Source organism: Paenibacillus sp. Y951 (genome assembly GCF_056786395.1).
Map to the genome: position 1 here is coordinate 115,343 of NZ_JBXCIY010000012.1, position 45,800 is coordinate 161,142.

Sequence of the window (45,800 nt, forward strand, 5' to 3'; positions counted from 1 at the left end):
TTTTTTAGCTTTAGCATCAATCATCATTTGCTTAAACGCTTCACGCTTTTTAACTGACTTACCACTAATACCTTCATCTGCATATCCACCTGATAAAACACTAAACGTCTTATCTCTACGGTATAAGACCCCACAGTCTACTTTTTTATATCCTTCTTCCTTAATATATTTCTCGAAAAATTCCATCTGATTAACTATTGAGTTCTTCTGATCTTCACTATCAGTTGATACCCTTGCATAGAATACGGCTCTCATCAAATACCTCCACCCTACAATTTAACGACGTATTTGTTATAAATATACCATACTCCTTGCTTACATTCAATACAATTTATACATACACAGGCTCACTAATCACAATTTGACCAATGAGCCTGTATTAATACAGAGAATCAACTAACTCTCAATGCAATAGCAACTGTTCGCCATCCTTCAGCAGTCATCTTTGGATTACTGATTGTTTTATTGATAAATTCAGCTCCAAACTCCGATACGAACCATTTAGGAGGATATATTAATTCCAAATCTTTTTCTAATGCTTCTATTCGTTTTAGTAACTCATTCATCTCTACATCATCCTTTACATCGCTACTATTTTCACTCACATAATCAACTCCAAAGTATTCACATATACCTATAGCAATCTCTAGAGCACACTCTTCACGATATGATTGTGACATAAGTAATTCAGCTTCTTTTAACTCATCCATGAATGCACATTCTACTAAACACGCTGGCATATTCGATTCCCTTGTCATGTGTAAATTTGCAGATTTAACACCACGATCTCTCAGCGGAGTTCCCTTTACTAAATGTTTATGTATAATCTTTGCAAGTTTCTCATCTGTTCGCTTAGTCCAAAGAGTTTCAATGCCATTGGCTGCACCCCATTGACCAGTAAAAGCGTTAGCATGAACACTAATTATAATGTCTGCGGAACGATTAAATGAATTCTTAAGTGTATTGTTTGCAAGTTTTGTTCTAGTTGTCAACGGTGTATCACTGTCTGTTGGGGCTGTAAGTAATGTTTCAAAACCACATCCAATTAAATGTGCATTAAGCAATCGAACAACTTCTTTATTAAAGTGATTCTCTTTCATGTGTTGTCCTGCATACTTATGTCCTGATGGAAACACTGGAGTTCTTTTTCCTGCTGTCTCCATCCCATGCCCGTCATCAAGAGCAATTAGATATTTTCGTGTCAAAGTAAAACCTTCTCCTTTCGATTGGGCGCAAAGTTGCGCTTAGTTCAATGTGGACAATTTTGTCCACATTAACTCATTTCCAAATTACAAATCGATTAGTAATTTGGAAAATTGGAAACGGACAACGCTAAAAGACCACAAATCCTAATAGGAAATGTGGTCTTTACTAAGTAGTTAATTATCAGCATAGTTTACTTAAATTTAATTTCCGTTAAACCTTCATTTACTGCTTCATCAACATATCTTGCAAACTTCTTACTATCGGAACCATTAATAAAACTAAACCCACAATTCTCGCAAGAGTAAACTGGGACATTAAAAACTGTAACTTTTTTATCTCCCACTCGACCTAGTTTAGCTTTATAGTGTAAGTTTGCTCCTGCTCCACACATACATTTTGCTTTAACTGTAGTCATTATAGTCTCCTTACGATCAATTGTTGCGCTGTAGTCCATGTTAGTCCCTCCTTATAGTATATGTAATAAACCAAAAGAATATACCTTATATAATAGTTACTGCTAAAACAAAATTATTATGATCTTCGATGAACGCTATCGAAACCTCACCTTTATTCCCATCTACTTTTAGTCCGATTACAGTAAATGTGAATTTTGGTAAAGTAGTTTCCAATCTAGGTTGAAAACTTAGTTTAGCCTTTCTTACACTCTGCGATTTTCGTATGACGCTTACGATGTCATCATATACTTCTTGAATCCGATCTCTGTACCATCCACGTTTTCTTAATACATCAGGATTTGAAGCGTGATCATCTTGTATGTGTTCAGATATTACAATCAAATTTTCTCCGAGAGGGTCATTAGACATGTTAACTCTATTCTGAATTTCCTTGAGTATCGAATTAGTTTGATCCTGTGTAAGTGAAGCTATATCAACTCCATCTTTACGAATATATTCTGCTTTTCTACGGAGTACGGTTGCTGTCAAGGTATTAAATTGCTCTTCTGTTAAATTGATTACATCCTCAGTTTGAATCGTGAATGTTATTCCATCACTGGTTGTTACAGATGAAAATGTTTCAATCTCCATTTCTGTTAACTCAAAATTATCTAATGATCTAATCTCACTCAATACTTTACCTCCGTAATAAATTATTGCTAAGAATATATTCCACGAAGACCGCCCACGAGGGGCTTCCTTATATAAATTTTACCATAAAACTCTGTTTAAAGATAGATATTTTCTACTTGAGAAGGACGATGTTCGACTTGAGACAGAAACTCCATTTTTAAAGATGAATATAAAACCGATGAGTTTGCCGACATATATCTTGATATATTCACTCTATTTTTTGGGTGCTTCAGTAATCCAGCAACGCTCGTTAGCAAACTCATAACTGTAACAAGCAATATAGCGCCTCTTACAATAACCCAATCAACTTCGTTGAATACTGCTATCACACCATTTGTTGTCTGTGCTTCTATCTTGATTGCTCAAATAGACTCTATCTTAAACCAGTGTCTATTCCTTTATTCTTCTCCATCCACTGCTTGTACAATTGATGTGATAGAACTGCTACTGCTGCTACTAATACGCCTTGAATAACACCTTCAGCTACAACAGGTAGAATAACGACTCCTGCAATAATACCTAATACAATTAAAATATACGGTACTAACCACGTAGGTACTTTTGGTGTATCCTTAAGCAAATATCCAATGAATACTAAAGCAGGTATTACGATCAACATTCCACCACTAATATATTGCACTAAATATTGATACACTTGACTATCCAATAAAAACTCCATTTTATAATCTCCTTTTCTGTGAATTATTTTTCTAATGCATCAATCCGCTTATGTGCTGATTTATTAGACTCCTCTACGATTACAATTCGTTCAGAATACTTTTCAAACTTTTCATCATATTTTTGCCCTTGTAATTTATAGTCAACACGTAAGTCATCCACTCCACGTTTGATATATTCGATACCTAGATCAAGAGATGCATCCCTCTTGCCATCGTTATGAGCTTCACTTTTAGTTTGCTTTGCTTTACCTAACCAACCCAATGCAATACCACTAATTGTTCCTAGTAGTCCTACAATAACGATTACAGTTGATAGTTCCATATTTCTATCACTCTCCCTTTCTTAAAATTTTCACGACAAAAAAGAGCACTCATAATGAATGCCCTCTGTGTCGCAGTTTGGTCCTTATTTGACGTAGCTCATTCCGCGATAAAGCCTGTGCAGTATCTTCGTAACTAGTATTCCGAATAAAACCCCCGCTGAATCAATGAGAACATCGTATATTCTTCCGTCACGTCCAAAATATAGCTGTAAGAACTCAGTGAGAACAGCAAATATAACCGAAATTAAAATACTACTGATTACGCTTTTATTATGCCAGTATAACAAGATCACTAGCATGGCAAAACCTAAAAAATGTCCAATCTTCTGAACAATAAATCGAGAAGAGTAGATTAAAGCTGCATTGGTAAGTTCGTGAAAGTTAGGATTTGATGACCAGTGAAACACTGGCATCTCACCAGCTTTCCAAAATTGAGAATTGGACGCACAAGTAAAAATGAATAATATAATTCCCCATAAAATAATCAAAACCGTCCGCATTAAACTAACCATACTTTCTAAATGAGTGTTTTCAGTATTGCAGAACATTACGAATAAATCCAACTCTAATTCACTACATCCATAAATGATTATCAGTACACATTAATACATACTATATTACACTATTACGCACTGCGGCCCCACTATGCAACTTCTCTCACAATTTCTTTTTGGGAATTTTCACCTTTCTACCCAATAGAATGCTTGGCTGTTCTACAAAGCGCCAGGAAAGATAAGCAACAAGGTAAGTAATTAATAAAGATATCAAAAAAACGATAGTCATAGAAACAATTCCGCTTAGTAAGTGGCTAATAACTATTAGTACTACGCAATGGTATAAATATAAACTGTAAGAAATTTTTCCATTGAAAATAATAAATTTACTTCTGAGAACCTTCGAAATTCTTCGAGAAGAGAGAGCCACTATTATGAAGATACAAACACCTAAAGCAACACCCCAATCCTCGACAACCATCATAAAATCTGTTGGTATGATTCGAACAGCTTTCGAGTAGGTGTAAGCTAAAATCCCTAAAATAACAAGAAACATTTTTTTCTTTACAGTCAGTTTATTAAAAACCGTAATCATTATTTCTCTGTACTTGGCAAGTAAAGCGCCGATGATAAACATTGATATGAAATTTAGAGTATCTAAAAATGAATTTTGCCAACCTAATGATTTTTCTAAATCAAAAACATAATTCAATCCTGTTATACTACTTAAAATCAAGCCAATAATTAATAGCGATATCGGTTTGAATCTAATTATTAGTAGAATAAGAAATGGAAAAATTATTGATATCCTCATTTCCTGGGTTAAAGACCAAACCACAGGATTAATACCGCTTGTGTTGAAGTTCCCAATTAATAACATATGCTGCAGGACAGTTTCTAACGTTAAAGGCTCAGTCCACTTTTCGCCTAACCAATTTGTAATTCCCTCAATTCCACCTCTAAATAAAATCAAGTAAATCGAAAAAGTGACAACCAACGATACTAGGTACGGTAAGTAAATCCTTATAATACGTTTTTTGATATATACCGGGTAGGTACTGTTTTTACCATTAAAAAAAGGCAAAGACAAGACAAATCCGCTCAAGATAAAAAAGAAAATAACCGCTTCATTACCTGCCCAAAAGAAACGAAACGGTGTGAAATTCAACATTTTTGGAAATTCATTTAACATTAAGATCATGTGAGAAAAAACAACAGTCAGAGCAGCTATGCCTCGCATTGCATCTAATTCTTCATACCTTTTCACTTTATAGACCCCTTAATTTAATAATTTATACTAATTATTAAATTATCATCTACAAAGTGAAGATTGTCTATATTTTTTTGAAGTTTTACACTATTACCCCCATAGCATCTAACCAATTTGTTCCCTCCCACCATATTATTTTCTTTAGATTTATGTCTACATATATATCCCCTGTTCTTGGATTAGTCGGTCTTCCTGTGGTAAATCCAGTTTTTATTCCTAACTGCTCCCCATCTGTAGTAGATGTTGGGGCACTATTTTTTGTTCGAATAATACCGTTACTGTCTATCCAAATTCTATTGTTTCCAATAGAAAGTACATTTTCATCCCACTCACTTTTGGAAATGTACAAGCCATTTAAAACTAAACCTCTCGAATGATAGTTCATATTTAGAGAGGGTTCTCCGGTTCCATCGCCAAAAGATATTCTACCTAAGGTATGTGAAATCCTAATTCGAGGAAAAATATCTGTATCTTTTTTCATTTCCGAATTATTTTCGGTTACTTGCCATACAAAATTAGCTGTGCCTTGGTCAAAAGCATCGTCATTTAGGCCGACTATTCTTAGTATCGCTGAGTTTGTTCCATATCGGTTTTGAAGAGTTTGCAAAGCCCTTGACTCAGAACCAACTTGAATTGTTTTATTGTTAGAAACAATTGAGTTCCATGTCGCTCCTTCTTCTTGCTCAACTTGCAAAACTCTAAGACCGTATCCGTACAAAAATGTATTTTCTCTTGATTTATGAATAGTAGAGGATCGAAATATTACCCTCCTTCGTGCGCCATCATTTGTTGTCCCTTCATATCTCCCTTGTAAAAACGTATTGTTATTGCCTAAAATGTCAGCGGTGTAGTACGGTGTTAAACCCTCCATACTTGGTTTTAAAAACAGATTATTATTTGGCATGTATCCGTTCGGGTCGAACATATCAATTTTCACATGACATGCTCCCAATACATCTTCACCAGAATCACTAAAATGGCTGAATCGGCCTCCTATGAACAGGTTTTCGTTCACCCATCCAGTTATATTACCAGGCTTAATTAATAAGTTAACTTTATTGTTTTCTAGATGTTTTATTGTTATTTCATTGTATACATTACCAGTTCCATACGCAGTCATTAACAGGCCGACTCCAAAATTAGTAATTTTCGCAATATTTACTTGTGATTCAAATAAATTTATAATTTTTATACCAACATCATCTTGCCATACACGATTTCCCTTATAAACATTTGGAAGTAGAATTGTTTTTGCTTTTAACCTATCTTCTTCTGTTCCAATCTGTATGGCTAATCTATCCCCAGTATATATAAAACTAGCTCCTGATAAATCTGCATCACATGTGATTGAGATAGTATTGGTTATTTTATATGTTCCTATTGCAAATAATTTTTTGTTATTCTGCGTGCAGTATTCATTCGCTTCCTGTATTGCAATATACGAGTCAAATATACCTCCTTCGATCGCACCAAAGTTTTTTATATCTATCGCAATATCCGCCAACTGCGACGTTGTGTCATTCTTAAAAGTATCAAATTCAGTAGTCTGTGATAGTATAGCTTCTTTATTTTCGTTCAAAGCAATATCAATTGTATCCATATTGCCATTATCATGTTGAATGTTATAATTATCAGTGCCATCTGGTTTATTTAAATTATAATTTGTCGTGTGTTTCATTTTTCCGCTCCTTTATAAACTTGATGAATATATTTGTTCATGCGTAAATTGTTTCAAGTAATCATAAGTGTAAGTTGTCAGATGTTGATATTGATTGTATCTATATGAGTACTCCACATCTAAATGCGCAGGTTTAACTTCATCTATTCTTGTTTGTATATCATCTATACTCATGGGTACACCTAATACATCGGTAAATTTAATTTCAATAATGCCGTTATTAAAAGCAACATCAACTGTACCACCTTGCCACGAGGAAACGATGTTTTTAACAAGTGTCGCATCGAAATTACCTTGACCTCTCATTTTAGCTATAATGACGCTTCTACGCTCTGGCAATGGTTTGTTTGTATTGTTAATCGGCACGTCTAGTTCAGCCTCGTATATCGCTAATCCCCATGTGGCTGTCTCTACAGATAATTGCTTAATAAAATCAATCAATTTACTATCTAAAGCATCTAGCTCTGGTTTGATAGCATTAAATAAGGTCTGATAGATTGTGCTGTTTTGCTTATATTTTTGTAACCATTTTATCAAATCATGAGACATTAATAATCACCGTCCCAACAACTGCAACTTCATCAAAAGCAATACTTATATTAGCCGTATCGCCATTTATCAACAGGTTGCTGTAGTCACTAACTCCTTCACTGTTTAGGATCGTTGAACCAACTTTAGCATAAGAAACAATATGATCATCAAAGGCGATATTTTTAAGTAAATTAGTTAAGTTATTTATAATTGTCGCTTCAACTACAACTTGATCGTATCCATTTGATATTGTGATATCTACATCAATATTAATTGGCAATCCAGTTGCAGACACTACAGTAAGAATTGAACCAGCACTTGCTTGACCTTCGCCTAATCCATCGGATGGATCAATATAAGCTTTAACATTATCGATGATTGTTTGAGAAGCTGGCTGCTTATCTGCATTGATAATGATTACTTTGACTGTATTCACACCGTTCCAAGTTGGAATAATACGAGAATCTCCTACACCGCTAACACTATTTGCCCATGAGATAAAATGAGATACATTGTTGCTTGTTGCAGGTGAGCGTACTTTGTCATAATATCGCTTTAGATAATCAGCATCTGATTCCTCTTCAAATCCGTCACTAGTAAGATTATTGTTAGTTACTGCGGTAAACCCTGAGATTGTCACAGGGAATAGATTAATAGAACCTGCTGGAACGTTACCAATATTACCGCTTGTAACTGCTTCAATGTTAACTGTGCCATTGGTTAATATTGTTTTAGTCTCAATTGACTTAAACCGAGTTCCTGATTGCGTTTCGAACGCATCACCAATATTAATTATTCCTGTTCCAGTTACTGTAACCTGACCGACAGCATATGTAGCTTGCTTGCGCTCTAGTCCTGATCGCTCATAGATTCTCTGAGTTAACTCATCACTTGACAAATTTTCTATACTAATTTTAGTTTTGCCTTCGTTTATCTCTGTTTCAACTTCTGCTAACTCATTGGCAACAGAGGCTAATACATCATTAAAAAAGCTACCTTCATGTTTAGGTAGCGTGTTGGGTATTCTATTGAGCATCCTTTCTAACATATCTTTTGCTGGCATTATATCACCACACTTTCCTTTATTGTTCCGTAATCGCTTAATACATCGAATGATACAATCAGCTTCGATTTAATACGTTCAATATTAAAATTTTCTATGTCATTGATTGTGTTATTTTGCAATAATGTCTCTCTAATCATCCGTTCTAGTTCGCTCATAAACATAGATGTTGGAAGCCTTTGTCCAATTAATTGCTGATACTCCGATCCATAATTACTTTCTTTATATAGTAGCGTTCCACGTTTAGAACGCAATATGTGTTGTATCCACGTTTTAAGATACTCAATACCTTCTATTATTACTAAGTTTCCATCCATTAGAATAAAGTCACCTCTATCAAAATCAAAGGCAAATTCTTTATGTATAATCTGTGTTTGTTCCATAATTTCTTCTAATTCAAATTCCAAATCTACTATTGAAGGGAGACTCATTTAATCACAACCTTATCGATGATATGCCAACGTTTCCAATGCTCATCAGGTGCAACAGTAACCATATCGCCTATCGCTAGATCAATTTTAAGCTTCATTTCTCTTGTTTCTTCAATGAGACTACCAACTGTATTCATGTAGCGATAACTATACGGTATGTCGTACCCATCACTGTAAATCTGTGGGATAATCAGCTTTTCATGCTCAATGATAATGCCTTCTCCCCATCTAATACGAATAGGAGAAACACCAATAACTTCAGCTAATCTAACATGCGTTGATCGTAGATTACTCTTTTTGTAAAGTTCTACTATTAAATCCGCTAATCTCTCATCACTACTCATCATTTCACTTCCTCTGGCAATACTAATTCAACGTCCATCATATGAATCTGATTAGCAATAGTATGCTTAACAGATTGGATAACATAGCGACCATTCATTCCTGTTACCTCTTCATTAATGTCAATCAAATATCCACCTCGAAATGCAGGATCACCCATTAAAGATATCGTGTTAGTCTCATGCACTTTACCTAGTCGCTGTAACAATATACGAGCTACTTCCCTTGCCTTTGCCTTATCCTCTGCATCTACTGTAAACGTTTCTTCAACTAAGCCATATTTTCTAATCAACTTTTCATCTTGTGATGATGTTACGACTTCATATGAATCGTTTTCACCTTCAATAAGAATCTTAATTCGATTTCTCATATTCTCAATTGATCGTGTTTTGTCTGCTGCAATCACAAAATCCATTACATCATGATTAGTCAAATTATCTGCTTGCTTGAATGTACCTTTAATGAGTAAGCTCTTTTGCTCATCAATGTAAATATGACCTTTACGCATCTCAACAGTGTATTTCTTTCCAGAAAATGCTTCATGCTTTTTCCAAATTTCTTGAATGATATAAGCTGGAGACTGCTTGATATATATATCATCAATAATTGTACTCATCGTTGGCACATTGCCTATTAGCATACCGAAATCGGTTAGTACTTTAGTAATCGCCTGAGACGCTGGAATACGATTAAACTGGTATACACTAGTAGACTTTCCTAAGTACCAAGCATAATCATATCCAGTATATTTGATAGTATCTCTACCTGATTGTCCTTCAGTGACTAAAATCCATCTATGTATTTCTTCATTATCTTTTGTGAGAACAATAACATCCCCCAATTCACATGGATTCTTCGGAAAGTGTTGTGGCATATCATGGTATGCGATTTCAAATTCGCATGGACAATACATACTCATATCTGAATCCCATGATATCCCTGACATTATAGGCGTAATATCATATGATTTTGTTCCATCGTTTTTAATTAGTAATATCTTATACATAAAGTCATCGCCTCAAATCTACAAATGGAAACTCAGTAAAACTCATGGAATAATTAATATTTCCATCTTGTCTAACATCCCATTCAAAGTTATCAATAGTAACCGCCATGTTAATAGTTTTCTTTTTTTTATTATCAACAATGATTAATCTAACGGGTATCCGTCTGTCTCTCCAACGCTCGATAGTATCTACATATTCCATGCCCCATATGTTGCGTTTTTGTAAAAATGGGTAGTCTCGCACAGGGAAGAAGGATGAAAAATCGATTGTTTTTAAATCTCGTAAGCCTATCATATTAAGATTTTGCTTAAGTCCATTTACTTTTTGATTAGCGAATGGTGACGAGACTGAATACTCTTCGAGTGGTACTGGAAGTTGTAATACTTCTTCGTTATTATTTATGGATATAAAAGTTTCGATCAATTTGACATCTCCTCTCTATGCGGTTCCCCAAATTCCACGCTGAATTCTAGACACTAACGAATCAGCAATACTAGTTGAAGTGTTATCTTTCAAGGCTGCTTTCGTATTGGCCTTTGTTGCTGAGGTATTACCTTTAGTAGCATCAGTTAACACAGTATTAGCCTCTGTATTGCTATTCAAAGCATCGATTAACTCATCTTGCTTGACTTCTTCGGCTGTCTTTTTCTTGTCTTTCTCGGCTTGAGCTTTGTTAGCTTGTTTCACAATTGCGTCATCGCTAAACTTAGCACCGTTCATATCTACTTTTGGAATTAAATTTAATTCACTATCCCATTTGGGCTTTTCAACATCAGCCATAGCGCCGCTAAAGTCTACTTTTCCTAAACCACTAAATGATAACTCTTTGACTGCATCGCCAAATCCTAAGGCATTGGATACTGCATTAGCACCTTTGATTAGCAGATTTATACCGCTTAGCGCATTATCGACCAAACCATTAACCAAACCAATAAATCCGTTTACCCCAGCTTCACCAGCTTTTAATATGCCATTCCATATGCTCTTTCCTGCAAACTCAATGCTATCCCATGCAAATTTGTAAACTTTTAACATAAAGTTAGCGTAAGTGATAAACATATTTACTGCCCATTGCGTAGCTCCTACAATTGCGTTCCATGTATTCATACCCATTAACTTTACTTGTTCCCAATTATTGATAACGTACATGCCAGCTGTGACTAGTAAGCTTAGCAAAGTAATAACAAAACCAATCGGGTTAGCCTTCATTGCAGCATTCAGTCCTCGTTGAGCTAGTGTTAATAAGCCAACTTTTCCTCCACTTGCTGCTGAAGCATTTCCGTAAAATGTAGTCCATGTTGCTAGTAGTTTTATACTTGCTGTCTTAGCAATGGTGATAACATTAGCGGCTGTTACTGCTACTGTGTAAGCAGTTATTCCACCAATAACACCGTAGACAATAGGAGATATCATAGACCAATTTTCTGTTACAATCGTGTATAATCCCAATGCGGCATTGGTAGCTCCAGTTACAGCATTAGCTAATTTAGGCAACACTTCATTCACAGTTGGTAATAGCTTAGCGCCTATCTCAGCGCCTGAATCAGCCAATACCCCTTTTAGATTCAATAGTTGAGATGCAAATCCACTTGATTCTCTTTCCGCTGTACCTATAGCATTTTTGGATTGATCTACTGCGATTCTGTAGCGTAACTGTACCTTTTCCAATTCAGTTAAATCTTTGAACTTTCGCTTATCACCTTCACTAGCTAGTTTTTGCGCTAATATGGTTTCGTTGATGACAATACCCATTGCTTTAAGATTTTCTGTTTCCCCGAGAAGTCCCTTCCTTACTCGATCTACACCTTCAGCAGCTCCACCTTGTAAGTTACCAAATGAAGCTAAATCTGTTCCCAATGTTTGAATCTGTTTAGATAACTCAAATCCTTGTGCTGTTGTCGCTCCAAATCCAGTAAGCATATCTTGTGAGTCAGCTAATAATGACTTGATTTCATTCCTTGATCCACCTACAACGTCACGATATGTTTTCGCCCAATCTTCGGCATCTTTACCCATCGCACCAAATACTACATTAAACTTCGCTTGCATTTCTTCAGCATCAGATGCTAGTTTCAAAACGTTTGTTCCCAGTGTTGCGAATGATAAGCCTGCCATTGCAAGCCCAACCATGCCTATTCCTGTTTTGAGAGCTGACCATGTTTTATTAGATGTTTTCTCTAAGTCTTTAAGGCTAGTTTTATACTGTAAAGTACTCTTATTGATCTTTGCTAATCCAGTTGTAAACTGATCTTTTAAACCTATTCGATGCTCTATTCCTTTGCTCATTTCATTTATTCACCTCCACACAACAAAAAAAGGGAAGCTATTTGCTCCCCCACGCCTTCGCCTCTTGTTCCATTTGCAGAATCATTGATTGTGCCATAAATCGCTTTGTATAAAAATCAACGTTAAGCAAATAGTCAAGTTTAAAGCCTTTTTGTAAAAAATAATGATAGAATAAGGCTTCTCCATCATCATTTATTAGTTTTTTATTTCGACATCCACAATTCTCACGCTATCATTAGTACCAAACATACCGCCTAGTTTCCCAGCATATTCAGCGATTGATTCAAGTTCGTTATCATCTTCAAACATTTTCTTGACCGCCTCAAGAGGCTCTGGAAAAACAGAACGATCAATCAATAATTCTTTCAAATTTGGTTGTACTACACATTCATAGACAATCTTTGCATTTGCATCATCTGCATTGTCATTTGCAACTAGCTTAGCAATCTCAAATATGAGTGCTTTATCAGGTTCTTGGATAGTGATAACACTATCAATAGATTTAATGTGAAGTTTCTGTGTTTTAAGCTTCTTCTTCGCTTTATTTCCTGCTTTTTGTAACAATAATTCTTCAATAGTTTTAGCCATTTATATGTAATCCCCTTTTTTAATCTACTAAATCAATTACGTCATAGTCACTGAATTTAAAGCTTAATTCTTCATTCGTGATTGCTTTATTTTCAAACTGGATTAGTGAAAACTTGTCAAACGTACAGTCCTTTGCTGTAACGCGTTGTGATTCTCCTAAACCGTTTTTAACCAATCCAACAACTGTTAATCTAGGTGCTATTCCTCGTTTTACGCTCTCTGCAAATAGTTTAAGTGCTCGACTGTTCATCTTTTTCATGGTTAATGAGCCTTCACCTGCCCATCCAATTTCACGCTGAAATGTACCATAATGTCCGACAAAATTTATCTCTTCAAAGTTCATTGTCACATCCATTGAAAATTGGTCAATTTCTGCCAGTTCATCTCCACCAATCCACAACTTACCCTCTGTGCCTGTGAATGTTTTATTAATATTTGGTGCTACCATTGTATATTCATCCCCTTATTTAAATTGAAATCACAAAACTAATATCTTCAAACGATTGAAGGAATTTAAGATTACCTTTAACAAACATCTGCTTCTTAAACGGCTTATCTTTAATTTGTTGGTCAGTTAGATCACTTACATCTGTACCGATATATTCCCATGCTAAACGTTGCTGCTCAATATCAATATCAAATCTATTGTCATGTTGAGCATCAAGTACGGTATTCTCAAGTGACGACAAATAAGCATTAGCCGATGTTAGCAACAACACTTGATTATCATATGAGTTCTTAAATGTTCCAATTTGCTTATTGAATGTGCTTCTTAGATCATCTTGAATCAAATCTAATCCTTCTACTACCTCGATTGATTTCCAGTCTTCTGATTTCGGAGCAGCTACAGTTGTAAAGCTATTGATACCTCTACCAACCTTAACTTGCTCATCATCTTTGATAAGGATCAGTTTACCATCATCAATATCAGCATCAGCATCAATTGACTCTGTGATATCAATCACCTCATCTAATACTAGATAAGTCGCCGAACGTGTCAATGGTAAAGCAGCTAACAACCCAGCAATACGTCCCGTATAATCTGATGCTGTATATGTCTTATCTGCTGTCACAATTCCTTCTGTGGCAAAGTTAACAATACCCTCATCATTAGCTGTGCTATTTGGCAATACAGCCTTAAATGTTTTCTTGTTGTTTCGTTGTGACTTAATCCATGTTGTAATATCTGCTGTATCGGCACTAGCAATACTAGGCACTGCAAGCCAATTGAAACGCTTAGACGCTAATACAGTTAGCTGTGCTGAGTAATCTGTATCATCAGCCTTACCTCTAACCACAATCACTTTGTATGGAGCTGATAGTATTGTTTTCTTAATCAAATCAAGGTTATCTGCTGTCCAATCTTCTGTTACAATATCTGTGATTGTTTTATACTCATATACTGTATCAGTCTTAGTATCATCTCTAATAATAAGAGCAACAATACCTCTTTGACTTCTAATAACAGCCGATACAGCCTTGCTATTAAACTCGATTTCTATTGAGGGTAACCCCATTTATATCACCTTTTCTTTCTATATTTTTTGTAATAATTTATATAACTCTTTGTCTAACATGTCATACCATTCTGCTTCTATATCTGCTCTAGTTTTAGGAAATACTCTCTTACCTTCAACAAATCCTGTTTCATTACCACTTGCATCTAGTATACGTCTTCCATTCTCAACTAAATGTGCATGAGGGGCTATCTTACTACTCGTATATACCCTTACTGACCATTGTCCAGTAACAGGATCGAGAAATAGCTTGCCTCGCTTAATAGACTTATAATAGTTACCTGTTTCTTTGCCAACTATACTTTTAGCTTTACGTGCTGTAATTTGCTTTGCTTTATTTCCCATTGTTCTCAGCAACTTCTTGGACTCATTGGGAAATGTCTTAATTAGCATTTCTATGTTGCGCTGAAACTCATCTAATCCAGTTGTTTCGATGCTAAATAATTTCGTCATCTAACACTAACTCCTCTAAGTCTTCATATACAGGTTGTTGTCTATTACTCTCATCTAGATATGTTATATCAAATTCAAACCATAATACTTTGTCCGTAACATCAGTAGTAGCTTCATGTATAAGAATTGTCGTGTCATCAATTGATAAAGTATAATTAAATAATTGTCTTAATTCATGTTGTTTTTCTAGAATCTCAGTCGAGTAGTCATACAGACTTGTAGGAAAGTAATATATCCTAATGCTCATTTGATTTTCAGTGTAATTTTGTCGCTCATTAAACCTAATATCTTCTAGCACGACCTTAAATGATGGTCTAACAAATCCTTCTTCAACGTCTGTCGAAATTACTTCTATATCAGGAAATGTATTACTAAGCACAGTAGATATCAATGCATCTATTTTTAATGGAGTAATCATTATGTCGTCACTTCCTTGCAAAAAATCTCTAGACTCTCATTAGAAAAATATGGATTAAGTATATAGATGATATCGAATCTATGACCTCTGTAAACTAGATGCATATCCTTTGTAATCTCTTTGCCTGATTGATAACGGCATATTGCTTTATGTGTACATTGTGTAAGCATTGTTTCAGCTTGTGAGCGTATCATATTACCCGTTTGAGGTATTAACTCACATCTCATATACTTCATAAACTCATCAACGTAGACTGTCTTACCTTGTGCATTTATAGTCTTTACTTTCTTATATACCTCAACTCTATGTCTTAATTTACCCGCTTCGACTTCCATTTTTTATCACCTACAATAGATTTACAGCATGCATATTGAGTATTAAATCAGCAACTGGATTGAGCTTGTCTTTGTCTACTGCATATTGTCTTTGAGTGTACATATCATTACATATAACTAAATAAGCAATAGCAATGTCATCTTTGCTATTGATATCGTCATATGATAATCCCGTATAGCTTGCAACAAATGCTTTACCACCAAACAAAATAGCGTCAATAAAGTTGTCATCATGATCCCAGTCAATATGTGCGTAATCTTTTAAAAATTGTTTAGTAACTTCACTTACTTTCATATTTACACCCCTTAAAAAGGAAAGCGGCATAGTCAATTAAGCCTACACCGCTACATATCAACTTACTTTACAATTAGTGCAGCAATCTTTTGATTATCTACCACTTTACTATCAGCTTGAATGAATGCATTAACACCAATTGCATATTCATTTGAATACTTCTCAACCAATACGTTTACCTCTACATCTTTGCTTAGTTTAACAACGATACCAGACATATCACCATAGAAAACAGCTTTATTACCGATAGTTGTAGATACGGCAACAGAAGATGAAACGTGAACAGGCTTACCAAAAATAGACCAGCCGAATCCATTTGTGATATCTTTGTTTAGGATATATTGACCGTCTGAATCTTTAAGTTTACGAAGCGATTTCAATGTAGCTTTGTTCATAATCCACACAGCGTTTGCTTGATATACTTCTGGAACAGCCATTTGTAGATCAATCAAATCGTCAGCATCAATTTTTACTGTAACTGCTGTAGTAACAGTATTAGTAGTTGAAGCAATACCAGACATTTTGTTAGTAGTACCATTGATAAGCTCTTTTTCTAGGAAGTCAGCAATAGCTTGTGCTACTTTATTTACGATGAAAGAAAGCAAATCAACATCAGTGTTGTTAAGTAGTGACTTAGATACTTTTGCTAACACGCCAACTACATAATCGTTAAGTTCTACAGTTGTAAATTTGCCTGTGCCTTCAGTTAACTCTGTAAATTCAGCACCTTGATAAGCTGCGCCGATGCTAGAAGTTGTCTCATCGTATACAGGGAATACTAGTTGGCCCTTAACATTATAAACTGTAGCCAAGCTATAAATTGGTGATAATTCTTTAACTTTCTCGATGATTTGTGCTGCAATTGTTTTTGGTACGATTCCACCGCTAGTTGATTGACTTAATGCACGTTTCTCACCACGTACAAATCCCAAGAAATTCTGTTCATCTAATGCACGTTGTTCTGTTTCTTGATTACCTTTTACTTCTACTTTTTTATCCATTGATCTAACCTCTTCCTCTAATTTAAGTGTATTATCAATACCTGCAATTTCTGTTTTTACTGCTTCAATACGAGTAGTCTCATCTTCTGTAAATGCACGAGTTTCAGCCTTCGCTTTGCCAACTAAACCTTCCATTTCTTCAATCAGTGTGTTACGTTTTTCGATTAATGCTTTCATTTATAAATCCCCTTTTCGTGCCATCATGGGCAATAGTATTTTTAAAATAAAATAAGCCGCTCAATTAGCGACTAGAATGTTTGTGTTTTAATATGTATAAATCTAAATCAGTTACGCTATAATCAATCGGTTCTGTTCTAATTTCTTCTTTAATTTCTATGTCTTCGACTGCATCAATAAACTCTACAGCGTCAGTATTTCTATACTCGGTAATCGTATGTAAGTCATCTCTCATCTCAATTGATGTAGCGATATAAGCAGGAGTACTAGTCAATATACTGACTTCTGGTAGTGTAATTTCTTCTAAATATCGTCTCTGCATGCCATCTTTACCATCTTCCCAGCTATCTTTTATAGTTTGAAAAGCAAATGACCAGCCTGTTAATTTCTTGTTTTTAGCTTGTTCCATAACCTCAGGATCATTGATTATTGCTACTGCTCGTAAGCCAATATCATCTTCCCATAATTGTAGGTTACCATCCTTTGTGCTACCCAGTTTCCTATTATTGTTATGATTAAATAGTAGATCAACATTATCAGTTGCTTCTAAAGCACGTTGGAACGTCTTAGCTTTAACTTGTTCTATAAATTTGCCTTTTGGTGATGGTAATATACGACTGTCACGTGACACAACATTTACGTAGCCTTCGATATGTACTGATTCATTCCTGATTTCCACTTTCATCTTCATCACCTCCTTTACTCGACCTACCTACAGTAGAAGTTTTGTCGGTATTTGGAGTATAGATTTCTTTAGTTTTAGGATTAAAGAGCACATCTTGCAAACCTAACTTAATAAAATCAAGATTGTACGGTTCATAGTCCTCTAAATATCTGATCTCATCCCACTGCATAAATCCATTCTTAATAGCTATCTCATAAGCTTTGAATCTCTCTACCATGTCACCCTTCATTAAATCTTTAGTATCAAAGGCAAAGTAACGCTTTTTCTTCTCAACTTCTAGCAGCATATCTCTGTTTAATGATGTCTCGAATGCTTTAATAATAGGTAGTATGCAAATCTTAATAAAGGCTACATATAATACGCTCGAACCACTATCCCATAGGTTTGAAGGAATGCCGAATAGTTTAGTTATCTCACTAGCATTTGTTTGTTTATTTTCATTCAATTGCAACTCTACACTAGTAGATGAGGCCTCTTTAAAATCTAACCCTTCGTTTAGTACGATTACATTGTCAGTGTTATCTTTATATAGATTATTCCAAGCTGTTTTTAATGCTGTCATTGCCTCTTCAGTTAATTTCTTCTGCGCCTTAATGAAACCTTTCTTATTACCACCAGTTTTCATCAATAACTTTTCATACTTAAGCATTAGATAAGCAACTGTTAACATGTTATTATTATCATCAACAATACCAGTTCCAGTTGCACCGTCTTTTGTATTACGAATTAGCTTAATAAAGTCAAATGGTCTATATGTTTGACCATTCACAAGTATGCTGTAGTCTTTAAAGATTGGATTAGAGTTTTTATTAATGCTAACTACTGATTCATCAACATAATGTAAGCTTTTAATCGCATTACGTTCCTTGTTGATATAAGCATATCCTGCTCCAGCTAACAGATAATCTTTGATGATTGCTTTTTTAAATTGGAAACTATCCAATGTATCTTTTGTGTCGTCATTTAATAAGCTAACTATAACATCATCATTAACAATGCTAACTTTGCCATCTTGCTCTTGATAAAGATTAATTGGTAGCATAGCAATCGTATTAGAGATTAACTCAACACTAGCTGCTAATGTGGGTATTTGCATAGCTTGCTCAATTGTAATATTATCTACACCAACAGAAGCTTCAAGTAACACCTCTTCTAATGTCTTTGCTCTCTGTTCATATGTGCGCCAACTTTTGTATTTTTGTATCAATCCCATTAATAATTTTCACCTCCCTCTTAACTATCCTACTTGAACTACAAAGTCATCTACATCTAGCATCTCATCAATTTGCAATAGGTAGACAGCCATAATAAGACTCACAACCATATCAACTTTACCGTTACTCTTCTTCTTTGATATGTATTTACGTAATGTTGTATCTTCTGTAACTTTTGCGTTTTGAAAGTTGACTTCAAGAAGCTTATTCTCCTCATATTCAAACTTCTGAGATAGAATGTATTCTTGCAGTAATTTGGTCGGAGCGTGAAGCGTGTCAGAATGCTGTCTAATTTCTACACAATCATATCCTGCGGCTTCTAGTTTCTGTGCAGACGATAAACAGTTGTAGCGGTCGTATCCGACTTTAACTACATTAACCTTATGCTTCTCTTCGATTTGCATAATCATCTCCTCAATGAACAAATATGATATGGTTAAGTCACCAGTTGCAAAGCACTTCCCACTTTTAACATGAGCATGATAATCCTCTTTCTCTGATTTAATCTTCTCTTCAATGCGATCAGCAGGGATAAATGCATAACTATCAGCTAGTATATTGCCAGTCTTCTCATCCAAAGCTGCCATCGAATAAGAAGCATTATCAGTCGTTTGAGCTAAATCCAATGAAACATAGACATTACGACCTGTCCAATCAATCTTATTTACTTTGCATTTCTTTAATTGAGTTACATCAATATAAGACTCTGTACCAATTCCTTGATATATGATATTACAATGCTTCGTTATAAAATTCTGCCGTCTACTTGGTACTTCTATAGCTACTTGTCGTTTACTTAGTAAGTCTTCCATGATTTCAGGAACATCTACCACTAGAGGATTAGCTTGTAACAAAATGTTATCGTCTGTCATCCAATCCTTTGTATTGTCTGGCTCATATAGCAAAGCAAATACTTTATCATCAACTACTGTTCCATCTAATACCTTTTTGGCATATGCCACTTCATCCTCAAATGGATTATCAAATGTAGGATACTTTGTTGAGATTATACAGCCTAACTTATTAAGCACTGTTAATTGCCCGCTCCGCATAGCTTCAATAGGATAGTGGCTATTTAAAGCGCCCGTTTCGTCAACTAGGAATACTGATGCCAATTTTCCATCCATCCTACTTGTGCTATAGTTTAGAGGGATAAATTTATTGTTATTAATGAGACATTCAATGTCATCACGTCTAATTTTAAACTTACTAGTCAAGGCTGGACTAACACTGATTGTTTCCTTAATTGCTTCTTTGACTTCACGGCTAAGTGAGCCATCAGGAGCGACAGAATAAAATTTACTAAACTTAGGTTCAAGCAAAAATAATAATATAAACATAATATTAATAATCCAAGTTTTACCATTCTTTCTGCAAATCTCCAAAATTGCAGTCTCATATCTACGTTTGCTTGTATTATCTTTATGTACCGTACATAGTATTGCGACAATAAAAAAAGCTTGGAATCCAGCAATACAGTCATAAACTGTGCTGCCAGCATTCAAGCCTTTTGCCATATTCATTAATTTTAACAAGCTGTCAATCATGTTGATTTTATTACTGTCGATTATGTATTTGTCGTCATGACCATTTGCTATATTGATGAACTCTTTACATTGTAATATTACATATTTAGGAGCTACTATAGTTCCCTCAATAACACCTTTTGCATATTGATAGCTTTTATGATTAATCACCATTACCTCCACCTTTTAATGCCTGAAGGAGCGGATCGGCTTCATCTTTCTTCGTTTGGAGATTAATGTTACCTAGCTTAGCTCTACTCGCTGGTGATAATGAAAGTTCCGAATTGCAACGATACAAGTCTTTCGTATATTTGTCTTTGGCAGATAGTAAACTTTTATCCTTTAAGTTTTCAATATCATCATTAATCAAGGTTTCGATTTCTTGCAAGCGATCAATCGCAATTGCACAAGTTGACAAAATGTAAATATCTAAGTTACCTAATATTCCACTCGCTTTTAGTTGGTTAACAATATATCTAAATATCTTTTTCTGCTTTGTGCTCAAATATGTAGGCGGTCTTATTTTATTGTCACTGCCTCGAAGCTTATTTTCATTTGCTATTCGTTCCGCAATTTCAGCTTTCGTTTGTGAACATTCAGTCAATACTTTTGCTGATTTTGTTGGTCTTGCCATACACCTCACCTTCCTTTCTATTTAGTACCTGATGTTAAAGTTTCATTTTACAGATTTTGTGTAAATGATTGGGGGCGTGTCGTGTCTGATAATGTTAAAAAATCACATTTTTTTTTGGTGGGGGTACTATTTAACTTCACCACACTAAAGCATCAAAGGGAATCACACTTTTCTCTCTTCCTGCTCATTTACTATCTCAATCAACTCATCGACTGGTATATAGCTTCTCTCTGCGTCTGAATGATGCATTGAGCAAAGAGTGACGAGATTATCGTTATCTAATCGTTTACCCCAGTCATCAACCAAACTAATGATATGATGAACACTAGTACCTTCATATACATACTTGTCTCTTGTCCCATACAATTCCCTTATACATACTTGACACAGTCTCATGTCTCTATCTTGAATCTCTTCTCTTTTACTTTTCCACATCTTACCATTTCTAAACAATCTCATTGCTTTACGTTGCTCAGTACTATTGTCATAGTCTCTAGTATCTCTCTTTGGCTTGCTAGAACATACAAACTTGATATCATGTATTCTCATACAATGCTGACAACTCTTAAACACTTGTACCCACACCAACAACTGATGTTTTGAGTTTATCCCTTACTTCCAGTATCGCTTCATCGAGTGTTTTATCACGTAGATCAATTGTTACGTTAGCAAAGTTTTTTGTGTAAACAACATCATTCAAGCCTAGATCATTCTCAATTGAATTAATCACTTTAATCATTCTCAAATACAATTGCTCTTGATTTGGTTTAATTTTATACATCTCATTAAGCACCTTCATGTATTCCAACTTTAGATCAATATTATTATGATTACGCATTATTCATCTTCTCCTTTTTTTATATACTACTATCGCAGTAATAGCACTAAACATAAGCATTACTGCTGCTATCATCCATTGCCCCTGACTATATAAGATTGCTGCACAGCTTATGCACAGCATCTCAACTGGCGAATGTAGTCTACTGAATAGATACTTCATCAATATTCCTCCTTGAAATAAAAACAAAAAAGTCACCCAATTAATACGGATGACTGATGTAAAATTATGTAGTATAATTACGTAAAACATGATAAGGAGTCTAACTATGTCTAAAAATAAAACTCTTATCACACATGCAGATTTCGAAAGAATGCGTGTATTCTCACAGCTTGTAAACGTCTATCAGAATGATTATTTGATTGATGCTGATATTAAAATAGTTTCGCATGATGATATTAAAGTCACTGCAAACAATGGTAGTCACTACTTTAAGTCTAGCTGCATATTTGTTCGTGCTTAAATAATGTCTTATGTATACCTTCATCTTCGCACATCTCTACACTTAACTCTTCAATTTATACATTTCGCAAAATGAAATAAATCTTGCCATCTTTATAACCATCAACGTATCTATTTGTCTCTTGTGTACTGCTAACTATCACTTTGTCATTGAAATTATAATGATACGCTAATGTATCAGCAAAACTCTTGTCAAGATTGATACAGTCAAACTTTTCCATATGATCAAAATGACATATTAACTCTACTTGCTTATTAAAGTCGATATCTAATTCAAAAATATCAGGCAACTCATCATAAGGAAACCAATTAATCCAATCTAAATACGCTTTGCTCTTTCTAGTAGCTGATTTACCGCCTAAATTTACGTATTCATACATATAATTCTCGCTAAACGCATGAATATTAATCGTATACATATCCTCAAGCTTCGGCTTCAGATGTTCAATTTGTTTCTGTAAATTCTTATTTTCCTTTGTTAATTCTCTCTTTGCTGCTCCATTTTTAAAATTACTAATCTTATCAATATCTTTTGCTACTTGTCTTAATAATTGTTCAATTTTATGTATAAATGCTATATCATTTTCGTATGTATCTTGCTTATCTAATAGTGTACGTTCAATATGTTTATATGCTGTTAACTTGTTTTTAGCTGACCATTTGCTAATGTAATCCTTGATATCATTATATGTATTATATACATTGTCTTTTCCATCTATCGTAGCATCTAGTAATGCTTGTCTACGTTTTTGTGGTGTAGCAAATCTAACAGCATTATCAATTTCAGCATCAGTTGCAGACGGATCAATATATATTTTATTTTTGCGAATAGCTGGAAGCACATCGAATGCAATCCATTTTTGCATATTTAAAGCTATCTCTGCATTAGAATGCATCATAAGCAAATATAGATATGATTCAGCAATAAAATCACCTTTCCCAACTTTCTTGGGAAAATTAAAAGTGGATAAATATTTATTAATTGTCTCAAATCTTACATACTCTTTTCCTTTTTTCGATTGTGTCCATCCTAAACTTTTCGCTACTGATTCTGCTTCGAATTCTACTCCTTCGTTTGTTACTCGTGCAGCTACCTCAAATATTTCGTTGCTAAATTTTTGAACATTACTCATCTTCTTCATCTTCTCCTTTTTTATATGAAGCCAACACAAAAAAGGACTGCTAAATAATTAGCAATCCCGTTTGTATTAGTCCCGTCTTAAAAAGATGTCTACTACATCATAGACTATTAGATGATCTACTGTATTATTAACGTCCGCAGTACTCAGACGACGACAAATAAGAGTAATCATTGACTACTCTCTTGTCAGCTAATAAAGGAGCTACCCTTCCCAAAAACAATGGGAATATGAATATTTAGTTGTTCGCCACGTCACGAACTGGAACCATCATCTCACAGGTTCACTTGCTCTCTGTCAAACTATATTCACTCTATATTATAGAGATTGTATACAAAGCACGAACATTTCTGCTCGTCGCTTATCGGAGGATGAACATGGGAACCAGCATATAACTGGCGATACCGACATTAAAAAAATAAATATTATATTATAAATTCGTGTTTGTGTCAAATGAAAAAAATCTAATATATTTGAGAGATAGCTGCTATTACTCTAGCAATATAGCTATTCATAGATTAATAATGATCGATCTTTAACTCAACTACCTCTCCATATAGGAACTTTTAGCATCTCTATAATACCCTTTAAATCATTGTGTTTTATAGAGATGATTTTCCAAAAAGTGTGGACTTTTAATTTTTAAATGCATTGACAAATGTTTCTTTTTGTGTTTGATACATAAAATTAAGTAATTTTCGTGTTATTTTTGTATCAGTTTTCATCTTTGCAATCTGCATTAACAATGTATACATCGTATCGGGATTGAGCGTTAATCTACCAATGCGAGTAGTGTAAAAATCTTCAATGCTCTCGATTGCTCTATATACTTCTTCATCATCCATACTTTCATTTTTGCGAACACTAGCAGTCTTATCTCGCATATTCCGAGCGTACTCAATGATTTTTTTAATCTGCTTCCTGTCACCTTTTTTAACATTACCATTCTTAATCAGGCTAGTTAGCGTCAATGGAACTTTTTCGTTAGCATCTGGTAGTCCACTCATACACTCATTCAAGTAATCCATTGGGCAATTATATTCCATCGTTTTAATCTTATCGCTCTCACTCACATATTTCCAAAAATTAGGTTTATCTTTACGTAACTCTTTCATTTTTTTGACGTTAGCAATCTCTTTTTTGATATCTACATCATATAATTTCTTGCTTAAGTCAATGCAGATACCGCTTAACACAGTCATGACATCAACCTTCTTAAGCAATTCCTTTAATTTATCTCTTGTGCTTCCATTGTCCAGTAAATCCCAGTAAGTGCTTAAGCATAATTGTCCCTGATTGGTTACTTCGCCAATATTTCTTTGACTAGTTGATAGTTGATTATCTATAATAGCCATATTCTTCATCGATATCTGATATTTTTTCTTGTCGCTCTCTACTGCATTAACGCATACTCGATATTCTTGACATTTCTTAGCTAATCCCAATAGTAATTTATTGTCGAATATTGCCACATTATCACTATCGTAGTCACATCCCGAGAGGATATCTTGCAAAGGGAAATCAATCGCATTCACACAAACGATATTAGATGTAAGATTGAAATATTTTTCGATATCAGCATTATGTATATTCTCAAAAATCACTACATTTGATGGGCTTGTATGTGGATTACGAAAGCCGACTAACTGCTTACCAAACTCATGAAGTGTCGTATAAATTTGATTCCCAATTAAAGGCGACTTGATTTCTTTACCTATTGCATGAGCCAGCATTTCCATGCTGTTTCCAATCAAAACTGCATAATCACCTTGCAGTCTAACCTTGCCACTCTTGACATGCGTTACATGTTTATTGATCTCTTTTTTGCGAAAATCTCTGAACTGCTTAGTACGTACAATCTCTTTATTATGTTTATATAACTCAACGAACATCATATTACTATTAATACTGTTAGCTGATTTTCTTACGTATTCAATGAAAAAATCATCATCATTTTTAAGACTCATAGTGTACTCATCACGCTCATATGCTGCTAATTCCTTTATGTCTTCAAGGCTCGCTGGCAACGAATTGATCATCTGATATGATGTCTGTTGTTTATCATCATGTCTACTAGCCTTTTCGCTCTTACACACTCCAAATATTGAACCTTCAGTTTCAACAATATTCTTCCAGTAACTCCACATTTCCTTTTCTCCGCCAACAATATCAGCATATTTCAGCGCTTTAAGTGAGCTTGGTGTAGTAATCATGTGAATGTCTGATGCAAGCAAAGCATTACCGAACATGTCAGATATCTGCCATTCGTCATATGACACATCAAATGGACAATTATCTATGAGATATTTTTGAATGTTACAGTTAAAAGCAGCAGACTTAAACATATGATTACGAAGCAATATCATTGCCTTACCTTGTGGAAAATACTCAGGTGATAGTAAAGATTGCCCATCAAACAGGTTATTGTTTATCGTTGTAGTCTCTTGGTGGCTATCAAGAAAACCGTTACCATTTTTTCTAATAACATTAGCTTCATGTGGAAATTGGCTGTATTTATCATCAACAATAAGAATATTTTTTGGATTAATCTTAACTAAACTCTCTAGCGATGATCCGACTAGACTCTCGTATGCTAATAAACTAGCAAAATCAATCTCATCTTCTCCAAATGATAATCCTATTCGGCTCCAGCTAATCATCTCGTCATGTAAACTCTTTTTGATAAATAAGCATTGTCCTGTGCGTGATTTAGCACTAGAGCGCTTATACACTACATATTTATGACCGTTATGTGTGAAACCATTAGTATATAGATGCTTTCTAAGTTCCTCACTGCTAACCTCACACCAATTTCCGTCTCCAATCTTACTATCTAATACAGAATTAAACTCGATAAGCTTCTGCTTGTATTCTTCCTGTTCATCTGTTAGTTTGGCTATTTTTTTATTGTTAACTTTGATGATTTCCTCCGCAGAGCGAACATTATACTTAAACTTGAGATTAAATATGTCATCAGAGATTCGCTTTTTGTTTGCTTTGGTTACTTTCATTCCAACTGAAACCAATTTATTAAGTTCTAAACTGTTCGGTATCATGCCTATATGATCAAGTTCAATTTCCTTATCTCTGAACATGCTACTATATATATGACTTGCTTCAATTGATGGTATATACACTGATTCCTCTAGTTTTTTCAATGGTAAATTATTATCCAATATAAATACTCCTCCTATGATATATAGATGTTATTTTTACTATTAGTTATGTATAATTTGAGCTTAGATTGCGTGTCTAGCGTGTTCAGATGCGATGTTGAATAAGATACCGAAACATCTATAAATTATCATGATCTATCTCTATACCAGCATTCATCATGTCTCTCTTATATTCATTTTCGTACTTTTCAAATCTACCGTCATAATCAATGCAATCTATATAGTCATTTATCCTAATCTTACAACTCTCAATAAATCTAATATCAATTCTTTCTCGCTCACAAATCTTAAATAGTTCGTAATCATCGTATTCAATTGTTCTTATCTTTCCTATTTTCCATTGACTGCTCTTAACCTTTTCTTTAAGACTTGAAACAGTAATCTCTCCGAAACTCACACTAAAAACTATATCCGCATTCTTCCTGAATCCTTTTCTTCTTTTATCTTTTGCTTCTCCGTTTTCATTATAGAAACTGTTCCAAAGTTTCTTTTTCTCATCATCTAATACAACATAGTACATATTTTCTTCTTGTTTCATACTCCCATCAACATAAGCACCTGAAAATTTATATATCCTTGGATCACTGGAAACAGTGTTCATTTGATTAATTTTGGTAACTAGACATGATCTAGAGATACCAAGCATTGAGCACAATTCAGCATGTGACACTTTTACTCCAGCGTTACGAAATGTATTATGATTAAAATAAGAATACAGCCAAAACTTCTCACGATCATCAAATTTATCAAAAATTAAGTATGGAATCTTTATAAAAGACTCATCAGAAACCAATGGAAAAGTAATAGATAATATTTCATCTTTATGTATACTGTCACTATCACAATCAAATATGATATATCCTCTGTCACGTAACAAGAGAAGATCAATAACTATTGATTTTCTTTTTTTAGTATTGCTACCATCCAATTTACATCTGATTCGGTGATATATTAAATTAATACTAGTATCAGTAACCCAATTATCTATGAGCTGCTGACGATTACGAAATAGAAATGCATATATAAATAATTGCTGTGCTGATAGTAAATCCTCACCGATATGAAAACTACGTTTGAATATTAATATAAAACTATTAATTATTGATGACATTTACCCACTCCTAATCTTAAATGATACATAATAAACCTGTTTCTGTGCCTTTGATCTTGAACTTGATCTTATGTTTTGAACTTATCTTTGTTATTTAAGCGATAGCGACCAACAATTTTTCAATGAAGCCACGCGCGCGTGATATACTCTTATACTTATACTCTTACTCTTATACTCTTATATCTTACTTTGTGTTTAGAAACGTTTTTTCATAGTCTAAAAACACTACGTTGTATGATATGGAACATAAAAACATCGATAATAATACTAGGTAGTGTTTTTAGGAACGTTTTTATGTGTCTATTTTGTACTAGTTTGCAACTAGTGTTTTTAGGAACGTTTTTATTTTGAAATAGAATCGTATGCTTCTTTAACCAGTTTGAATAAATAATCATTACCGCCTTGATCAGGATGTAATTTCTTCATTAAAGCTCTATAGACAATTTTAATTTCATCTTGAGAAGCATTATCAGCAACGCCTAACACTTGATAACTGTTACTAGTAGTCTTTTTACTCGATAAAAATGAGAAATCATAATCATCAGCGTTAAATTGCTTATATTCCTCTTCCTTTTTTCTTTCCTCTTGCTCATTTTTACCCATAAAGAATGATTCAACTTCGAAAATATCAGTCATACCATCAACTTTATTAATAAACTCATCAATAATTACGTTATAAACTATCTTAGTCATCGAGTATTTTTTAAGTAATACTAACATTGTCACAGATGCTTGATTTATAAACTCGACTCTTACATCATGAATAGCTAATCTAATGAGTGCTGGTAACATTAAATGTCTACATAAAGGATCAGCTATCTTATAAGCATCTACTATTAATAGTTGTTGTTTTTTACTAAGAATGCCAATGAGATTAAGTTGTTCATAATTAAGTTTGTAGCGTGTATCTCGTCTAATCGGTAAGATAACATTCTTAAGATTGGCAGCAAATTGATCTACTTCTTCATCCCAACAACTAGTATATTGAGGTTGTTCAGGTTGTTCAGTTTCCTTGATAGTTTCTTTAGTTGTTTGGCTATTAGTTTTCTTAATAATTTGTGGCTCTTTATTAGCTTTCTTGACTTCTCGTAGCTCTCGTACCGTCATATTATTAACAGTTTTCAATTCACCAGTTGATGGAATTAGATGTTCTTTTTCTCGTTGATCAGGTGGCATAGTTGCGATTTGATAGAGTGCATTTAACCCTAAATTGTGGTACGTACCATAATTTGACCCTATTTCCTCACTTACCTTCATCATACGATTAGCGTCATTCCAGTCTAAATTTATACTTTCCAACCATTTACCAAATTGTCCATGAGATAAGTCATTATCTTTAACATGCTTAAGCAGTCTACCTATTTCAAATACTGCTCCAGTGACAACTGTCTTGTAATGAAGAATCTCGTTTGTGATTGTTTCAAGTGATGTATCTAATTCCATTTCAACTTGTTTCATTTAATCCCTCCGTATAATTAGTGTTTTTATATGGTATATGTACTGCCAGTATGATTGGGGATTGGTAGCCCCTATGTGTCATAATTTTATTGATTACTGTGTAAGATTAGAGTTTAATAACGAAGCTAGTGAACTATCAAGATCAATAATAACTTCTAGTTCTCTTCTCTCCTCAATAAAATCAATCACATTGTCTAAATGCACTTTAGCCATTAAAACATATCCGTTCTCGCTGAAAAATCGCTGTGAAAACCATTGTGCCTTTTCCTCATCAAGTGTCCAAGAATACCCATTAGGATTGTTATGATCATTGATCCCTCGGTAGATTGTAATATAACCTTGCTCATCGGCATGTTTTTGTAGTTCGTGTTGCATGGATAATGTTGATATCACAGATTTATACTTTATGACTTGTTTATATATGTTAATATCAAGTCCATTCTCGCTCATAGTCCATATGTCTCTAAATACTTCGTACTTTTGGTTGTCAGGAATCTGGTAATACAATTCAATATATTTGCTGAAATATTGATGTTTAGGCAACAATAAAAAGTAGTTAAGAAATTTTTTTCGGCTATAAATTTCTTTAACTTTTTCTTGATATAAATTTCTGTCTCCTTTTCAGTCATCATAATACTCCTCCTATTATTTTGGTTTGAGCATAAAAAACATTAAAACTACTTGATTTGCTTAATTTGCTTGCATTTTGTAAATGTGCATGATATTATTGTTTTATCGCCATATTTTGATCAACAAAGTTAGTTTACAATTGTAAGTTATATACCTTTACCAAAAAAGCTTCAATCTAATGAAAAATTACATAAACTAAATCAAGCGCATCAACCTCTTTCTAGTAAAAAATGGTAGTATCATAGACGCCCTTGCTAGAATCTGCACCTATAATACTACAAATAATAACCTTTACAGCCTATAATAGTCAAGGCTTATTTTTCGTTTTCGTGAATAGTTACAGGGATATTTGTGAAATATTACAAGTATCCCTTTTTGCTGTTTAATCTAGCAAGTTCCTCTGAGATTGCTTTGAACCTCTTCTTCTTTCTGCGTAATCTAGCAAGTTCCGACCTAATTTCAATCCGCTCAGCAACGCTCATATGACGATTAGAGCCTTGTTTGATGAGGTTATGATACTTATCATTAATACTATCAATGTACTGCTCATACTTAGTTGTAGAGTTAGACATAGCAAGCACCCTCTCTACATTAAAATATTTAGCTTGTCTAATGTAGTGTTAATAGCATCACTGAGATTTTCATATAAACCATCCCAAACATTTGCGAACATTAATTGACACTCGTCATCCCAGTTCGCACTCATAACCATTTGAGCAATCCAAGGCTCGTTTGGTACGCCATGTGCGCTATTATCATAACCTTCTTGACCGACTGTGAATAGTAACTCTATTAAACTAGCTTTATTCGTTAGAGCATCCTCTACACACGACTCTAAGCTGCTTAACCATTCTTTGTTGCTTCCGTTCTCATTCACCTTAAATTGTGGCACTAAAATAGCTTGAATAGCTTCACGTTGATTTAGATTGATCTGTTCGATTGCGATTGTTGCTGTTGTCATAATAAACACTCTCCGATTAATAGAATTTTTTGGTTGTGAATTGATTAGAATTGATTGAAGAAAATCCAAATGGAAAGTCAACATTCCATTTGCCTAGTCTTGACCATTTTTTGAAGTTGACGTTCACGATAGAACTGTGAGAACTATCGTTCAATATTATTGCATCTGCTGCATTACTTCATTAATAATCTCATCACGTTCGACTCTCAGACGCTCAATTTCAAGTTTGATGGCTTGTCTACGTTGAGTAGTAGTATCAGCATCAATATGCTCTTTAGCGAGTGCTATGTGACGCTTTGAGATAGCAAAGAGTTTATCTGTATCTTGATTGTTCATAATCCAGATGAGGCGATTAAATGAAATAGCGTTGTCGTATAGTTCGCTGATCATGTTCATTATGTATGTAACCTCCTTTTGTGTTGATGTGCTGTGTGTTGTTCTCTTGGTGTAAATCTAATATAACACACTAGTGCAACACTATGCAATCACTTTATTTATTTAGTGTAATATGTTATAGTATTAGTGAAAGGGGATGAAACAAAATGGCTATAGCCGATGAAAATATTAGAGTAATGATTACGATGCCGAAAGAGTTAAAAGAGGAACTGGAAAAGGAAGCTAAAGAGGACAACAGAAGTTTAAGCAATTACATAATGGTGACTCTACAAAACAGAAAAAGGGAATAGTTATAAGAGTGAAAAATATTAAATAAACAATAAAAAAAGAAGCTTATACCGTTCCTCTTGTAGATACTACGGGGATAGGTTAGCTTCTAATTCTATTGTTTATTGTGTAAGATTGGAGCGCATACGAGCAGGATTTAGAGGAATAAAAAATATTATTAGATCAAAAATAAATAAAACAACTAAAAAAGACTTCCCTGTCATAAAGGAAATCTACTTTAGTTGTTTTATTTTGTTTATGCAACAAGCGAAATAATAGATACCCATTTAGTAACGATTTCAGTCGGAGGTCTCATCGGAGGCGGCAGTATTCCAAAGCCTGGCGAGGTGACTCTCTCTCATCATGGTGTGCTCTTTCTTGATGAGCTACCCGAGTTTTCCAGGCAGGTACTTGAGTTGCTTCGCCAGCCGATGGAGGAGCATACAGTCTCGATCTCTAGAGCAAGAAATCATGTTACCTTTCCCGCTTCATTTCTGTTAGCAGCTTCATATAATCCGTGTCCTTGTGGGTTTTATGGATTTGAACGTGAAGGAAAAAGCTGCACTTGCACACAGGCGATGATTCATCGCTATCGAGCCAAGCTGTCTGGACCACTGCTTGATCGGATCGATCTACAGATCGACGTTGCGCGCCCTACTTCGCTTATCCCATCGAAAGAAGATCTTGCTATGACCTCGCTGCAAATGAGAGAGCTAGTCGAGCAAGCAGTTAAGCTACAACAGCATCGTTATCGTAAATACGCATTTAACTATAATAGTGAGTTGACTACGCAAGGAATTAAGCAATTAGTTAAGTTGCCAAAGGAAGCTCATGAATTGATTGAAAATGCTTTTCAAGCACTTGGGATGAGTATGCGAGGATATGATCGAATTATAAAAATCGCCCGTACGATCGCTGATCTTGTAAATAGCGAGGAAGTGCAGTTAGAGCATGTTGCGGAAGCTATTCAGTATAGAAAACTGGACATTCAGCTACAACTGTAGCTGAATGTCCAGTTTGAGGTGGTCTTATCATTTTATTTTCTATTTTTTCTATGAGTTAGTAACCACTCATAGAGCTCTCTATTTTCTAATACTTTATACATAACATCATGTTTGACGTCTTTATATCTACTGAACTTAACTTCGGATTTACTTGTTGTAAGTTGACTCATTATTGTTTCAGATCCACTGATAGATACCACTTCATCATCTTCACCGTGGAAATTCCAAATCGGCATATCGTTCAACTTATTAATATCTGTGCCTTCATACCAACCAGCCATCGGTGCTATGGCTGCAAATAAGTCAGGCTCAGTCACCGCTATTTCCCATGTTCCATTGCCACCCATACTGAAACCAGATAGATATACTCTGTTTTCATCGATTGGGAATGTAGCTCTTAACTGTTTCAACATTCGAATTACAAGCTTTTTTTCTTCATTCCAAGAGCTATCATTTCGACATTGTGGGGTAATTACGATGAATTTCATATCTTTAATCATTTCGCAATACCTATTAATCCCATACTCATCTAAGATGGATAAGTCTGTTCCTCTTCTTCCGATTCCATGCAAAAAAAGTATCGTTGGGTATTTTTGTATGGAATGCGCATCATAATCTTCTGGGATTAGAATTTGATAACCTATATCCGATAATCCATCTGTAAATTTCCCATAAGTTCTTTTCATTTTATCCCCTCTATGATCATTCTAGCAATCTCTTTAGCTTCAATTGCAGTACTAGCTGGACCCGCTACATAACCATAACCTTCTGACAAAGAGTATCGTTCATTTATATCATCCAATTGGATCCATATCTTATCTAAATCATGAGAGACATCAACTGAACCAATGGTTATAGTATTTTTATTTGAATCCTTCGCAATTATAGAGCCTACGTAACGATTACCGTCCTCTGTAAGTTTGACATTGTACTTCAAATCTTCATCTACGCTCAACTCACCTAGAAACATGCCATTCCCTACTAGACTGTTATAGCGATCTCCTTTCATAGAGACGACAATCGATTTCTCGAAATTACTGTCAATTGAATAGATAATACTGTTGAAACTTAACTCTACATATTGCGGACGATGATAATCATATAAAGCGTATATCAATATAATTACGATAATGCTACTCACTATCCATTTTTTCTTCATATTATCATCCCGTCATCTCTAGTTGATATTACTTGCTTATTTCATACCAGCGTAATTATTTAGTCTTTATTAACTAACCATGTTACATCATCGCCTTACAACATAACCTGATTATCGCTCCCCAATTAATCTCTGTTACGATCTAATATGAATTAATCTCAATGAAATCTTCTTCATGATTAATAATCCACTTATTCATTAAATCAATTGTATTATCCGACTGAACTCTATATTTATCAAAAAGTACTTTTACTTCATTATTTAATACTCTATCAGCTTTTAGATCGGATGGACTTACGTTTCCCCCTGAATTATTCGCTTGATTACACTTTTGAATAAACAGTTCAATTGCGTCTAGTAAGACTACCATTTCATTATCACTATAAAACTCAACGGCACGTTTAATTCCACTCCATGACTGAACCTTAGTTATGTAATAATTCGCAAACCAGTAGAACTCTGCCGTTGAATTGGCGCGATTATGAAAAGAATAAAACATATACAAACCTTGTTGACCTTCATTTAGTTGTTGATACATTTCGATTTTAATAGGGTAGTCTTTCCCTCTAACGGCTAGTAACATCGGTTCAATACATTTCCAACTCAATTGCACGGTTTGAATATCTTCTTTCTTTAGCTTTACTTTCATAAATTTCTCCTTTCATACTACGCTTAAGAATATTAGTTAAAAAACTCAGTTCTAAAAGTTTCTTTTTTGAATGCTGTAAAGTTTTTTTAGATTTAATAAAATCAATAATATATATAGAGGTAACATAACCTTCGTTTGAGCTATCTTCATTCCATTTTTTATGTTCCTTCTTCAATAACATCCATCACCCCTCTCAGTCATTTTTTTTAACGTCCAGACTTACATGAATTTGCGTAGCAAGTTGTCACATAAATCAGCTACCTCTGCCAAAAGCATTAATGTGACCAAGTGTCGCTGCCCGACATGTAAGTACTATGTTAGATGATGCGTGACTTTCATATGAATTACTTACATTGCCTCTGTAAATTTCTTAATGAACTTCAACGATAATAGAACCCTCAGAATAATATATGCGACCATAGCACCTGAACTATTCAAGATTAGATCATCCACATCAAAGCTACCAAATCCCGAGAAGTATTGAAACACTTCAATTCCAAGATTAAACACTAATAAGCACACTATAAATATTTTAGTCTTTCTCAGCATTGAAAATAACAACGCCATTAATATACTAAAAGGAACCAACATAATCATATTCCCAAATAAATTCAATGCCCAAGTATTATAATTATAACTATCCTTATGAAATAAATAAGCTCCTATTGACTTAAATGGATACAAATTAAAATTTCTTCCTGCGAGATTTTGGTATATCGTTCTATCTAATATTAGTCCCCTCCAGTTTTAGTTTTAAGAACTTGTCTTGTTTCATCTGAGTTCATTTTTCTGATCTTAACATTCCTTTTAATGTTTAGCTATATACTCGTCATCACCCCGATAAGACTTCCCAAGAGCAGACCGACTATCAAATAGGGATTTGATAATAATTGAAATCTTACGTGCAGTATCTAATCCGCATCAATTGCTCTGTCGTTTGCTCTAGCAATTCCTGAGCGCGCAACATTGCTTCTTCCAGTGACATCGGACCATTTATGATACTATGTATGCTTTGGATTCCAATCTCGTTCAGTTGTTCAATTCCTTCTCCAATAGAACCTGCCAATGCGATAACAGGTACTTTCCATCGATTTGCTACCTCCGCAATACCCATCAATGTTTTGCCTGAAGCTGTCTGATGATCAATACGCCCCTCACCTGTAATAACCAAGTCTGCATCATGTAATTGATCAAGTAGCAACGAATGCTCAATCACGACATGAATACCTCGTTTCATCTCAACTGGGAAAAATGTAAGAAATGCTCCGCCAAGTCCACCTGCTGCACCCGCTCCTGCTTGATCATGTAGATGTATCCCATTATACTTTTCGATTAGATTAGCCCAATGAACCATATTATCGTCCAATTGCTTCACCATTTGAGGTGTCGCACCTTTTTGCGGTCCGTAAACATAGGACGCTCCATTAGATCCGACGAATGGATTTTGCACATCTGTGGCAAGTATAAACTCTGATTGTGCGATTTTCGCATTCCACTTGCTGTCGTTGATCGCTACAATCTTATGTAAAAAGCCTCCTCCATAAGGAACGTCATTTCCATCCTCATCAAGTAACCGCATCCCCAGCGCCTGCAGCATTCCCGCACCACCATCATTGGTTGCACTTCCACCAATTGCAATAATAAATTTACGATAACCGGCATCTAGTGCATGTGCAATTAACTGTCCTGTTCCAAATGTTGTTGTAATAAGCGGATTTCTATCTGCTTCACCTAGTAATTCAATTCCCGAAGCTCTTGCCATTTCTATGATAGCAAGTTGTTCTGATGCAATTACACCGTATTCCGCTACTAGCTCGTTGCCAAGCGGATCTGTCACGGTAGCAGTCACAATCTCACCACCTCTTGAAGCTATAAGACAGTCTAATGTTCCTTCTCCTCCATCAGCTAATGGGATCACAATCGTTTCAGCTTCTAGCATATAGTTGTGAACCCCTTTTTGAATCGCACGCGATGCCTCAATTGCGGATAAACTTCCTTTAAATGAATCCGGTGCAATAATAATTTTCAAACCGTTCACCTACTTTCTAAAAATTGGAAACCATGAATAATAACAGTCAATTTCCAAAATCGATCATGATTACTTTTTCACTTCTATATACTAATAAAAAGGAATTGGAGGTGACGATTCATGCCATCACGTAATGAAAAGGTGACGACTGAAATTTCTAATCTTGCAAACTATCTAATAAATGAGCAAAAATCAGATGGCTCTTGGCGATATTGCTTTGAAAATGGAACAATCATCGATTCCTATATGATTATACTGTTACGATCTTTAGGTTCTGCTAATGAGATCATTATACAACAATTGTATAATCGCATTGTAGCACAGCAGCATCCTAATGGTTATTGGTGTTTGTATAGAGATGAAGAGCAGGGAAATTTATCTGCAACGATCGATGCCTATTATGCTCTACTGTATTCAGGCTACAGTCAATCAACAGATAAATCACTACGCCTTGCTAAGCAATATATTATCGCACAAGGTGGGCTGAACGCTTCGAAGGGTCTATTAAGTAACGCTATTCTTGCTGCAACAGGTCAGATCAAATGGCCTAAGTCCATCAAATCAATCCCACTAGAAATCATTCTTCTACCTAAGATACTACCTATAAACATATTTCAATTTTCGGGTTATTCGAGAGTCCATCTACTTCCAATGCTCACTATGGCAAATCGCGATTTTTCTATCCAAACACATAGCACACCTGATCTCAGTCATCTTCAAATTAGTCGAATAGATGCTAGTGAACAGGTTTCAGAGGAATTCATACAAATGATCGAGATGATTGAATTAGGTCAAAATAGATTGATCGGTAGCGTTCGCTCCCTTCATGATATTGCAACTTCAAAGATCGAGCAGTTTATGCTAGATAGAATCGAAGCAGATGGAACATTATATAGTTATGCTAGCAGTACTATTTTAATGGTGTTTTCTTTACTTGCACTTGGATACGACAAGCAACATCCAACAATTACGAGAGCTGTGCAGGGCTTGCTTAATATGCAATGTAATAGTAACGGTATAACAACGATACAAAATTCACCGTCCGCCGTTTGGGATACGGCATTAATTTCTTATGCGCTACAAGAAGCGGGAATAAGGGATGACCATCTTTCGATTCATAGAGCCGGACAATATTTATTGTCAAAGCAGCAGCATAACAAAGCGGATTGGAGCGTTCATAATGCAAATACAACTGCTGGAGGTTGGGGGTTCTCAGAAACAAATACGCTGAATCCAGATGTCGACGACACTACTGCCGTGCTACGTGCTATGGAGAGCTTGAGTCACAATAACTCTGCCTACTTAGAATCTATTCATCTCGGATTAAATTGGGCATTATCTATGCAAAATAATGATGGTGGCTGGCCAGCATTTGAAAAAAACACAAACAATAAAATGCTGACTTGGATTGCATTAGATGGTGCGAAATCTGCAGCAATCGATCCTTCAGAAGCTGATCTTACAGGGCGAACATTAGAATATCTCGGAAATTTTAGAGGACTTAATGATCAGAACAGTAGTGTCAAAAAGGGGGTAGATTGGTTATTAGCTCGTCAAGAGCGTAACGGCTCGTGGTACGGTAGATGGGGCGTTTGCTACATATATGGTACATGGGCAGCAATAACAGGCTTAATGGCTACTGGATCATCTTCGAATGATAAAGCCATCCAAAAAGCTGTTCAATGGCTTATAAGTATTCAAAATAGTGATGGCGGCTGGGGTGAATCATGCAGCAGTGATATTGTTCGGCGCTATGTCCCACTTTCCGAAAGCACACCGTCACAAACGGCTTGGGCATTAGATGCTTTAATCGCCGTACATGATCAACCGATTCCTGTAATTAAGAGAGGGATCGATAGACTGCTTACATCGTTACAGGAAAATAACTGGTTAACTACTTATCCGACGGGTGCAGGTCTACCAGGGAACTTCTATAATCACTATCATAGCTATCGGTACATCTGGCCTCTCGCGACGTTAGCTCATTATAAGAGGAAGTTCGGATTGGATAACGATGAACATGCACTCGAAGCTTAGCCAACGTCGAGACTGAAGCAAACTTGGGAAGTTTAGCATAAGCTTCCGATATATATTTCTTGCAGAAGCATCGTAGGTACGCGTGTATCAATTACGTACACTTGCGTTTCCTCCTTCCTCAAGTAGCGCTCCATCTCCTCGACTTGCGAAAGCCGACTTTTTGAACCTTTGTAGACTTAACTTTCAAATTGCTATGTTCTTATTCTTTAATAACCAGTTTAAGTGGTGCTGCAATTAACTTTTCCACCGTTTTTCCATCTAACACATCTTTGGCGGCTCGAACAGCTAGTTGTCCGATTAAATTAGGTTGTTGGGCAATTGTTCCTGTCAATTTTCCCGCTTCGATAGAATTAAGTGCATCTTCATTTCCATCAAAACCTATTATAGGAATGTTTTTTCCTGAGCTTTGAATCGCTTCTATAGCCCCAAGTGCCATCTCATCATTGTGAGCAAAAACAGCTTGTACGCCTGGATTTCCTTGTAGGAGGTTCTCCATAACCGTTAAGCCTTTCGTTCGATCGAAATCGGCAGTTTGCTTAGCAATAACATTTAGCTGAGTATCTGCAATTTCATGGAAACCTTTACCGCGTTCACGAGTGGCAGAAGCTCCTGGTGAACCTTCCAGCTCAATTACTTTTGCACCTTTTCCAATTTGTTCTACAATATATTGCGCCGCCATAGATCCGCCTTTTACGTTATCAGATGCTACTAACGCTTGCACATCACCTTTCTCAGCGGAACGATCCAAGGTTACAACAGGAATAGCTAAACTATTGGCAGTCTGTACTACAGTCGAGATCGCAGATGAATCTACAGGATTAATTAATAGCGCGTTAACACCTTTTTGCATTAAATCTTCCACATCATTACTTTGTTTCGCTGAATCATTCTGAGCATCAATAACGATCACTTCTATTCCCAGCTTCTTAGCCTCAGCTACTACACCATCTTTGATAGAAACAAAAAACGGATTATTCAATGTAGATATCGACAACCCAACTTTTATATTACTCAATTCCCCACCTCTGTTGGGCTTTGCCCAAGCTGGTGGCTCTAATGAACAGCCTGTCATTAGTACTACTAAGATGGAAATCAGAATTAACGTTATTTTTTTCATGTTAGTATCCCCCTCTTATACGGATTTCTTACGGTCTAATAGTACAGCAATTGCAATAACAATCCCTTTTACTACCATTTGGTAAAAAGAAGATACTCCTAGCAAGTTCAGACCATTATTCAATATTCCGATGATGAGCGCTCCAATTAATGTACCTACAATACGTCCACGTCCACCAGTTAAGCTTGTCCCTCCAAGTACTACTGCGGCTATAGCATCTAACTCATATGAAGTTCCCGCTGTTGGTTGTGCCGAGTTCAATCTTGAGGTCAGGATTGCTCCTGCTAAAGCCGATAACATCCCTACTAATGAATAAATCATAATTTTGACTCGATCTACTTTAATACCAGAAATAATCGATGCTTTTTCATTACCACCTATAGCATAGGTTTTTCGGCCAAATGGTGTTTTGTGAAGTATAACCCACAAAACTGCAAATACGATGATCATTGAAATAGCAGGAACAGGAATACCTAGAAAATAACCGCGCCCAAATAATTGAAACATTAAGCTATCTCCAAGACCTGTGATTGGATTACCGTTCGTATATACAAGCGTTAATCCTCGAAAAATAGTCATTGTCGCTAATGTCGCAATAAAGGGAGCCATTCTTCCCTTAGTAATTAAAACACCGTTAACAGCCCCCATTACTCCACCTAATATACAACCTGCAATGATTGCTAATATCGGGTCCCATCCAGATAGCATCAGGTTTGCCATGATCGCACTCGAGAGTGCAAGTATTGATCCGACTGATAAATCAATCCCACCTGTCAAAATAACAAAAGTCATTCCGAAAGCAATTAGCGCATTAATCGCTACTTGCCTAAGCAAATTGAGTATATTAAGTGGCTCCATAAAACTTGGATTAAGTACAGTTACAATAATAATTAGGATAATCAACCCTAGTAATGGTCCAAGTTTCTGTGTAAATTGTCCAAGTTGTAACCCTTTCGGTTCTCTCTCATCCTTGATTGTCGTCATCACTATTACCCCCTGTAGCTAACCTCATAATATGCTCTTGCGATGCTTCCTGCTTAGAAAGTTCTCCACTAATTTTCCCTTCATGAACAACGAAGATACGATCACTCATTCCTAATACTTCAGGAAGTTCTGAAGATACCATAATAATCGCTACACCTCGCTCAGTTAATTCATTCATAAGTTGATATATTTCTCTTTTTGCTCCTACGTCGACTCCACGTGTAGGTTCATCTAATATGAGAACACTCAGACCGATGCTAATCCATTTGGCAATGACCACTTTCTGTTGATTACCACCAGATAAATTACGAACTAAAGTTGAAGAGGAGTGTGTTTTAATGTGCAGTCGTTTAATAAGGAGGTCGACAAATTCTTGTTCTTTCTTCCTATTGATTATGCCCCTAGGTGCGAAACTATATAAATTGGTTAGTACCATATTGTCTTTGACCGAGAAATCAAGCACTAAACCTTCATCTTTTCGATCCTCCGTAACAAACCCAATGCCTGCTTTCATCGCATCATTCGGATTACGAATGATAACTTTTTTTCCCTTCACCCAAATCTCACCACGGTCTAGAGCATCTAGTCCGAAAATCGTTCGCATCATTTCGGTACGTCCAGCCCCCATTAATCCTGAGAAGCCAATAATTTCACCTGATCGGACAGAAAAATTAACATCTCGAAACTGTCCTTTCTTAGTTGCGTTTTTAACTTCAAGCACAACTTCCCCTGGCTTAGATTGACTAACAGGAAATCGATCAGTTAATTCTCGTCCAACCATCTTTCTGACCACATCATCGAAATTCGTTTCTGGAATTGGTTTTGTATCTACTGTTTTCCCATCACGCATGACGGTTATTCGATCACATATCGCGAAGATTTCTTCCATGCGATGTGAAATATAGACGATCGATACTCCATCTTTCTTAAGTGATTCAATCACTTCAAACAACTTTTGTATTTCACGCTCTGTTAATGCCGCTGTTGGCTCATCCATAACGATCACCTTAGCATTGGTCATTAGAGCTTTGGCAATCTCGATCATCTGTTTTTCACCAACGGAACATTCTCCTGCCTCTTGGTTCAATGGAATCGTTACGGATAGCTTTCGAAATTGTTTATTCGCGAGCTCTCTCATCTCTTTCATATTAAGTAAACCGATACTTGAAGACAGTTCTTTTCCAATAAAAAGATTATCTAGCACAGTCAAATCCCGCCACACATTCAACTCTTGATGGATAAAAGTAATGCCGCTATCTTCTGCTTCTTTCGGGTTTGCAAAGTATGTTTCCTGACCATCTATAATTATTGTTCCTTGATCACGCTTGTGTAAACCAATCAAAATATTCATCAAAGTAGATTTACCAGCACCATTCTCCCCCATAAGTGCATGAACCTCACCTTCACGAAGTTCAAAATTCACACCTTCTAATACACGGTTAGCACCAAATGACTTATAAATATCATTCATTTCAACGTGCATATTGTTAGAACCCCCTCATTATCCAAAATTAACTCCTGATTGAAGTATGCAGTTTGCATATGGTTTTGCCTCACCCGTTCGAATGATGACTTTAGCACGCTGGGTTAGTATCTTAAATTGTTCATGTGAAATCTCTTCGATATCAATTTCCTTAAATCGATCGTTTAAGTATTGGGATGTTTCTTTATTATTTGCCGCAAGTTCTTCGGCTATCATTATTTTTTCTATCACCATATCTTCTGCGATAATGTTCACTACATCTCGGAAGCTTGGGACACCCAGTGTAAGAGCTAAATCAATCTTAGGAACATCGTTCGGAATGGGTAGTCCTACATCTGCAATGACAATCGTATCCGTATGACCTAAGTCAGCAAGGATTTTACTAATATGACTGTTTAATATTCCTTGTTTTTTCATAATTATAAGTTCACCTCTACTTCAGATCTTGTTGGCATGCCACCTTGTGCACCAAATTTTGTTACAGATAAAGAAGCAGCACGATTAGCAAACTTCAGACTTGCTTGAATTGAGTTCCCTTCGGCTAATGCAACGGCTAGTGCTGCATTGAAAGTATCTCCCGCTCCAGTCGTGTCTATAGCATCCACCTTATACGTTGGAACAAGTATTTCTTGCTCCCCATCGTAATATCGAACACCACTACTCCCCTCAGTAATAAATAACTTATTGGGGTATTTTCGTAATGCTTCGCTTGTCGTATACTGGGGAAATAGAATTGCACATTCATGTTCATTCGGTGTTAAATAAGTAGCATTTTCAATAATTGTTTCACTAATAAAGCGAGCCGGTGCTGGATTAAGTAACAACGGCACTTCGAATTTATGGCAAATGTCACTCACATAGGATACCGTCTCCTCTGGTATTTCTTGCTGTACTAGAACGATATCAACCGATTTTAACGTATCCAGTGCTTGTTCAACTAGAGATGGACTAACATGATCATTCGCTCCTTTGACAACGATAATACTATTGTCACCTTCAGCTAAAATGATATGCGCTGTTCCACTATCCACATCTGATTTTGAGTCTACAAACGTAACATTAACGTTATTACTTATTAAATTATCAATAATTGCTTTACCATAGATATCCTTTCCAATACAGCCAATCATCGTAACATCTGCACCTAGTCGTGCCGCTGCGATAGCTTGATTCGCCCCTTTTCCCCCCGGAACAGTTGAGAAATGTTCCCCAAGAACGGTTTCACCTGCACGAGGCCGTTTCGTTGACGTTACTACCAAATCCATAGCACAACTTCCGATGACACAAACTTTAACCATTTTCATCAACCTTTCTACTGGCTTTATCTGATTTCCTTCACATTTTTTCTAAACTCTAAGTACCAAAAAAAATCTGAAAGTTATTTTCTTTCACCTTATCTTGTTCAATTTACTTACTAAGTAATCAAAAACTATACTAAAATGTTGTCACCCAATTTACTAATGGCAAGACATAAAAAGATCCCGTCGCTTTTCGTTAATTCAACGTTAGCGAAAAGTGACGAAATTCTTTACAACACAAAAAAGCACACCACAACTTCGGCGCGCTTTATACTATTGATCGTATAAATTACGTTCATTCTATGGGCCACTGTTTCAAAATTATTAGTTAGTGTATGTACTTTATTGTTTCTAGCATCCTCTCAAATTCATTACAGCCATCTTACGAATGAGCCCTTTTTTAACTTAATTTGTTTTTCTTGTGCCCAGTTTTCTAATTCATCTATCCCGGTATCCTGATCATCCAAGTAACGATAACATAGATGCAGAGGTACAATTAGTTTTCCTTTTGGTTTAATTCCAATGACCTGTTTTTTATGTAAACTTATCATAATCAACTTTATCTCATCTGCTCTAATGACTCTACCTCTAATATGTATACTTTCATTATCAATTCGCATCTTGCTAGGTTTCAATATATACGTTCTTACAATGATAACGATCAATACAACAAAAGCGAAGACTGATAGTACTATTACACAATAAAATAAGATGTCTCTATCTTCTTTCTGTGTGATCAAAATCATTTGAGAAACTATAACTAAAAGCATTGCCACTATAGTATTGATTGCGGATGGATTTACGATTGCATATGTCTTAATGTTGTTCATCTGATCTCCTATCGACTTAATTGTAGTTTCTTGATCGTAATTCCACTAACTATTTAATGAAGTTACTAAAGAATAGATCTGAAATGCTAAAAATGATGCTACCCCGACAATAATAATAATCTTAACAATCTTTCTTAAACTTTTCGGTAAATGATCTAGTCTCTTAGGTGATTGATGTCCATTAACCGCATCATAATGTTTCATTACATCGTTGAACCCCTCCCGTGCATCTATTGATTCTGTAATGTCTTCCTGTTGATTAGAGTGTAATGTATCATCATCGTAGGGATTATATTTATCACTTTTGTTCATCTAAACACCTGCTTTCGAGGCTTTGATTGTTTCACCTAACGTGTAACATTCTACGAACTTGTGCTGTACTACATTTTCCCTTGCTTAATCCAACTGTAAATTCGGTATGAACCAAATAATGCTATACTTAACAACAGTAACAACATGAATGACCACATACCCAGCCGATTTATTTCCCTAAGTCCATCTACATTAACAAATACAAAAGCTCCAAACCCTATGAACATTAAATATAAGGATATGTTTGGAATGATAAAAGCTAATCTAAGCTTCATATTTTTATTATTCAATAATCCCACCGCCGCACGAATACAATCTTATCAAATGCCTGTTACTTCTTGTTTTATCTATATGTTTATATCCAACTATAAACTGTTCCTTTCACTACTTTAATTCCATTATCCTCTGCCCATCGTTCCCATTCTTTCACCTGTTTTTCTTCATTTTCCTTAAATCTAAAATGCAGGTTTGTTGGCACAAATCTTTGCCCTTTCCGTTTAATTCCAATACTTTGTCTAAAGTATCCTTCTATTGTTATTTTCTCTATTTCCTTTAAAGGAAGTTCAATATTTTTCGCTTTAATACTATTGTCTGTAATCTCTATTTCATCTCCAAATCGTGTAAATAGAATTGCTTGGTGTACAATGATAAATAAAACAATTATCGAAGTAACCCATGACAATAAACTAACTAAATACGATGGGTTGCCTAAGCTCAAATTAGTGGTTACATGAAAAATAAGGAGTATTAAGATAAATATAATTTGAGGGTGACTTCTATGTGGTAATCTAATTTCATATCTTTTACTCATTCTAAATATCACCTCATCTACTGGTTTCCGATATCGTTCAGGTTTTCACGAATCTTGCGTATTCAAGGTTATCAACAGCAATTACATCCTTGAATTTCTACTTCTAATGATGGCTTGATTTATGCTTCTTATGATGAATATAAGCTTAAGCCTGTTAGATTAAGATATTTATTGAAACATAACCAATCTATACGATGGAACACTTTGTTTGTATTCCATACTACTGGAGAGTAATGCAAAAACTTGGTTGTAACGCCTTAGAAGTGGTCAATGTATAAATGCTAGTCTAAATATGTACAGAATTGCTTGAATAAAGATGTACAGTTTTGACGACATGCTACATACTTGTCTCAAGGGAGAGATGAGTATGTACATGACGTTGGATGTTCAAACGGAATTTGAGATTC

The 45,800-nt window shown here is 35.3% G+C and carries 57 protein-coding genes (1 of these 57 cut by a window edge); 4 read left to right on the forward strand and 53 right to left on the reverse strand.

Features of this window, described 5'->3' with window-relative positions:
* The 31 genes from AC1TPB_RS17080 to AC1TPB_RS17230 form a co-directional block, all read right to left on the reverse strand.
* Positions 1-255, reverse strand: the start of a protein-coding gene (locus tag AC1TPB_RS17080; protein ID WP_482077603.1) for a recombinase family protein. It extends 1,503 nt beyond the left edge of the window; the window shows 255 of its 1,758 coding nt (coding positions 1-255); it begins with the start codon at positions 253-255; its stop codon lies off the left edge, out of view.
* 137 nt (positions 256-392) lie between these two features.
* Positions 393-1,205: an N-acetylmuramoyl-L-alanine amidase family protein gene (locus AC1TPB_RS17085; protein ID WP_482077604.1), complete on the reverse strand. Its 813-nt coding sequence runs from the start codon at positions 1,203-1,205 to the stop codon at positions 393-395.
* A 191-nt stretch (positions 1,206-1,396) separates the two neighbouring features.
* Positions 1,397-1,660, reverse strand: coding sequence for a hypothetical protein (locus AC1TPB_RS17090; protein ID WP_482077605.1), 264 nt, complete (start codon positions 1,658-1,660; stop codon positions 1,397-1,399).
* A 46-nt stretch (positions 1,661-1,706) separates the two neighbouring features.
* Entirely contained in the window at positions 1,707-2,294 is a 588-nt protein-coding gene (locus AC1TPB_RS17095; RefSeq protein ID WP_482077606.1) for a hypothetical protein, read from the reverse strand.
* Positions 2,295-2,667: 373 nt separating this feature from the next.
* The gene (locus AC1TPB_RS17100; protein ID WP_482077607.1) at positions 2,668-2,973 is read right to left on the reverse strand and encodes a phage holin family protein; all 306 of its coding nucleotides are present in this window, start codon (positions 2,971-2,973) and stop codon (positions 2,668-2,670) included.
* Between the two features lie 23 nt (positions 2,974-2,996).
* Positions 2,997-3,296, reverse strand: coding sequence for a hypothetical protein (locus AC1TPB_RS17105; RefSeq protein ID WP_482077608.1), 300 nt, complete (start codon positions 3,294-3,296; stop codon positions 2,997-2,999).
* Positions 3,297-3,380: 84 nt separating this feature from the next.
* Positions 3,381-3,845, reverse strand: coding sequence for a VanZ family protein (locus AC1TPB_RS17110; protein WP_482077661.1), 465 nt, complete (start codon positions 3,843-3,845; stop codon positions 3,381-3,383).
* Positions 3,846-3,954: 109 nt separating this feature from the next.
* Complete coding sequence (locus AC1TPB_RS17115; RefSeq protein ID WP_482077609.1) at positions 3,955-5,058, reverse strand: acyltransferase family protein; 1,104 nt, start codon at positions 5,056-5,058, stop codon at positions 3,955-3,957.
* 85 nt (positions 5,059-5,143) lie between these two features.
* Positions 5,144-6,739 (reverse strand): hypothetical protein, encoded by a 1,596-nt coding sequence (locus tag AC1TPB_RS17120; protein WP_482077610.1) that lies wholly within the window; start codon positions 6,737-6,739, stop codon positions 5,144-5,146.
* A 12-nt stretch (positions 6,740-6,751) separates the two neighbouring features.
* Positions 6,752-7,288 carry a putative phage tail protein gene (locus tag AC1TPB_RS17125; RefSeq protein ID WP_482077611.1) on the reverse strand — a complete coding sequence of 179 codons (537 nt, stop codon included), beginning with the start codon at positions 7,286-7,288 and terminating at the stop codon, positions 6,752-6,754.
* Entirely contained in the window at positions 7,278-8,333 is a 1,056-nt protein-coding gene (locus AC1TPB_RS17130) for a baseplate J/gp47 family protein (protein ID WP_482077612.1), read from the reverse strand. Before AC1TPB_RS17130 ends, AC1TPB_RS17125 begins: the two co-directional genes overlap by 11 nt.
* Positions 8,333-8,764 carry a DUF2634 domain-containing protein gene (locus tag AC1TPB_RS17135; protein WP_482077613.1) on the reverse strand — a complete coding sequence of 144 codons (432 nt, stop codon included), beginning with the start codon at positions 8,762-8,764 and terminating at the stop codon, positions 8,333-8,335. The genes AC1TPB_RS17130 and AC1TPB_RS17135 overlap by 1 nt, the downstream gene beginning before the upstream one ends.
* Entirely contained in the window at positions 8,761-9,111 is a 351-nt protein-coding gene (locus AC1TPB_RS17140) for a DUF2577 family protein (RefSeq protein ID WP_482077614.1), read from the reverse strand. Before AC1TPB_RS17140 ends, AC1TPB_RS17135 begins: the two co-directional genes overlap by 4 nt.
* On the reverse strand, positions 9,108-10,112 hold the full coding sequence (locus AC1TPB_RS17145; RefSeq protein ID WP_482077615.1) for an XkdQ/YqbQ family protein: 1,005 nt from the start codon (positions 10,110-10,112) through the stop codon (positions 9,108-9,110). Before AC1TPB_RS17145 ends, AC1TPB_RS17140 begins: the two co-directional genes overlap by 4 nt.
* Before the next feature lie 4 nt (positions 10,113-10,116).
* On the reverse strand, positions 10,117-10,536 hold the full coding sequence (locus AC1TPB_RS17150) for a hypothetical protein (RefSeq protein WP_482077616.1): 420 nt from the start codon (positions 10,534-10,536) through the stop codon (positions 10,117-10,119).
* Positions 10,537-10,551: 15 nt separating this feature from the next.
* Entirely contained in the window at positions 10,552-12,399 is a 1,848-nt protein-coding gene (locus AC1TPB_RS17155; RefSeq protein WP_482077617.1) for a phage tail tape measure protein, read from the reverse strand.
* A 195-nt stretch (positions 12,400-12,594) separates the two neighbouring features.
* Positions 12,595-12,987, reverse strand: a complete 393-nt coding sequence (locus tag AC1TPB_RS17160; RefSeq protein ID WP_482077618.1) for a hypothetical protein — start codon at positions 12,985-12,987, stop codon at positions 12,595-12,597.
* A gap of 19 nt (positions 12,988-13,006) precedes the next feature.
* Positions 13,007-13,435 (reverse strand): phage tail tube protein, encoded by a 429-nt coding sequence (locus AC1TPB_RS17165; protein ID WP_482077619.1) that lies wholly within the window; start codon positions 13,433-13,435, stop codon positions 13,007-13,009.
* 19 nt (positions 13,436-13,454) lie between these two features.
* Positions 13,455-14,504, reverse strand: coding sequence for a phage tail sheath subtilisin-like domain-containing protein (locus tag AC1TPB_RS17170; protein ID WP_482077620.1), 1,050 nt, complete (start codon positions 14,502-14,504; stop codon positions 13,455-13,457).
* A gap of 18 nt (positions 14,505-14,522) precedes the next feature.
* Positions 14,523-14,957 carry an HK97 gp10 family phage protein gene (locus AC1TPB_RS17175; protein WP_482077621.1) on the reverse strand — a complete coding sequence of 145 codons (435 nt, stop codon included), beginning with the start codon at positions 14,955-14,957 and terminating at the stop codon, positions 14,523-14,525.
* Complete coding sequence (locus tag AC1TPB_RS17180) at positions 14,941-15,375, reverse strand: phage tail terminator family protein (protein WP_482077622.1); 435 nt, start codon at positions 15,373-15,375, stop codon at positions 14,941-14,943. The genes AC1TPB_RS17175 and AC1TPB_RS17180 overlap by 17 nt, the downstream gene beginning before the upstream one ends.
* On the reverse strand, positions 15,375-15,710 hold the full coding sequence (locus tag AC1TPB_RS17185; RefSeq protein ID WP_482077623.1) for a phage head closure protein: 336 nt from the start codon (positions 15,708-15,710) through the stop codon (positions 15,375-15,377). The genes AC1TPB_RS17180 and AC1TPB_RS17185 overlap by 1 nt, the downstream gene beginning before the upstream one ends.
* A 10-nt stretch (positions 15,711-15,720) precedes the next feature.
* Positions 15,721-16,005 (reverse strand): head-tail connector protein, encoded by a 285-nt coding sequence (locus tag AC1TPB_RS17190; RefSeq protein ID WP_482077624.1) that lies wholly within the window; start codon positions 16,003-16,005, stop codon positions 15,721-15,723.
* 62 nt (positions 16,006-16,067) lie between these two features.
* Positions 16,068-17,183 carry a phage major capsid protein gene (locus AC1TPB_RS17195; RefSeq protein WP_482077625.1) on the reverse strand — a complete coding sequence of 372 codons (1,116 nt, stop codon included), beginning with the start codon at positions 17,181-17,183 and terminating at the stop codon, positions 16,068-16,070.
* 64 nt (positions 17,184-17,247) lie between these two features.
* On the reverse strand, positions 17,248-17,868 hold the full coding sequence (locus AC1TPB_RS17200; RefSeq protein WP_482077626.1) for an HK97 family phage prohead protease: 621 nt from the start codon (positions 17,866-17,868) through the stop codon (positions 17,248-17,250).
* A complete protein-coding gene (locus tag AC1TPB_RS17205; protein WP_482077627.1) occupies positions 17,846-19,081 on the reverse strand; it encodes a phage portal protein in 1,236 nt (411 codons plus the stop codon). Before AC1TPB_RS17205 ends, AC1TPB_RS17200 begins: the two co-directional genes overlap by 23 nt.
* Positions 19,082-19,105: 24 nt before the next feature.
* Positions 19,106-20,782: a terminase large subunit gene (locus tag AC1TPB_RS17210; protein WP_482077628.1), complete on the reverse strand. Its 1,677-nt coding sequence runs from the start codon at positions 20,780-20,782 to the stop codon at positions 19,106-19,108.
* On the reverse strand, positions 20,772-21,242 hold the full coding sequence (locus tag AC1TPB_RS17215) for a phage terminase small subunit P27 family (protein WP_482077629.1): 471 nt from the start codon (positions 21,240-21,242) through the stop codon (positions 20,772-20,774). Before AC1TPB_RS17215 ends, AC1TPB_RS17210 begins: the two co-directional genes overlap by 11 nt.
* A gap of 162 nt (positions 21,243-21,404) precedes the next feature.
* Positions 21,405-21,791, reverse strand: coding sequence for an HNH endonuclease (locus AC1TPB_RS17220; RefSeq protein ID WP_482077630.1), 387 nt, complete (start codon positions 21,789-21,791; stop codon positions 21,405-21,407).
* Between the two features lie 16 nt (positions 21,792-21,807).
* Complete coding sequence (locus tag AC1TPB_RS17225; RefSeq protein ID WP_482077631.1) at positions 21,808-22,080, reverse strand: hypothetical protein; 273 nt, start codon at positions 22,078-22,080, stop codon at positions 21,808-21,810.
* A 3-nt stretch (positions 22,081-22,083) separates the two neighbouring features.
* A complete protein-coding gene (locus AC1TPB_RS17230) occupies positions 22,084-22,242 on the reverse strand; it encodes a hypothetical protein (RefSeq protein WP_482077632.1) in 159 nt (52 codons plus the stop codon).
* Between the two features lie 106 nt (positions 22,243-22,348).
* Between AC1TPB_RS17230 and AC1TPB_RS17235 the strand changes: the two genes are divergently transcribed.
* Positions 22,349-22,543 carry a hypothetical protein gene (locus AC1TPB_RS17235; RefSeq protein ID WP_482077633.1) on the forward strand — a complete coding sequence of 65 codons (195 nt, stop codon included), beginning with the start codon at positions 22,349-22,351 and terminating at the stop codon, positions 22,541-22,543.
* Between the two features lie 55 nt (positions 22,544-22,598).
* Here AC1TPB_RS17235 and AC1TPB_RS17240 read toward each other — a convergent pair whose 3' ends face one another.
* The 8 genes from AC1TPB_RS17240 to AC1TPB_RS17275 form a co-directional block, all read right to left on the reverse strand.
* Positions 22,599-23,675, reverse strand: a complete 1,077-nt coding sequence (locus AC1TPB_RS17240; RefSeq protein WP_482077634.1) for a BRO-N domain-containing protein — start codon at positions 23,673-23,675, stop codon at positions 22,599-22,601.
* Between the two features lie 641 nt (positions 23,676-24,316).
* Entirely contained in the window at positions 24,317-26,857 is a 2,541-nt protein-coding gene (locus tag AC1TPB_RS17245; protein WP_482077635.1) for a hypothetical protein, read from the reverse strand.
* Between the two features lie 118 nt (positions 26,858-26,975).
* Positions 26,976-27,968, reverse strand: a complete 993-nt coding sequence (locus AC1TPB_RS17250) for a hypothetical protein (RefSeq protein WP_482077636.1) — start codon at positions 27,966-27,968, stop codon at positions 26,976-26,978.
* A 342-nt stretch (positions 27,969-28,310) separates the two neighbouring features.
* Positions 28,311-29,426: a DnaJ domain-containing protein gene (locus AC1TPB_RS17255; protein ID WP_482077637.1), complete on the reverse strand. Its 1,116-nt coding sequence runs from the start codon at positions 29,424-29,426 to the stop codon at positions 28,311-28,313.
* A gap of 93 nt (positions 29,427-29,519) precedes the next feature.
* Positions 29,520-29,969, reverse strand: coding sequence for a hypothetical protein (locus AC1TPB_RS17260; RefSeq protein ID WP_482077638.1), 450 nt, complete (start codon positions 29,967-29,969; stop codon positions 29,520-29,522).
* A 446-nt stretch (positions 29,970-30,415) separates the two neighbouring features.
* Positions 30,416-30,628: a hypothetical protein gene (locus tag AC1TPB_RS17265; RefSeq protein ID WP_482077639.1), complete on the reverse strand. Its 213-nt coding sequence runs from the start codon at positions 30,626-30,628 to the stop codon at positions 30,416-30,418.
* Positions 30,629-30,642: 14 nt separating this feature from the next.
* A complete protein-coding gene (locus tag AC1TPB_RS17270) occupies positions 30,643-31,017 on the reverse strand; it encodes a hypothetical protein (RefSeq protein WP_482077640.1) in 375 nt (124 codons plus the stop codon).
* Positions 31,018-31,173: 156 nt separating this feature from the next.
* Positions 31,174-31,413 (reverse strand): hypothetical protein, encoded by a 240-nt coding sequence (locus AC1TPB_RS17275; RefSeq protein WP_482077641.1) that lies wholly within the window; start codon positions 31,411-31,413, stop codon positions 31,174-31,176.
* Between the two features lie 146 nt (positions 31,414-31,559).
* On the opposite strand from AC1TPB_RS17275, the gene AC1TPB_RS17280 reads away from it, so the two are divergent.
* Together AC1TPB_RS17280 and AC1TPB_RS17285 are read left to right on the forward strand one after the other, a co-directional pair.
* Complete coding sequence (locus AC1TPB_RS17280) at positions 31,560-31,703, forward strand: ribbon-helix-helix domain-containing protein (protein ID WP_482077642.1); 144 nt, start codon at positions 31,560-31,562, stop codon at positions 31,701-31,703.
* A gap of 219 nt (positions 31,704-31,922) precedes the next feature.
* Positions 31,923-32,684, forward strand: coding sequence for an ATP-binding protein (locus AC1TPB_RS17285; RefSeq protein WP_482077643.1), 762 nt, complete (start codon positions 31,923-31,925; stop codon positions 32,682-32,684).
* 32 nt (positions 32,685-32,716) lie between these two features.
* On the opposite strand, the gene AC1TPB_RS17290 is transcribed toward AC1TPB_RS17285, so the two are convergent.
* From AC1TPB_RS17290 to AC1TPB_RS17315, 6 genes are all read right to left on the reverse strand, one after another.
* Positions 32,717-33,370 (reverse strand): carboxylesterase family protein, encoded by a 654-nt coding sequence (locus AC1TPB_RS17290; protein ID WP_482077644.1) that lies wholly within the window; start codon positions 33,368-33,370, stop codon positions 32,717-32,719.
* On the reverse strand, positions 33,367-33,843 hold the full coding sequence (locus AC1TPB_RS17295; protein WP_482077645.1) for a hypothetical protein: 477 nt from the start codon (positions 33,841-33,843) through the stop codon (positions 33,367-33,369). Before AC1TPB_RS17295 ends, AC1TPB_RS17290 begins: the two co-directional genes overlap by 4 nt.
* Positions 33,844-33,985: 142 nt before the next feature.
* Positions 33,986-34,492, reverse strand: coding sequence for a hypothetical protein (locus AC1TPB_RS17300; RefSeq protein ID WP_482077646.1), 507 nt, complete (start codon positions 34,490-34,492; stop codon positions 33,986-33,988).
* A complete protein-coding gene (locus AC1TPB_RS17305) occupies positions 34,431-34,673 on the reverse strand; it encodes a hypothetical protein (protein WP_482077647.1) in 243 nt (80 codons plus the stop codon). Before AC1TPB_RS17305 ends, AC1TPB_RS17300 begins: the two co-directional genes overlap by 62 nt.
* Positions 34,674-34,840: 167 nt before the next feature.
* Positions 34,841-35,224 carry a VanZ family protein gene (locus tag AC1TPB_RS17310; RefSeq protein WP_482077662.1) on the reverse strand — a complete coding sequence of 128 codons (384 nt, stop codon included), beginning with the start codon at positions 35,222-35,224 and terminating at the stop codon, positions 34,841-34,843.
* A gap of 166 nt (positions 35,225-35,390) precedes the next feature.
* Positions 35,391-36,521 (reverse strand): glycerate kinase family protein, encoded by a 1,131-nt coding sequence (locus tag AC1TPB_RS17315; RefSeq protein WP_482077648.1) that lies wholly within the window; start codon positions 36,519-36,521, stop codon positions 35,391-35,393.
* Between the two features lie 120 nt (positions 36,522-36,641).
* Here AC1TPB_RS17315 and AC1TPB_RS17320 point away from each other — a divergent pair, with 120 nt between their 5' ends.
* On the forward strand, positions 36,642-38,558 hold the full coding sequence (locus tag AC1TPB_RS17320; protein ID WP_482077649.1) for a terpene cyclase/mutase family protein: 1,917 nt from the start codon (positions 36,642-36,644) through the stop codon (positions 38,556-38,558).
* 199 nt (positions 38,559-38,757) lie between these two features.
* Here AC1TPB_RS17320 and rbsB read toward each other — a convergent pair whose 3' ends face one another.
* The 8 genes from rbsB to AC1TPB_RS17360 all read right to left on the reverse strand — a co-directional run bounded on the left by rbsB (position 38,758) and on the right by AC1TPB_RS17360 (position 45,393).
* Entirely contained in the window at positions 38,758-39,675 is a 918-nt protein-coding gene (rbsB, locus tag AC1TPB_RS17325) for a ribose ABC transporter substrate-binding protein RbsB (RefSeq protein WP_482077650.1), read from the reverse strand.
* A 15-nt stretch (positions 39,676-39,690) separates the two neighbouring features.
* On the reverse strand, positions 39,691-40,659 hold the full coding sequence (locus AC1TPB_RS17330; RefSeq protein WP_482077651.1) for an ABC transporter permease subunit: 969 nt from the start codon (positions 40,657-40,659) through the stop codon (positions 39,691-39,693).
* On the reverse strand, positions 40,640-42,142 hold the full coding sequence (locus AC1TPB_RS17335) for a sugar ABC transporter ATP-binding protein (RefSeq protein WP_482077652.1): 1,503 nt from the start codon (positions 42,140-42,142) through the stop codon (positions 40,640-40,642). Before AC1TPB_RS17335 ends, AC1TPB_RS17330 begins: the two co-directional genes overlap by 20 nt.
* 18 nt (positions 42,143-42,160) lie before the next feature.
* Positions 42,161-42,559: a D-ribose pyranase gene (gene rbsD / locus AC1TPB_RS17340; protein ID WP_482077653.1), complete on the reverse strand. Its 399-nt coding sequence runs from the start codon at positions 42,557-42,559 to the stop codon at positions 42,161-42,163.
* Positions 42,560-42,561: 2 nt separating this feature from the next.
* Positions 42,562-43,440 (reverse strand): ribokinase, encoded by an 879-nt coding sequence (gene rbsK, locus AC1TPB_RS17345; protein ID WP_482077663.1) that lies wholly within the window; start codon positions 43,438-43,440, stop codon positions 42,562-42,564.
* Positions 43,441-43,811: 371 nt separating this feature from the next.
* Positions 43,812-44,270: a hypothetical protein gene (locus tag AC1TPB_RS17350; protein WP_482077654.1), complete on the reverse strand. Its 459-nt coding sequence runs from the start codon at positions 44,268-44,270 to the stop codon at positions 43,812-43,814.
* Between the two features lie 45 nt (positions 44,271-44,315).
* Complete coding sequence (locus AC1TPB_RS17355; RefSeq protein WP_482077655.1) at positions 44,316-44,582, reverse strand: hypothetical protein; 267 nt, start codon at positions 44,580-44,582, stop codon at positions 44,316-44,318.
* 355 nt (positions 44,583-44,937) lie between these two features.
* Entirely contained in the window at positions 44,938-45,393 is a 456-nt protein-coding gene (locus tag AC1TPB_RS17360) for a hypothetical protein (protein WP_482077656.1), read from the reverse strand.
* Positions 45,394-45,800: the final 407 nt, after the last annotated feature.

Bases quoted from the DNA above. Each gene is read 5' to 3' on its own strand.
- AC1TPB_RS17090 (WP_482077605.1), bottom strand. From the start codon at position 1,660: ATGGACTACAGCGCAACAATTGATCGTAAGGAGACTATAATGACTACA.
- AC1TPB_RS17100 (WP_482077607.1), bottom strand. From the start codon at position 2,973: ATGGAGTTTTTATTGGATAGTCAAGTGTATCAATATTTAGTGCAATAT.
- AC1TPB_RS17105 (WP_482077608.1), bottom strand. From the start codon at position 3,296: ATGGAACTATCAACTGTAATCGTTATTGTAGGACTACTAGGAACAATT.
- AC1TPB_RS17110 (WP_482077661.1), bottom strand. From the start codon at position 3,845: ATGTTCTGCAATACTGAAAACACTCATTTAGAAAGTATGGTTAGTTTA.
- AC1TPB_RS17120 (WP_482077610.1), bottom strand. From the start codon at position 6,739: ATGAAACACACGACAAATTATAATTTAAATAAACCAGATGGCACTGAT.
- AC1TPB_RS17125 (WP_482077611.1), bottom strand. From the start codon at position 7,288: ATGTCTCATGATTTGATAAAATGGTTACAAAAATATAAGCAAAACAGC.
- AC1TPB_RS17130 (WP_482077612.1), bottom strand. From the start codon at position 8,333: ATGCCAGCAAAAGATATGTTAGAAAGGATGCTCAATAGAATACCCAAC.
- AC1TPB_RS17135 (WP_482077613.1), bottom strand. From the start codon at position 8,764: ATGAGTCTCCCTTCAATAGTAGATTTGGAATTTGAATTAGAAGAAATT.
- AC1TPB_RS17140 (WP_482077614.1), bottom strand. From the start codon at position 9,111: ATGATGAGTAGTGATGAGAGATTAGCGGATTTAATAGTAGAACTTTAC.
- AC1TPB_RS17145 (WP_482077615.1), bottom strand. From the start codon at position 10,112: ATGTATAAGATATTACTAATTAAAAACGATGGAACAAAATCATATGAT.
- AC1TPB_RS17155 (WP_482077617.1), bottom strand. From the start codon at position 12,399: ATGAGCAAAGGAATAGAGCATCGAATAGGTTTAAAAGATCAGTTTACA.
- AC1TPB_RS17160 (WP_482077618.1), bottom strand. From the start codon at position 12,987: ATGGCTAAAACTATTGAAGAATTATTGTTACAAAAAGCAGGAAATAAA.
- AC1TPB_RS17165 (WP_482077619.1), bottom strand. From the start codon at position 13,435: ATGGTAGCACCAAATATTAATAAAACATTCACAGGCACAGAGGGTAAG.
- AC1TPB_RS17170 (WP_482077620.1), bottom strand. From the start codon at position 14,504: ATGGGGTTACCCTCAATAGAAATCGAGTTTAATAGCAAGGCTGTATCG.
- AC1TPB_RS17175 (WP_482077621.1), bottom strand. From the start codon at position 14,957: ATGACGAAATTATTTAGCATCGAAACAACTGGATTAGATGAGTTTCAG.
- AC1TPB_RS17180 (WP_482077622.1), bottom strand. From the start codon at position 15,375: ATGATTACTCCATTAAAAATAGATGCATTGATATCTACTGTGCTTAGT.
- AC1TPB_RS17185 (WP_482077623.1), bottom strand. From the start codon at position 15,710: ATGGAAGTCGAAGCGGGTAAATTAAGACATAGAGTTGAGGTATATAAG.
- AC1TPB_RS17190 (WP_482077624.1), bottom strand. From the start codon at position 16,005: ATGAAAGTAAGTGAAGTTACTAAACAATTTTTAAAAGATTACGCACAT.
- AC1TPB_RS17195 (WP_482077625.1), bottom strand. From the start codon at position 17,183: ATGAAAGCATTAATCGAAAAACGTAACACACTGATTGAAGAAATGGAA.
- AC1TPB_RS17200 (WP_482077626.1), bottom strand. From the start codon at position 17,868: ATGAAAGTGGAAATCAGGAATGAATCAGTACATATCGAAGGCTACGTA.
- AC1TPB_RS17205 (WP_482077627.1), bottom strand. From the start codon at position 19,081: ATGGGATTGATACAAAAATACAAAAGTTGGCGCACATATGAACAGAGA.
- AC1TPB_RS17210 (WP_482077628.1), bottom strand. From the start codon at position 20,782: ATGGTGATTAATCATAAAAGCTATCAATATGCAAAAGGTGTTATTGAG.
- AC1TPB_RS17215 (WP_482077629.1), bottom strand. From the start codon at position 21,242: ATGGCAAGACCAACAAAATCAGCAAAAGTATTGACTGAATGTTCACAA.
- AC1TPB_RS17220 (WP_482077630.1), bottom strand. From the start codon at position 21,791: ATGAGAATACATGATATCAAGTTTGTATGTTCTAGCAAGCCAAAGAGA.
- AC1TPB_RS17225 (WP_482077631.1), bottom strand. From the start codon at position 22,080: ATGCGTAATCATAATAATATTGATCTAAAGTTGGAATACATGAAGGTG.
- AC1TPB_RS17230 (WP_482077632.1), bottom strand. From the start codon at position 22,242: ATGAAGTATCTATTCAGTAGACTACATTCGCCAGTTGAGATGCTGTGC.
- AC1TPB_RS17235 (WP_482077633.1), top strand. From the start codon at position 22,349: ATGTCTAAAAATAAAACTCTTATCACACATGCAGATTTCGAAAGAATG.
- AC1TPB_RS17240 (WP_482077634.1), bottom strand. From the start codon at position 23,675: ATGAGTAATGTTCAAAAATTTAGCAACGAAATATTTGAGGTAGCTGCA.
- AC1TPB_RS17250 (WP_482077636.1), bottom strand. From the start codon at position 27,968: ATGTCATCAATAATTAATAGTTTTATATTAATATTCAAACGTAGTTTT.
- AC1TPB_RS17255 (WP_482077637.1), bottom strand. From the start codon at position 29,426: ATGAAACAAGTTGAAATGGAATTAGATACATCACTTGAAACAATCACA.
- AC1TPB_RS17265 (WP_482077639.1), bottom strand. From the start codon at position 30,628: ATGTCTAACTCTACAACTAAGTATGAGCAGTACATTGATAGTATTAAT.
- AC1TPB_RS17270 (WP_482077640.1), bottom strand. From the start codon at position 31,017: ATGACAACAGCAACAATCGCAATCGAACAGATCAATCTAAATCAACGT.
- AC1TPB_RS17275 (WP_482077641.1), bottom strand. From the start codon at position 31,413: ATGAACATGATCAGCGAACTATACGACAACGCTATTTCATTTAATCGC.
- AC1TPB_RS17280 (WP_482077642.1), top strand. From the start codon at position 31,560: ATGGCTATAGCCGATGAAAATATTAGAGTAATGATTACGATGCCGAAA.
- AC1TPB_RS17290 (WP_482077644.1), bottom strand. From the start codon at position 33,370: ATGAAAAGAACTTATGGGAAATTTACAGATGGATTATCGGATATAGGT.
- AC1TPB_RS17295 (WP_482077645.1), bottom strand. From the start codon at position 33,843: ATGAAGAAAAAATGGATAGTGAGTAGCATTATCGTAATTATATTGATA.
- AC1TPB_RS17300 (WP_482077646.1), bottom strand. From the start codon at position 34,492: ATGAAAGTAAAGCTAAAGAAAGAAGATATTCAAACCGTGCAATTGAGT.
- AC1TPB_RS17305 (WP_482077647.1), bottom strand. From the start codon at position 34,673: ATGTTATTGAAGAAGGAACATAAAAAATGGAATGAAGATAGCTCAAAC.
- AC1TPB_RS17320 (WP_482077649.1), top strand. From the start codon at position 36,642: ATGCCATCACGTAATGAAAAGGTGACGACTGAAATTTCTAATCTTGCA.
- rbsB (WP_482077650.1), bottom strand. From the start codon at position 39,675: ATGAAAAAAATAACGTTAATTCTGATTTCCATCTTAGTAGTACTAATG.
- AC1TPB_RS17330 (WP_482077651.1), bottom strand. From the start codon at position 40,659: ATGACGACAATCAAGGATGAGAGAGAACCGAAAGGGTTACAACTTGGA.
- AC1TPB_RS17335 (WP_482077652.1), bottom strand. From the start codon at position 42,142: ATGCACGTTGAAATGAATGATATTTATAAGTCATTTGGTGCTAACCGT.
- rbsD (WP_482077653.1), bottom strand. From the start codon at position 42,559: ATGAAAAAACAAGGAATATTAAACAGTCATATTAGTAAAATCCTTGCT.
- rbsK (WP_482077663.1), bottom strand. From the start codon at position 43,440: ATGGTTAAAGTTTGTGTCATCGGAAGTTGTGCTATGGATTTGGTAGTA.
- AC1TPB_RS17350 (WP_482077654.1), bottom strand. From the start codon at position 44,270: ATGAACAACATTAAGACATATGCAATCGTAAATCCATCCGCAATCAAT.
- AC1TPB_RS17355 (WP_482077655.1), bottom strand. From the start codon at position 44,582: ATGAACAAAAGTGATAAATATAATCCCTACGATGATGATACATTACAC.
- AC1TPB_RS17360 (WP_482077656.1), bottom strand. From the start codon at position 45,393: ATGAGTAAAAGATATGAAATTAGATTACCACATAGAAGTCACCCTCAA.